The 56993-nt window shown below is 62.7% G+C and carries 54 protein-coding genes and 1 pseudogene (1 of these 55 running past the window's edge); 31 read left to right on the forward strand and 24 right to left on the reverse strand.

Features of this window, described 5'->3' with window-relative positions; genetic code table 11:
• The 3 genes from X726_RS0135315 to X726_RS152870 form a co-directional block, all read right to left on the reverse strand.
• Window positions 1–619: 2Fe-2S iron-sulfur cluster-binding protein (locus X726_RS0135315; protein WP_031214991.1), on the reverse strand; the 619-nt coding region annotated here is incomplete at its 3' end.
• Window positions 616–912, reverse strand: a complete 297-nt coding sequence (locus X726_RS152875) for a sarcosine oxidase subunit delta (RefSeq protein WP_023670367.1) — start codon at window positions 910–912, stop codon at window positions 616–618. The genes X726_RS152875 and X726_RS0135315, both read right to left, overlap by 4 nt.
• 11 nt (window positions 913–923) lie before the next feature.
• Complete coding sequence (locus tag X726_RS152870) at window positions 924–2183, reverse strand: sarcosine oxidase subunit beta family protein (RefSeq protein ID WP_023670368.1); 1260 nt, start codon at window positions 2181–2183, stop codon at window positions 924–926.
• A gap of 319 nt (window positions 2184–2502) precedes the next feature.
• Here X726_RS152870 and X726_RS152865 point away from each other — a divergent pair, with 319 nt between their 5' ends.
• From X726_RS152865 to X726_RS152795, 17 genes are all read left to right on the forward strand, one after another.
• On the forward strand, window positions 2503–4992 hold the full coding sequence (locus tag X726_RS152865) for a mechanosensitive ion channel family protein (RefSeq protein WP_023670369.1): 2490 nt from the start codon (window positions 2503–2505) through the stop codon (window positions 4990–4992).
• Between the two features lie 145 nt (window positions 4993–5137).
• Window positions 5138–5401 carry a hypothetical protein gene (locus tag X726_RS152860; RefSeq protein ID WP_023670370.1) on the forward strand — a complete coding sequence of 88 codons (264 nt, stop codon included), beginning with the start codon at window positions 5138–5140 and terminating at the stop codon, window positions 5399–5401.
• A 207-nt stretch (window positions 5402–5608) separates the two neighbouring features.
• Window positions 5609–7042 carry a UbiA family prenyltransferase gene (locus X726_RS152855; RefSeq protein WP_023670371.1) on the forward strand — a complete coding sequence of 478 codons (1434 nt, stop codon included), beginning with the start codon at window positions 5609–5611 and terminating at the stop codon, window positions 7040–7042.
• A 3-nt stretch (window positions 7043–7045) separates the two neighbouring features.
• Window positions 7046–8398 (forward strand): FAD-binding oxidoreductase, encoded by a 1353-nt coding sequence (locus X726_RS152850; RefSeq protein ID WP_023670372.1) that lies wholly within the window; start codon window positions 7046–7048, stop codon window positions 8396–8398.
• Window positions 8399–8522: 124 nt separating this feature from the next.
• Entirely contained in the window at window positions 8523–8972 is a 450-nt protein-coding gene (locus tag X726_RS152845; protein ID WP_023670373.1) for an EamA family transporter, read from the forward strand.
• On the forward strand, window positions 8969–9976 hold the full coding sequence (locus tag X726_RS152840) for an NAD(P)-dependent oxidoreductase (protein WP_023670374.1): 1008 nt from the start codon (window positions 8969–8971) through the stop codon (window positions 9974–9976). Before X726_RS152845 ends, X726_RS152840 begins: the two co-directional genes overlap by 4 nt.
• Before the next feature lie 67 nt (window positions 9977–10043).
• Window positions 10044–11474, forward strand: a complete 1431-nt coding sequence (locus X726_RS152835) for an aspartate aminotransferase family protein (RefSeq protein ID WP_245261312.1) — start codon at window positions 10044–10046, stop codon at window positions 11472–11474.
• Between the two features lie 34 nt (window positions 11475–11508).
• The gene (locus X726_RS152830) at window positions 11509–12744 is read left to right on the forward strand and encodes a glycosyltransferase 87 family protein (protein ID WP_023725592.1); all 1236 of its coding nucleotides are present in this window, start codon (window positions 11509–11511) and stop codon (window positions 12742–12744) included.
• Complete coding sequence (locus tag X726_RS152825) at window positions 12741–13496, forward strand: FkbM family methyltransferase (RefSeq protein WP_023670377.1); 756 nt, start codon at window positions 12741–12743, stop codon at window positions 13494–13496. Before X726_RS152830 ends, X726_RS152825 begins: the two co-directional genes overlap by 4 nt.
• 155 nt (window positions 13497–13651) lie before the next feature.
• Window positions 13652–16213, forward strand: a complete 2562-nt coding sequence (locus X726_RS152820) for an FAD-dependent oxidoreductase (RefSeq protein ID WP_023670378.1) — start codon at window positions 13652–13654, stop codon at window positions 16211–16213.
• 177 nt (window positions 16214–16390) lie between these two features.
• The gene (locus tag X726_RS1000000168090; protein WP_210164217.1) at window positions 16391–16693 is read left to right on the forward strand and encodes a hypothetical protein; all 303 of its coding nucleotides are present in this window, start codon (window positions 16391–16393) and stop codon (window positions 16691–16693) included.
• 11 nt (window positions 16694–16704) lie between these two features.
• Entirely contained in the window at window positions 16705–17175 is a 471-nt protein-coding gene (locus X726_RS1000000168095; RefSeq protein ID WP_023670380.1) for a site-2 protease family protein, read from the forward strand.
• 94 nt (window positions 17176–17269) lie between these two features.
• Window positions 17270–18115 carry a DUF1194 domain-containing protein gene (locus X726_RS152815; RefSeq protein ID WP_023670381.1) on the forward strand — a complete coding sequence of 282 codons (846 nt, stop codon included), beginning with the start codon at window positions 17270–17272 and terminating at the stop codon, window positions 18113–18115.
• 99 nt (window positions 18116–18214) lie between these two features.
• A complete protein-coding gene (locus tag X726_RS152810) occupies window positions 18215–19165 on the forward strand; it encodes an ABC transporter substrate-binding protein (protein WP_023670382.1) in 951 nt (316 codons plus the stop codon).
• 105 nt (window positions 19166–19270) lie between these two features.
• Entirely contained in the window at window positions 19271–20044 is a 774-nt protein-coding gene (locus tag X726_RS152805; protein ID WP_023670383.1) for an ABC transporter permease, read from the forward strand.
• Window positions 20041–20826 (forward strand): ABC transporter ATP-binding protein, encoded by a 786-nt coding sequence (locus X726_RS152800; protein ID WP_023670384.1) that lies wholly within the window; start codon window positions 20041–20043, stop codon window positions 20824–20826. Before X726_RS152805 ends, X726_RS152800 begins: the two co-directional genes overlap by 4 nt.
• A 120-nt stretch (window positions 20827–20946) precedes the next feature.
• The gene (locus tag X726_RS152795) at window positions 20947–21591 is read left to right on the forward strand and encodes a hypothetical protein (protein WP_023670385.1); all 645 of its coding nucleotides are present in this window, start codon (window positions 20947–20949) and stop codon (window positions 21589–21591) included.
• Window positions 21592–21656: 65 nt separating this feature from the next.
• Here X726_RS152795 and X726_RS152790 read toward each other — a convergent pair whose 3' ends face one another.
• The 3 genes from X726_RS152790 to X726_RS152785 all read right to left on the reverse strand — a co-directional run bounded on the left by X726_RS152790 (window position 21657) and on the right by X726_RS152785 (window position 23630).
• Window positions 21657–22595, reverse strand: coding sequence for a GlxA family transcriptional regulator (locus tag X726_RS152790; protein ID WP_348524244.1), 939 nt, complete (start codon window positions 22593–22595; stop codon window positions 21657–21659).
• A 350-nt stretch (window positions 22596–22945) separates the two neighbouring features.
• Window positions 22946–23080 (reverse strand): hypothetical protein, encoded by a 135-nt coding sequence (locus tag X726_RS1000000172255; protein WP_023691011.1) that lies wholly within the window; start codon window positions 23078–23080, stop codon window positions 22946–22948.
• A gap of 364 nt (window positions 23081–23444) precedes the next feature.
• Window positions 23445–23630 (reverse strand): hypothetical protein, encoded by a 186-nt coding sequence (locus X726_RS152785; protein WP_023670388.1) that lies wholly within the window; start codon window positions 23628–23630, stop codon window positions 23445–23447.
• A gap of 202 nt (window positions 23631–23832) precedes the next feature.
• Between X726_RS152785 and X726_RS152780 the strand changes: the two genes are divergently transcribed.
• Entirely contained in the window at window positions 23833–24732 is a 900-nt protein-coding gene (locus X726_RS152780; protein WP_023670389.1) for a LysR substrate-binding domain-containing protein, read from the forward strand.
• Window positions 24733–24908: 176 nt separating this feature from the next.
• Here the strand turns inward: X726_RS152780 and X726_RS152775 are convergent, their stop codons facing one another.
• From X726_RS152775 to X726_RS15800, 8 genes and pseudogenes are all read right to left on the reverse strand, one after another.
• Entirely contained in the window at window positions 24909–25874 is a 966-nt protein-coding gene (locus X726_RS152775) for an alpha/beta hydrolase (protein ID WP_023670390.1), read from the reverse strand.
• Window positions 25875–26124: 250 nt separating this feature from the next.
• On the reverse strand, window positions 26125–26292 hold the full coding sequence (locus X726_RS1000000171135; RefSeq protein ID WP_023670392.1) for a hypothetical protein: 168 nt from the start codon (window positions 26290–26292) through the stop codon (window positions 26125–26127).
• Window positions 26293–26477: 185 nt separating this feature from the next.
• On the reverse strand, window positions 26478–28607 hold the full coding sequence (locus X726_RS152770) for an ASKHA domain-containing protein (protein WP_023670393.1): 2130 nt from the start codon (window positions 28605–28607) through the stop codon (window positions 26478–26480).
• On the reverse strand, window positions 28558–29532 hold the full coding sequence (locus X726_RS152765; RefSeq protein ID WP_023670394.1) for a methyltetrahydrofolate cobalamin methyltransferase: 975 nt from the start codon (window positions 29530–29532) through the stop codon (window positions 28558–28560). Before X726_RS152765 ends, X726_RS152770 begins: the two co-directional genes overlap by 50 nt.
• 80 nt (window positions 29533–29612) lie before the next feature.
• Entirely contained in the window at window positions 29613–30704 is a 1092-nt protein-coding gene (locus tag X726_RS152760; protein ID WP_023670395.1) for a methylenetetrahydrofolate reductase, read from the reverse strand.
• On the reverse strand, window positions 30701–31324 hold the full coding sequence (locus X726_RS152755; protein WP_023823076.1) for a methylenetetrahydrofolate reductase C-terminal domain-containing protein: 624 nt from the start codon (window positions 31322–31324) through the stop codon (window positions 30701–30703). Before X726_RS152755 ends, X726_RS152760 begins: the two co-directional genes overlap by 4 nt.
• Window positions 31317–31619 (reverse strand): virulence factor, encoded by a 303-nt coding sequence (locus tag X726_RS152750; RefSeq protein ID WP_023670397.1) that lies wholly within the window; start codon window positions 31617–31619, stop codon window positions 31317–31319. The genes X726_RS152755 and X726_RS152750 overlap by 8 nt, the downstream gene beginning before the upstream one ends.
• 188 nt (window positions 31620–31807) lie before the next feature.
• Window positions 31808–32559: pseudogene (locus tag X726_RS15800) on the reverse strand (formyl transferase).
• On the opposite strand from X726_RS15800, the gene X726_RS1000000171710 reads away from it, so the two are divergent.
• Complete coding sequence (locus X726_RS1000000171710; RefSeq protein ID WP_245272122.1) at window positions 32477–32668, forward strand: hypothetical protein; 192 nt, start codon at window positions 32477–32479, stop codon at window positions 32666–32668. The pseudogene X726_RS15800 and the gene X726_RS1000000171710 sit on opposite strands and share 83 nt — an antisense overlap.
• Window positions 32669–32698: 30 nt before the next feature.
• Here X726_RS1000000171710 and X726_RS152745 read toward each other — a convergent pair whose 3' ends face one another.
• Both X726_RS152745 and X726_RS152740 read right to left on the reverse strand, forming a co-directional pair.
• Window positions 32699–33274, reverse strand: a complete 576-nt coding sequence (locus X726_RS152745; protein ID WP_023670399.1) for a DUF4893 domain-containing protein — start codon at window positions 33272–33274, stop codon at window positions 32699–32701.
• A gap of 114 nt (window positions 33275–33388) precedes the next feature.
• Window positions 33389–34018 (reverse strand): DUF1638 domain-containing protein, encoded by a 630-nt coding sequence (locus X726_RS152740; protein ID WP_023691015.1) that lies wholly within the window; start codon window positions 34016–34018, stop codon window positions 33389–33391.
• Between the two features lie 65 nt (window positions 34019–34083).
• Here X726_RS152740 and X726_RS15785 point away from each other — a divergent pair, with 65 nt between their 5' ends.
• Window positions 34084–34224 (forward strand): entericidin A/B family lipoprotein, encoded by a 141-nt coding sequence (locus X726_RS15785; RefSeq protein ID WP_023670401.1) that lies wholly within the window; start codon window positions 34084–34086, stop codon window positions 34222–34224.
• Window positions 34225–34313: 89 nt separating this feature from the next.
• On the opposite strand, the gene X726_RS152735 is transcribed toward X726_RS15785, so the two are convergent.
• Entirely contained in the window at window positions 34314–35012 is a 699-nt protein-coding gene (locus X726_RS152735) for a B12-binding domain-containing protein (RefSeq protein ID WP_023670402.1), read from the reverse strand.
• 261 nt (window positions 35013–35273) lie between these two features.
• On the opposite strand from X726_RS152735, the gene X726_RS152730 reads away from it, so the two are divergent.
• The 7 genes from X726_RS152730 (at window position 35274) to X726_RS152700 (ending at window position 43128) form a co-directional block, all read left to right on the forward strand.
• On the forward strand, window positions 35274–36848 hold the full coding sequence (locus tag X726_RS152730; protein WP_023670403.1) for a trimethylamine methyltransferase family protein: 1575 nt from the start codon (window positions 35274–35276) through the stop codon (window positions 36846–36848).
• An 89-nt stretch (window positions 36849–36937) separates the two neighbouring features.
• On the forward strand, window positions 36938–37624 hold the full coding sequence (locus X726_RS152725; RefSeq protein ID WP_023670404.1) for a 4Fe-4S dicluster domain-containing protein: 687 nt from the start codon (window positions 36938–36940) through the stop codon (window positions 37622–37624).
• A 104-nt stretch (window positions 37625–37728) separates the two neighbouring features.
• Window positions 37729–38466 (forward strand): dienelactone hydrolase family protein, encoded by a 738-nt coding sequence (locus tag X726_RS152720; protein WP_023670405.1) that lies wholly within the window; start codon window positions 37729–37731, stop codon window positions 38464–38466.
• Between the two features lie 95 nt (window positions 38467–38561).
• Entirely contained in the window at window positions 38562–39740 is a 1179-nt protein-coding gene (locus tag X726_RS152715; protein ID WP_023670406.1) for an NAD(P)/FAD-dependent oxidoreductase, read from the forward strand.
• A 215-nt stretch (window positions 39741–39955) separates the two neighbouring features.
• Entirely contained in the window at window positions 39956–40516 is a 561-nt protein-coding gene (locus X726_RS152710) for an RNA polymerase sigma factor (protein ID WP_031214993.1), read from the forward strand.
• Between the two features lie 2 nt (window positions 40517–40518).
• Window positions 40519–42621, forward strand: a complete 2103-nt coding sequence (locus X726_RS152705; protein ID WP_031214994.1) for a VWA domain-containing protein — start codon at window positions 40519–40521, stop codon at window positions 42619–42621.
• 240 nt (window positions 42622–42861) lie between these two features.
• Window positions 42862–43128 carry a hypothetical protein gene (locus tag X726_RS152700; RefSeq protein WP_031202677.1) on the forward strand — a complete coding sequence of 89 codons (267 nt, stop codon included), beginning with the start codon at window positions 42862–42864 and terminating at the stop codon, window positions 43126–43128.
• An 8-nt stretch (window positions 43129–43136) separates the two neighbouring features.
• On the opposite strand, the gene bmt is transcribed toward X726_RS152700, so the two are convergent.
• Both bmt and X726_RS152690 read right to left on the reverse strand, forming a co-directional pair.
• Complete coding sequence (gene bmt, locus X726_RS152695; protein ID WP_023670410.1) at window positions 43137–44159, reverse strand: betaine--homocysteine S-methyltransferase; 1023 nt, start codon at window positions 44157–44159, stop codon at window positions 43137–43139.
• A 114-nt stretch (window positions 44160–44273) separates the two neighbouring features.
• Window positions 44274–45131, reverse strand: a complete 858-nt coding sequence (locus X726_RS152690) for a helix-turn-helix transcriptional regulator (RefSeq protein ID WP_023670411.1) — start codon at window positions 45129–45131, stop codon at window positions 44274–44276.
• A 223-nt stretch (window positions 45132–45354) separates the two neighbouring features.
• Here X726_RS152690 and X726_RS152685 point away from each other — a divergent pair, with 223 nt between their 5' ends.
• Together X726_RS152685 and X726_RS152680 are read left to right on the forward strand one after the other, a co-directional pair.
• Window positions 45355–46365 (forward strand): fatty acid desaturase, encoded by a 1011-nt coding sequence (locus X726_RS152685; protein WP_023670412.1) that lies wholly within the window; start codon window positions 45355–45357, stop codon window positions 46363–46365.
• A gap of 91 nt (window positions 46366–46456) precedes the next feature.
• Window positions 46457–47284 carry a PhnD/SsuA/transferrin family substrate-binding protein gene (locus X726_RS152680; RefSeq protein ID WP_023714355.1) on the forward strand — a complete coding sequence of 276 codons (828 nt, stop codon included), beginning with the start codon at window positions 46457–46459 and terminating at the stop codon, window positions 47282–47284.
• On the opposite strand, the gene X726_RS152675 is transcribed toward X726_RS152680, so the two are convergent.
• From X726_RS152675 to X726_RS152655, 5 genes are all read right to left on the reverse strand, one after another.
• Complete coding sequence (locus X726_RS152675; protein ID WP_023670414.1) at window positions 47249–48556, reverse strand: Xaa-Pro peptidase family protein; 1308 nt, start codon at window positions 48554–48556, stop codon at window positions 47249–47251. The two genes, X726_RS152680 and X726_RS152675, sit on opposite strands and share 36 nt — an antisense overlap.
• A gap of 55 nt (window positions 48557–48611) precedes the next feature.
• Window positions 48612–50141: a glycosyltransferase family 39 protein gene (locus tag X726_RS152670; RefSeq protein WP_023670415.1), complete on the reverse strand. Its 1530-nt coding sequence runs from the start codon at window positions 50139–50141 to the stop codon at window positions 48612–48614.
• A gap of 84 nt (window positions 50142–50225) precedes the next feature.
• A complete protein-coding gene (locus X726_RS152665; protein WP_023670416.1) occupies window positions 50226–52796 on the reverse strand; it encodes an FAD-dependent oxidoreductase in 2571 nt (856 codons plus the stop codon).
• A gap of 18 nt (window positions 52797–52814) precedes the next feature.
• Window positions 52815–53279 carry a DUF559 domain-containing protein gene (locus tag X726_RS152660; RefSeq protein ID WP_023688130.1) on the reverse strand — a complete coding sequence of 155 codons (465 nt, stop codon included), beginning with the start codon at window positions 53277–53279 and terminating at the stop codon, window positions 52815–52817.
• Window positions 53280–53432: 153 nt separating this feature from the next.
• Entirely contained in the window at window positions 53433–55010 is a 1578-nt protein-coding gene (locus X726_RS152655; protein WP_023710765.1) for a trimethylamine methyltransferase family protein, read from the reverse strand.
• A 271-nt stretch (window positions 55011–55281) separates the two neighbouring features.
• Here X726_RS152655 and X726_RS152650 point away from each other — a divergent pair, with 271 nt between their 5' ends.
• Window positions 55282–56475: an MFS transporter gene (locus X726_RS152650; protein ID WP_023688132.1), complete on the forward strand. Its 1194-nt coding sequence runs from the start codon at window positions 55282–55284 to the stop codon at window positions 56473–56475.
• 110 nt (window positions 56476–56585) lie between these two features.
• On the forward strand, window positions 56586–56993 hold the start of the coding sequence (locus X726_RS152645; protein ID WP_023730703.1) for an MFS transporter. Its footprint extends 750 nt past the window's final position; only the first 408 of its 1158 coding nucleotides appear in the window; the start codon lies at window positions 56586–56588; its stop codon lies beyond the right edge, outside the window.

The raw sequence follows: 56993 nt of genomic DNA on the forward strand, positions 1-56993 counted from the left end.
GCTCGAGTTCGGCCAGGATGACGCGCGCGCCCTGGTCGGCAGCGGCCTTGGCGGCTGACAGGCCGGCCGGGCCGGAGCCGACCACCAGCACGTCGCAAAACGCGTTCATGCGCTCGTAGCGCGAGGTGTCGGCGGCAATACCGGCGCGGCCCAGGCCGGCGGCGCGGCGGATGAAATGCTCGCAGAACATCCAGAAGCGGGTGCCTTTCAGGGGGCCGAAGACAGGGCCCATGAAGGTCTTGTAGTAGAAGCCGGCGGCCAGGATCTTGCCGCCGAGCTGGTTGACGGCGTTGATGTCCCAGGCGAGCGAGGGAAAGCGGTTCTGGCTGACGGCCACCAGCCCGTCATAGATCTCGACCATGGTTGCGGCGATGTTGGGCTCGCGCACTTCGCCGCGCAGCATCGTCACCAGCGCGTTCGGTTCCTCGACGCCGGCCGAGAGCAGGCCGCGCGGGCGGTGGTATTTGAATGAGCGGCCGAAAAGCGTGACGCCGTTAGCAAGCAGCGCCGAGGCCAGCGTGTCGCCGGCATGGCCGGTGTAGGGCGTGCCGTCGAAGGTGAAGCGGATGGTGCGCAGCCGGTCGACGCGGCCGCCAGTCTCGGTGCGGCGCGGGCTCACGACTTGCCTCCGGCTTTGTGCCGGGCGGCGGCATTGTGGTCGCCGCGGGCGAAACCGGTGCTGGAAATCTCATGCGTGACCGTGTTGCGCACCATCCTCAGATGGGTGCGGCAGCCGCCCGAATGCTGCCAGATCTCATTGTGGTCGCCGGCCGGGTTCAGCCGATCGTAGACATAGGCGTTCCAGGCGTCGAGGTCCTGCGAGTTGGGCTGCGGGCGCTCGCGGTTGCCGTCGCCCTGATAGGTGAACTCGATGACGTCGCGCGGGCCGCAATAGGGACAAGTGATAAGCATTTGTTTGAACCCTAATGCAGCCGGGGCGTTGCGCCCTGGCCCTTGTCGTCAATCACTAGGCCGCGATAAAAACGGTCGAGCGTGAACGGCGCGTTGAACGCGTGCGGTTCGTCCTTGGCGATGGTGTATGCGAAGCACCAGCCCGAGGCCGGCGTCGCCTTGAAGCCGCCATAGCACCAGCCGCAGTTGAGATACATGCCGGGCAGCGGGCCGGTGGTGATGATCGGCGAACCGTCCATTGACATGTCGCAGACGCCGCCCCAGGAGCGCAGCATGCGTACACGCGCAAGGCCGGGAAACAGCGCCAGCATCTCGCTCATCACCTCATCGACGATGGGCAGGTTGCCGCGCTGAGCGTAGCTGTTGTAGCCGTCGATGTCACCGCCGTAGACGAGGCCGCCCTTGTCGGACTGCGACATGTAGAAATGACCCATGCCGAAGGTCAGCACCGTGTCGACGAAAGGTTTCAGCGATTCGGTGACGAAGGCCTGCAGCACATGGCTCTCGATCGGCATCCTGTCGATGCCGGCAAGCTGCATCACCCGTCCGGTGCTGCCGGCAACGGCCACGGCGACTTTCTTGCCGCGGATCTCTCCGCGCGTCGTCTGCACGCCGGTGATGCGGTCGCCGTCGCGCAGGAAGCCGGTGACCTCGCAATTCTCGACGATGTCGACGCCGCGTCGGTCGGCGCCGCGGGCATAGCCCCAGGCAACCGCATCGTGACGGGCGGTGCCGGCGCGCGGCTGCATCAGGCCGCCGACGATGGGAAAGCGCGCGGAGGCCGACATGTCCAGCGCCGGGACCAGGCGCGCGATCTCGGCGGTGCTCATCAGCTCGGCATCGACGCCGAGATGGCGCATGGCGTTGCCGCGCCTTGCCAGGTCGTCGAACTGGCCCGGCGTGTGAGCCAGATTCAGGCAGCCGCGCTGCGAGAACATGACGTTGTAGTTGAGGTCGTGCGAAAGGTTCTCCCACATCTTCATCGAATGTTCGTAGAAGCGGGTGTTGGACGGCAAAAGGTAGTTGGAGCGCACCGCCGTGGTGTTACGGCCGACATTGCCGGAACCCAGCCAGCCCTTTTCCAGCACCGCGACATTGGTGATGCCGTGCTCCTTGGCCAGATAGTAGGCCGTCGACAGGCCGTGGCCGCCGCCACCGATGATGATGACGTCATAGGAAGCCTTGGGGTCGGGCTTGCGCCAGGCCGGCTTCCAGTCCTTGTTTCCCTTGAGCGCGTTCGTGAGAAGCGAAAGGGCTGAATATTCCGCCATTCTTCATGTCATCCCTAGAGCATGATGCCGAAAAGTGTGAAGCGGTTTTCGGACGACATCATGCTCTATATCTTTGATTTTTAGAGCCGGATGATTTCATGTCCAACAGACCTGAAGCCATCCGGCTCGGGTGCGATGCGGCAGACTATAGAGCAGGCGGCGTGCGCAAAGCCAAGATTGCGCCATGGCTTTTCGACTGGCCGACTCCCGCAAGGCGCCCAACTGTCATGACTTCGCCACGACTTGCCCCACGGGATGAGCGTCTCTATCAAGGACCGCTTTAGAAGCGGCCTTTGCCGCCCTTTGAGTCGCCACCATTATGTCTTTTCGCTTCTTTCGCCTGATCTTGGTCCTCGCGCTCGTTGCCTTGGCGCCGCATTCGTTCGGCGCGATGGCGCAGGGGCTTGGCCAGGCGCCTGCCGGGCTGGTCGCCGACCAGCAGAAAATCCTGCAGGGTTTGACGACGAAAACCGACGCTCTGGAGAAGAAGGTCCAGGAGGACGGCGTCGACGACACCACCCTTGTCGAGATCCGCCTGCAGTTGGAAGAGCTGTCGCGCGCTGCGCTGAACAGCGCGCTGGCGTTTCGTTCGCGGCTGGGAGAGATCAATTCGAGGCTCGAGCAGCTTGGCGCCCCGCCGGCTGCCGGACAGCCCCCTGAACCGGACATCGTGACCGGCGAGCGCCAGGCGCTGGCGTCGGAAAAGGCGGAGATCAACGCCGTCATCGCCGGGGCGCAGAACCTGTCGATTCGCATCAATTCGCTGATCGAGAAGATCGGTAATATGCGCAGCGAGCTGTTTCGCAGCGGCCTAACCAAGCGCTATGTGCTGTCCGATGCACTGAGCCCCCAGGTGTTTTCCGACGCAAGGGACGAATACGCCAACTTCTACAGGGCGGTGTCATCGTGGCTGAGCTTTGCCTTCAAGTTCAAGTTCCAGGCGATGCTCGCGGCGACCCTCATGGCGCTTGCTTTGGCGGTGGTGCTTCTGGTCGGTGGGCGCCGCCTGTTTGGGCGCATCTTCGAGCCCGACGCGTCGGTTGAAGATCCGACATATCTCAGTCGCCTGTCGGTGGCGTTCTGGTCGACTTTGCTGCCGACGCTGGCGGTCAGCGCCTTCCTCGCCTCGACGGTGTTCCTGTACAACTACTACAATGTGCTGCGCGGCGACATAGGCGTTTTCCTCAACGCGCTGGCAGCCGTCATCGCCATAGTGTTCTGTGTCAACCGCCTGACCAATGCGGCTCTGTCGCCCAGCATGCCGAACTGGCGCCTGATCCAGGTCGAGACCGGCCCGGCGCGTTGGCTGGTGCGGCTGACGACGGCCATGGCAGTCGTCATCGGCATCAACAATTTCCTGTCGATCGTCAACGACAAGATGGGCTCGCCCCTGTCGCTGACGGTGGCCAGGAGTTTTGTCGCCACCGTCATCGTGGGCGTCATCCTGATCCTTATGGCGCTGCTGAAGCCTTACAAGGACGCCGACGGGCGCTGGCGCCCCTGGCCGGCCTGGCTGCGCTACACCTGTGTCGCGCTCGGCCTGTTCACGATTGCGGCGGCACTGTTCGGCTATATCGGTCTTGCCATCTTCGTCTCGTTGCAGGTCGTGGTCACCGGCACCATCCTGCTCACCGCCTATATCGGCTTCCTGTCGGCGCGCGAGATCGGCGAGGAGGGTGGTTTCGCCGGCACGTCCATCGGGCGCTGGCTGAAGACCAATTCCAGCTATGAGGACACCGCGCTCGACCAACTCGGCCTCGTCGTCAGCGTCGCCATCAACCTGATGATCGTGCTGGTGTTCCTGCCGCTGATCCTGTTGATGTGGGGCTTCCAGCCCGGCGATATCCAGGCCTGGGGCTATAAATTGGCGACAGGCGTCACCGTCGGTTCGGTGACGATTTCGGTCACCGGCATCCTCACCGGCATCGTCGTTTTCATCATCGGCTATTTCCTGACCCGCTGGTTCCAGGGCTGGCTCGACGGCTCGGTAATGGCGCGCGGCAAGGTCGATACCGGCGTGCGCAACTCGATCCGGCTGGCGGTCGGCTATGCCGGCGTCGCGCTCGCTGGGCTCGTCGGCATCTCGGCGGCGGGCATCGATCTCTCCAACCTGGCGCTTGTTGCCGGCGCACTTTCGCTGGGTATCGGCTTTGGCCTGCAGAATGTCGTGTCCAACTTCGTGTCCGGCCTGATCCTGCTCGCCGAGCGGCCGTTCAAGGTCGGCGACTGGATCGTCGCCGGCGACACATCAGGCACGGTCAAGAAGATCAGCGTGCGCGCCACCGAAATCGAGACCTTCCAGCGGCAATCGGTGATCCTGCCCAATTCGAACCTCATCAACAACGCCGTCGGCAACTGGACGCACCGCAACAAGCTCGGACGTGTGGAGATCAAGGTCGGGGTCGCATATGGCAGCGACGTCAAGCGGGTACACGCGGTCCTGCTTGAGATTGCGCGCGGCCATGCGCTGGTGCTGAAGAACCCGGAACCCTTCGTCCTGTTCACCAATTTCGGGCCGGCAGCACTCGAGTTCGAGATCCGCGTGTTCCTGGCCGATGTGCTGAACGGCGCCATCGTTCAGAACGATATCCGCTTTGCCGTTCTCGATGCTTTTGACGCCGAGCACATAGAAATCCCCTCGACGCCGCGCGCCGAGGTCAAGGTCAAGCAGACCGACGCATGGCCGATCGACGACGACAAGATCGAGGTCGAGTTCGCCGAGAAGGAGCAGGCGGAGGCCAGAGCCGCCGCCGAGGCGAAGCGGCTGGCCAAAACTGGTCGCAAGGCCCGCAAACCCGATCCCAGCTAAGGCCCCAAGCTCCTCCCAAACCAATTGCGGCATGAATGCGGCATTCAGTTGCGGTTCAGCTTGCATCTCCTATAAGCTCACATGCAAAGGCGAGAATGCCTTGCGAAATGCAACAGAGGCGGTGTGGAAACACCGATATTGCAAAATGTGGAAGTCGCTCGTCGTCGCCATCGCTCTTACCGCAGCGAGTGGCTCGGCCTTTGCCGCCAGCGCGGTCAACAAGGATGCTGAGACCCGTACGCTGATCGTGACGGAAGGCGGCGGCAAGACGGAGCTGGCGTTGGCCGCCGGCGAAACCGTGGAATTCTGCCCGAACGGCTGTTTCGTCACCTTGCCCAATGGTGACCTCGAGGCCCTGACCGGCTCGGAAACGGTCGAAATCTCGGGTGGCGTTGCCCGCATCAAGTAAAGTCGGCAAGCAGCTCTTGCAGAGGCCGGGCAATGCCCGGCCTTTTCTCGTCTACGGCAACGGTTGCTTAACGATGACGAGGGAAATACCCCGGCGCATATCCGTTGCAACCAGACGTTTTAACGTTCGTTGCGCCGTTGCTCGCTATGCCGGATACCCAGACGCCGAAACGTGGCGCGACGGGTTTTTGAGCTGGGCAGGAAAGATATGGATGCGCGGTCGGACAAGAACGCAATCCCGCTTGCGGTCGACCTCGACGGTACGCTGATTGCGACCGATCTTCTTTGGGAAGGCCTGTTCATCCTGCTCAAGAAGAATCCGCTCTATGTTTTCCTGGTTCCGTTCTGGCTGGCCGCCGGCCCGACGCGGCTGAAACAAGCGATTGCCGACCGCATCGACATCGATCCGGCCTCGCTGCCCTATCGCGAAGCGCTGCTGCAGCGGCTGCGCGCCGACCATAGCGACGGACGCAAGATCGTGCTGGCGACCGGTACGCCACGCAAGTTCGCCGAGACGATCGCCGCGCATCTGGGCGTCTTCGACTATGTGCTGGCGACCGACGGTCCCCACAACATGACCTCGGGCCGCAAGCGCGACGCGCTCATCGCCGCCTATGGCGACGGCGGTTTCGACTATGCCGGCAACAGCCGGCACGACCTCAAGGTTTTCGGAGCCGCACGCAACGCCATCGTCGTGGCGCCCGACCGCCATGCGAAGCGCTGGCAGGCCGCGCATAGCGCCGAAAGGATGCCGGCGCCGAAAAGGACATTGAAGACATTCGTCAAGATGCTGCGGGTGCATCAGTGGCTGAAGAATTCGCTGATCGCGGTGCCGATGGTGCTGTCGCATGAATACTTCAACATCAACATGATCTGGCAATGCCTGCTGGCGTTCGTCTCCTTCAGCGCCGTGGCTTCCGCCATCTACATTCTCAACGATTTCTTCGACCTTGCGCTCGACCGCAAGCATCCGACCAAACGCAACCGGCCTTTCGCCAGCGGCGCTTTGTCGATCCCGTTCGGTCTCGGCGCGATGGCGGTGCTGCTGGCGATCGGCATTGCCGCCGGGCTTCTGTTGCCGATCGAGTTCCTGGGCGTGCTCGCCGGCTATCTGGTGGTGACCACAGCCTATTCGCTGTCGTTCAAGCGCATGCTCCTGGCCGACGTACTGACGCTGGCCGGGCTCTACACGGTGCGTGTGCTGGCAGGTGCTGCGGCGACCGGGGTCGAAGTCTCGTTCTGGCTGCTCGCCTTCTCGATTTTCTTCTTCCTGTCGCTGGCGCTGGTGAAGCGCTATGTCGAACTGCGCACCACAGCCATTCCGGTGGGCGAGCGCATTGCCGGTCGCGGCTACCGCATCGAAGATCAGGAGATCGTCGCCCAGGCGGGCATGGCGTCGGCCTTCTCCTCGGCGCTGGTGCTGGCGCTCTACATGGACAGCGTCTCCGTGCGCGAACTCTATCCGCATCCCTGGCTGGTCTGGCCGCTGGCGCCGATCGTGCTGTATTTGACCATGCGGGTCTGGATCCTGGCGCGCCGCAACGAGATGAATGACGATCCGGTCATCTTCATCATTCGCGACTGGCGAAGCCAGATCGTCGTGGTGATCGGCGCCGCCCTTCTGGTCGCGGGAGGCTGGTAGGGCATGGCCGGCGAACGGTACGGGAGTTTTGGCCTCGCCACGCCGGCCGCAAAGCGAGCCATCGCGGCCGACGATGCCATCGCGCTGATGCGAAGCGGCAAGGCGACAAAGAACGCTCTGCTCGCCTATGGCAATGGCCGCTCCTACGGTGATTCCTGCCAGAACGAGCCAGGTGCGGTCGTGGACATGCGGCCGCTGAACCGCATCGGCGCCTTCAATGCCGAGACCGGCCTGCTCGAGGCGGAGGCCGGCGTGTTCCTCTCCGATATCATTGCGCACACTGCACCTTACGGCTTCTTTCCGACTGTGGTCCCAGGCACCCAGTTCGTCACCCTTGGCGGCGCGATCGCCAATGACGTCCATGGCAAGAACCATCACCGGCGCGGCACTTTCGGCTGCCATGTCGAGTCTCTCACCCTGTTGCGCTCGGACGGGCGGACCTACACCTGCTCGGCAACCGACAATGCAAGGCTGTTTGCGGCGACGATCGGCGGCATGGGGCTGACCGGCCTGATCCTGTCGGCCTCGATCCGGCTGATGCGGGTGCATTCGCTCGACATCGCCGAGAAGGTAACGCGGTTTGCCGATCTCGGCGAATTCTTCGAACTGGCCGAGGCCGCCGACCAGGCCAATGAATATGCCGTCGCCTGGATCGACCAGCTTGCCGGCGGCCATGGCCGCGGGCGCGGCCTGTTGTTGACAGGCAATCATGCCGAGTATGGCTCGCATGCGGCGTCTCGCGCCGGCTCCCGTTTTTCAGTGCCGTTCCAGCCGCCGTTCAATGTGCTCAACCGGCCGTTCCTCACCGCCTTCAACGCCGCCTATCGGTGGAAGAAGGGGCGCTCGCCGGGGCCGAGCCAAACCGGCTACCAGGGCTTTTTCTTTCCGCTTGATGGTGTCGGCGACTGGAATCGGCTGTATGGCCCGAAAGGTCTCTACCAGCACCAGAGCTTGGTGCCGGAAAATGTCGCGCGTCAGACCGTGCCGGCGCTGCTCGATGCGGCGCGACGGGCCGGGCAGGGCTCTTTCCTCACCGTGTTGAAGCGCTTCGGCTCGATCCGCTCGCCGGGGCTGCTGTCCTTTCCGCGGCCAGGCTTCACGTTGACGCTGGATTTCCCCAATCGCGGCGACAGGACGCTGGCCCTGCTCAGCGAACTCGACCGCATCACGGTCGCGGCCGGCGGCGCGGTCAACCCGTACAAGGATGCGCGCATGGGCGCTGATACTTTCGCGGCCTCCTTCCCGAATTGGCAGCGGCTTGAAGCGCTGCGCGACCCGGCTTTCGTGTCCAGTTTCTGGCTGCGGACGGCGAAAATGCTCAACGTCCGGCCAAGGCGTGTCGAGGCAGCTGAATAGGTACAATCCGAATAAGTCATGGTGAATAGATCGTAAGTTCCGTAGTTTACTCAAAGCATTGTCGTGACTTCACGAAATGTTTGCAGGTTAGTAATAGGACCGTTGCGAGTGGCGGGTGCAAAATATGAAATACATCGTCTTCATTCTGTTCACGGTCATGACCAATGCCGCCGCGCAGCTGATGCTGAAGCAAGGCATGATGTCGCTCGGTCCCATTTCGTTCGAAGGCACCAATCCGCTGTTGAGGCTGTTGCAGGTCGTTTTCAGCCCATGGGTGTTTCTCGGCCTGTGCACCTTCGTCATCTCGATGGCTTCGCATCTCTACGTGCTGTCCAAGGTCGAGCTCAGCTTTGCGTATCCGTTCCTCAGCCTTGCCTATGTCGCGGTTGCGATCTTCGCCTATTTCATCTTCCGCGAGGACCTCAATGCCTGGCGCATTGCCGGCATCGCCTTCATCTGCGTTGGCACCGTGCTGATCGCGCAAAGCGGTCGAGACTTGGGCGGGCGCGGGCATGACGACCAAACCGCTTCCATCATCCCCGACAAGATCCAGACAAACGAGATCGTTCGATGAGACATGTTATTTTCGGCGGCGACGGCTTCGTCGGCCGTCATCTTGCCCCGAAGCTTGTGGCCGATGGTGAAGAGGTTGTCGTTGCCGACATCGTCAAGAGCGACCTGACGCACTATCGCAACGTTCGCTTCGTCACCTGCGATGTCACGGATACGGCCTCGGTGGCCAACATCGGATTGAAGGCCGACGACATGATCTACAACCTGTCGGCCAAAATGCTGTCGCCGATCCAGGTGCGGGCCAAGCGTCACGACTTCTTCTTTCCGGTGAATTTCCATGGCACCGAACACATCATGCAGGCGATGGACAAGGCCGGCGCGTCCAAGCTCGTCCACTACACCACCGACATGATCTACGGCCATACGGTCACCCAGCCGATGACCGAGGAACATCCGGTCGCGCCGCTCGGCGAATATGGATGGTCGAAGCAGAAGACCGAGGAACTCGCCGCGCAATGGCGCAAGCGCGGCATGTCGATCTCGCTGTTTCGCCCGCGTCTGATCATCGGTCCCGGCCGGCTCGGGATCCTGGAAAAGCTGTTCAAACTGATCGACTGGAATTTTCCTGTGCCGATGATCGGCTCGGGCAAGAACCCCTATCAGTTCATCTCGGTGTTCGATTGCGCGGAAGCTGCCCGCTCGGCCTGGAAGGCAGGCGTGCCCAACCAGGCTTATAATCTGGGCTCCCTCAATCCGCCGCCGGTGAAGAAATTGCTGGGCGACCTGATCAAGCATGCCGGCTCGAAATCGCTGCTGATCCCGACGCCGGGCTGGGCGGTCAAGCGCACCCTCGACCTGCTCGATCTCATGAACATGCCGATCATGGATCCCGAACAATATCTGATCGCCGATGAGGAGTGCGTGCTCGACGTATCCAAGGCCGAGCGCCAGCTCGGCTGGGTGCCGCAATATCGCGACGAGGACATGCTGATCGCCGCCTACAGCGAATACCGCGCCAAGAAAGACGGGCTTGCCGTCACCGCCAATCATGTCCCCGCCGAATAAGTGGGACGACCAGGAGAACTCCGAAATGACCGTCATGGCCAAGCCTGAGCAGACGAACGCGCGCACCATGGTCGGCGCGCCGGCGTTGTCGCCTACCGCCATCGCCAAGCCCGACCTGATCAGCGTCGAGCAGGCGAAGGCGATGGATGTCGCGCGCATGACCGACCTGTTCAAGGCGCATCTCAATCCGGGCCAGCTGCATTTCATGAAGCTGCTCGGCTTCCACAAGATCAAGATCGAGCGTGCCGAAGGCATGTTCTACATCGACCAGAACGGCCGCAAGATTCTCGACTTCTTCGGCGGCTTCGGTTCGCTGGCCTTCGGCCACAACCATCCGCGCATCCTGGAGGCCAGGCGCAAATTCCAGGAGGAGAAGCGCCAGGAAATCGCCATCGCCTTCATGTCGCAATATGCATCGGCGCTGGCGCACAACATCGCCAAATGCTCGCCCGGCGATCTCGACATGGTATTTCTGGGCTCGTCGGGTTCGGAAGCGATGGAAGCGGCGGTGAAGCTCGCCGAGCGCGCCGCCGGGCCGAAGCGGCCGAAGGTCGTCTATGCCGAGAATTCCTTCCACGGCAAGACCAAGGGCGTGCTCGGCATCACCGACGGCCAGCTCTACCGCGCGGACTTCAAGATGGCTGAGAACACCGTGCGCATTCCGTTCGCCGATATCGAAGCGGTCGAGCGGCTGTTCCGCTCCGACCCGGAGGTCGGCGTCATCGTACTCGAGACCATCCAGGGCGGCGGCGGCATCATCCAGGCAGAGGCGCAATACTGGCAGAAATTGCGCGCGCTCTGCGACCACTATGGGGTGCTGTGGGTGGCTGATGAAGTGCAGTGCGGCTATGGCCGGTCCGGCCGCTTCTACGCCTTCGAACATTATGGCGTCGTGCCCGATGTGACGGCGCTGGCCAAGTCGCTCGGCGCAGGCAAGGCGGCGGTCGGCGCGATGGTCGCCCGGCGCGAGGTCTATATGAAGGCCTATGGCACGCCGAAGACGGCGATGATCCATGCCATGGCCACCTTTGGCGGCATGGGCGAGGCCTGCGTCACCGCGATCGAGGGCATCAACGTGCTCTATGATGAGGGGCTGATCGACAACGCCGCCACTGCCGGCGACTATCTGCTGCAGCGCCTGCAGGCGCTGAAGGAGAAGTACCCTAAGATCATCAAGGACGTGCGCGGCAAAGGCTTTATGATCGGGCTCGAGTTCCACGACTTCTCGCAGACCTTGCCGATGGTGCTACGTCCGATCGTCAGCGTCCTCGACGACAAGCTGAAGGGCTCGCTGTCGGGCTTCGTCGGCGCGCTGTTGTTGCGCGACTATGACGTGCTCGTCGCCTTCACCGAATACAACCGCAACGTCATCCGTCTCGAGCCACCGCTGATCTGCCAGCGCGAGCATGTCGACCGTTTCGTCGATGCTTTCGACAGCCTGCTGTCGCGCGGCATCGTGGGAATCGTCAAGGATTTCGTCAAAAGCCAAGTCCGTTAAAAGAAGTCCGTTGAGCGAAGTCCTGAGTCCGACAATGCTGAGCAAGTCTCCCGCCCCGCAAAACACACTCGACCGGCTGACTGCGGCCGCTCTCGCGTGGGGCGAGGGGACTTATGCGCGATGGGCGGCTCCGGTCGGCGCGATCGCGTTTTCGCTCTATATCCTGCTGACGGCGTTCATGGCCTTGACGATGCCCGACGCCAATTGGGACATGCTGCCCTATCTCGCCATCGCCGAGGAGGGCGCTTATCCCGATGCGCAGGCATTGCATGACTATGCCTACAGCACGGTCCAGGCCGGCGTGTCGGCCGGCGACTACAAGACGCTGACCGACGATGGTGGCGGTTTCCGCAGCCATATGGCGCAAAATGCCGCCGACTTTCACTCGCTGCTTGGCATGTACCGGATCAAGTTCCTCTACGCCGAGATTCTTTCGACGATGAGTTCGGTGATGTCGCCTGTCGAGGCGATGCGGGTGCTGCAGGTGGTCTCGGTGCTGCTGTTCGGGATGATCACGCTGCTGTGGCTGCGAACCGAAGGCGCGTTGGCGCTGGCGCCGGTGGCCGGCGCGGTGCTGATCATGGCCGATTTCGGCGACGCGGCACGCGCCTCGACCCCGGATCTGTTGTGCTCGGCGCTGTTCCTCGGCGGGCTGCTTGCCTATGTGCGCGGCCGCGAGGCAGCGACCGCTGTCCTGCTTTTCCTGGCCTTCATGGCGCGGCCGGACAATATTGTTTTTCTGGCCATCTTCGCCGTGCTGCTGCTGGTCTTCCGGCAGCGGGCGTGGGGCGCGCTGGCCGGCTTTGCCGCGTCCTTCGTCGCTTATTTCGCGATTTCGCATTGGGCGCAGCATCCCGGCTGGTGGCCGCATCTGTGGTTCTCCAGCATCGAGCAGCACTACAATATGGATGGCTTCGAGCCACCGTTCTCGGTTGGCGCCTATGTCAAGGCGTTCGCCGCATCCTTCATTCGCGCCACCAGCCTCAACAGTTGGGTCGGGGTCTGGGTTCTGGCGCTGGCCGGGTGGCTTGCGCTCAGCCGCGCCGGCTTCCGGCTCGATCGCCGCGCCGGCATCCTGCTTGCAGCACTGGTGCTTGGCGTGCTGGCGAAATTCACCGTCTTTCCGATCCACGACACCCGCATCTACTTCCCGAACCTTCTGCCGCCCTACCTTTTGCTCGTCGGCCCGATCATGGCGCTGTGGGCGTCGGCAAGCCTGAATGGAAGGCGGCCCATCGCCTTGCACGCCATACCTGGAGATAAGCCATGAGTTCCATTTCCGGCCTGGCGCGCATCGCCCTTTCGCTCGGCCTGCCCGCCGGCCTGCTCGATCGGGGGCCGGCGTTGCGTGGCACGAAATTCCTGGCCAAGGCGGCGCTGAAGGCGCGGTTTGGCGGTGGGCAAGCCTTCCAGATGGTCAATGTCGGCGCTTGCGACGGCGCGCTGTTCGACGACGTCACGCCGTGGCTGCACCGCATTCCGCGGGCGCGGGCCGTGCTGGTCGAGCCGATCCCGTACAATCAGAAGCGGTTGCGGGCCAACTATCCCGACACGGAACGCTTCGTCATCGAACCGGTCGCGGTGACGAAGACCAAGGGCACGATCACCGTCCACACTTTCGATGCCGCGGCACTCGAGGCCGGCACGCTGCCGATCGAGTTCATCGGCTGCTCGTCGGTCACCGACACCAATCTGATGTCGGGCAAGAATGCCTGGGGCGAGGACGACGCCAATTTCAACAAGTTCGCGCCGCACGTGAGGGATATCGAGGTGCCGTCGGAAACGCTGCAGACGCTGCTCGACCGCAACGGCATCACGCATATCGACGCCTTCCTGGTCGATTGCGAGGGCGCCGACTGGATCGTCTTCGAACAGCTCGATCTCAAGCGCTATCGTCCGGGCATGATCAAGGTCGAGGTCGGCGCGCTGCCGGCCGCCGAAATCGGCCAGGTCGTGGTCAAGCTGAAGACATCAGGCTATCAGGTCGGCTTCCAGGCCGAGGACATCTGGGCCTTCGCCTGAGATAGATCGCCACTGGCGGCACGCCGGCGCGCCGGGTCGCGTCGCATCCGCGACGTGTCGCAAACAGGCGGTAGCTGCATCCACGTCCTCTGCATATTGTGCGCCATTCGAACGGGCGCGGACGCGCCCGCTTTATCCCCTTGGAGTCGCGGGCAATGGCAGAGTTTCCGAAACAGGCGAAGGTCGTCATCGTCGGCCTGGGTGGCATTGTCGGCGCGTCGATCGCGCATCATCTGATCGAGCGCGGCTGGACCGACATTGTCGGCATCGACAAGTCGGGCATCCCGACCGATATCGGCTCGACCGCGCATGCCTCGGACTTCTGCTACACCACGAGCCATGATTTCCTGTCGTGCTGGACGACGCTCTACTCGATCGATTTCTACGAAAAGATGGGCCATTACGCCCGCATCGGCGGTCTCGAAGTGGCGCGCGTCGGCGACGACAGCCGCATGGACGAGATCAAGCGCAAGATCGCCTCGGCCAAATCCTTCGGCACCCGCGCCCGGCTGATCGAACCGGCCGAGATCAAGGAAAAATTCCCGCTGATCGAAGAGTCCATGGTGCAGGGCGGCCTGTGGGATCCGGACGCCGGCCTGGTCATCCCGCGCTCGCAGACCGTCGCCGGCAAGCTGGTCGACCAGGCGGAAGCGTCGGGCAAGTTGAAGTCCTTCGCCAACACGCCGGCCAAATCTCTCATCGTCGAGGAGGGCCGCATCAAGGGCGTCGTCACCGACCGCGGCACGATCATGGCCGATTATGTCATCGTCTGCGCCGGCATCTGGGGCCGGCTGATCGCCGAGATGGTCGGCGAAGACCTGCCGGTCATGCCGATCGACCATCCGCTGACGTTCTTCGGTCCCTACAATGAGTTTGCCGGCACGGGCAAGGAGATCGGCTGGCCGCTGCTGCGCGACCAGGGTAATTCGGCCTATATGCGCGACACCGGCGACCCCAGGACCGCCGAAGGCGGCCAGATCGAATGGGGTTACTACGAAGAGACCAATCCGCGTCTTTGCCATCCGCGCGATTTGCTGGAAAAGGATCAGGCGCGGCTGTCGCCGTCGCAGCGCGATCTCGACATGGAGCAGATCCTGGCGCCGCTGGAGCGCGCCATGGAACTGATGCCGATCCTGGGCGAACTCGGCTACAACGAAAGCCATTCCTTCAACGGCCTGTTGCAGGTGACCGCCGATGGCGGCCCGTCCATGGGCGAGAGCCAGAAGGTGAGGGGCCTCTGGTACGCCGTCGCCATCTGGGTCAAGGACGGCCCCGGCATGGGCAAGCTGATCGCCGACTGGATGACGGACGGCCGCACGGAAATCGACCATCACGCCATCGACTATGCGCGCTTCTATCCGCACCAGACGAAAGAGCAGTTCATCTGGGATCGCTGCACCGAGACGGCGATGAAGGTCTACAATCCGGCGGTGCATCCGCGCGAGCCGTTCTCCAAAGGCCGCAACATCCGCCGCTCGCCATTCTGGGAGCGCGAGAAGGAGCTTGGCGGTTACTTCATGGAGCTGGGCGGTTGGGAGCGCGCGCATGGCTATGCCGCCAACGAGCATCTGCTGGAGAAGTATGGCAACCGGGTTCCCATACGTGAGAACGAGTGGGACAATCGCCATTTCTGGCGGGTGTCCAATGCCGAGCACCTGGCGATGAGCGAGGATTGCGGCATCGTCAACCTCTCGCATTTCTCGATGTACGACATCGAAGGGCCGGATCATGTCGCGCTGCTGGAGTGGCTGTGCGCGGCCAAGATCGGTGGCGACAACAACATCGGCAAGGGTATCTACACCCACTTCCTCGACGAGGAAGGCATGGTGCGCGCCGACTTCACCGTCATCCGCATGGCCGACCGCTGCCGGCTGATCGACGGCGCCGACGCCGGCCCGCGCGACTTCCGCTACATGCAGCGCACCGCCCAGGACAAAGGCTTTGACGTCACCATCACCGACGTGACGGAAAAATATGTCACCATCGGCATCTGGGGACCGAACGCGCGGGCGACGCTGCAGAAAGTGGTCGAAAATCCGGATGGTCTCTCGCTCGAGAACTTCCCGTTCGCGGCGATCAAGCCGGTCAGGATCGGCGGCAAGGACGTCACCGCCTTCCGCATCTCTTATGTCGGCGAGCAGGGCTGGGAACTGCATATGCGTTACGAAGACGGCCTGGCCGTTTGGGACGCGCTGCGCTCGACCGGGGTCATGCCGTTCGGCGTCGAGACCTATGCCAACACCCGGCGCATGGAAAAGAGCCTGCGCCTGCAGAACGCCGACCTGTTGACCGAGTACAATCTGCTCGAGGCCGACCTTGCCCGACCGAAGGTCAAGGAGAACGATTTCTGCGGCAAGGCAAAACATGTCGAATACCGCGCCCGCGAGCACCAGCCGGCGATCCTGTGCACGCTGGTGATGACGGAAAACGTCGATTCGAAAGGTGTTGCCCGCTATCCCGTCGGCACCATGCCGGTGATGGATCCGAAGACCGGCGAGACGCTGGTCGACGAACTCGGCCGCCGCTCCTTCACCACATCGATGGCCTATGGCCCGACCATCGGCAAGAACATCGGCCTCGCCTATCTGCCCTGGGCCCATGCCCAGGAGGGCCGCAAGTTCGCCATCGAATATTTCGGCGAGACCTACCCGGTCGAGGTGGCTGCCGTCGGCTACAAGCCGCTCTACGATCCAGAGAATTTGAAGCCGAGGAGTTGAGCGCCGTCGATTTCTCGGCAGCACCGCTCATATTGGTGTGACGCAAAACGAACAGACGAAAGCCCGGCTTCTTGCCGGGCTTTTCTCTTTGTAAGCTGGCAATTCTCGCCTACCGTCGCTTCGGGCGGAGTGAAGCACTTGCGGCGATTTGGCTGGGACAGGAAGAACGATGCGCTGGTGTTCAGCGTGAATGGGAACATCCCCGTTCTCGTCAGCTGGACCTTTGCCATCCCGGTTGTCCTGCCCTTTCTGCACGAGTGGTCGACGCGTCCCAAAACCGCGCTGATCCACACATCGATCTTTGCCGCACTGTTTTTCGTATCGGTGATCCTGCACGAACTGGCGCACACATGGGTTGCCCACCGGCAAGGGATCGGCACCAACAGGATTGAGCTTTATCTGTTTGGCGGGGTTGCCTACTCAAGCGCGGCGCCACGTCGTCCTATGGTTGGGCGTGGATTGCGTTTGCCGGACCCCTGACCAACATCCTGTTGGCGGCGTTTTTCGCTGCTTCCTATTATCTGATCGCCAAACCTTTGGCGCCTGTCGAATCGGACAGCTTGTTCAGTGCGCCGCCTCCAATGCCGATGACTTATCTTGCGTGGACGCTATGGATCGGCGCCATGTTGAATGGGGTACTCGCCGTCCTCAACATTCTACCGGCATACCCTCTGGATGGTGGGGTGATCGCGCGGCATCTGCTTGCGCGGCGCTTCGGCGAGGGGCGGGCGGCGCGTATCGTCGGGTTCTGCGGTGTCGTGCTGTCGGTATTGCGTTTCGCCGTGATCCTGCCCGCCGCGATAGCAGGCATCCTGTTGTGGCTGCCGCCATCATTCAAGCCGAACTGGAGGGCGCTTCGTGGCACCGGCAGAAAGAAGTCCCGTCCAAACCCGGAAGCGGCGAAGGCCGGAGCCGACGACGTGGAATGGCGCGGCAAAGGTGGGCGACCCATCAACAAATGAGGCCGAACCGCGCCGCCGTTTCGGGGTTAGATGTAGAAGCCCTCAGTCCCGGCTTTTTGCTTTGTCAGCAGCCGGTTTTCGCTTACCTTCGGGTATGTCTGCTTTTTCTTGCGCACGACATTTCCTTTCAGGCAGCGCCGCGCTGGCGCTGGGGCTCTGGCTGGTGCCGCCGGTTCAAGCCGCCGAGCCGGTCGACGTCGAGCTGGTGCTGGCCGTCGACGTGTCGCTGTCGATGTCGCCGGGCGAACTTGAAATCCAGCGTCACGGCTATGCTGCTGCGCTGACGCACGACAATGTTCTGCAGGCCATCGCCGATGGCGCCTACGGCAAGGTCGCCGTCACCTATGTCGAATGGGCGGGAGCGACCACGCAGCAGGTCGTCGTGCCGTGGACGGTGATCGCCAGCCGGGCCGATGCCGAGCGGGTGGCCGCGCAGCTTTCCGCCCATCCGCCGGCCAGCGCCCGGCGCACCTCGATTTCCGGCGCGCTGGAATTCGGCAGCGATCTGTTCGCCGAAAGCGGTTTTCAGGGGACAAAGCGCGTCATCGATATTTCCGGCGACGGGCCCAACAACCAGGGCGCGCCCGTCGACATCACCCGCGACGCGGTGGTCAAGCAAGGCATCATCATCAACGGCCTGCCGCTGATGACGCGCGGCGGGTTCGGCGGCGCCTATGACGTCAACAATCTCGACCGCTACTACAGCGACTGCGTCATCGGCGGTCCCGGATCCTTCATGATCCCGGTCAATGACTGGACGCAGTTTCCGGAAACCATCCGCCGCAAGCTGGTGCTGGAGCTGGCCGGCGCCGCTTCGCCGCAACGGGCGCGCGAGGAGGCCGGGCGTCCGCCGGTGGTGCTGGCGCAGGACCGGCCGACCGACTGCCAGGTCGGCGAAAAGATGTGGCGCGACCGCAGCTGGATGTTCGATGCGCGTTAGCGTTCGCATCATCACGCTGCCGTGAAGGGCCGGTTTCATTGACAAGCCCATGGGCGTCTGTGACACAATTCGGCATCCGAAAAAACAAGGGGAACCGACATGAACAAGACCATCGTCGCTGCCGCGGTATTGGCGCTTGCGGCTGCAATATCCGTGCCGGCCGAGGCTGCCACATCGGTCACCATCGGCATCAGCGGATGGACCGGCTTTGCGCCGCTGACGCTCGCCAAGCAGGCCGGCATCTTCGAGAAGCATGGCCTCGACGTGACCCTGAAGAAGGTGCCGCAGGCCAGCCGGCCGCTCGCCATCGCCAGCGGCGATCTGCAATGCGCCGCCACCACGGTCGAGACCTGGCTGGTGTGGAACGCCTCAGGGGTGACCACCAAGCAGATCTTCCAGCTCGACAAATCCTATGGCGCCGACGGCATTGTCGTGCGCAACGACATCAAGACCGTCGCCGACCTCAAGGGCAAGAATGTCGCGTCCTCGGCGCCGGGCACGTCGCCCTATTTCATGCTGGCCTGGGTGCTGAACAAGAACGGCCTGTCGACCAAGGATGTGACCGTCGTCAACCTGGAACCGGATGCGGCGGCGCAAGCCTTCCTCGCCGGCCAGAACGATGCGGCGGTCACCTATGAGCCGTTCATCTCGGCGGTGCGCGACAAGTCCGATCAGGGCCACATATTGGCGACCACGCTCGACTACCCGATGGTGCTCGACACGGTCGGCTGCACGCCTGAATTCCTCACCGCCAATCCCGACGCCGCCAAGGCGCTGGCCGACAGCTATTTCGAAGCGCTCGACCTGATCAAGAGCGATCCGCAGAGATCCTACGAGATCATGGGCGCCGACGTGAAGCAGTCTGCGAAAGAATTCGAGGATTCGGCGAAATACCTGAAATGGGCCGACAAGGCGGAGAACAAGCAGTTCTTCACCAAGGAATTCCAGGACTTTTCCAAGACCGCCGGCGAGCTTCTGCTGCAGATGGGGTTGATCAAGGAAGCGCCAGATGTTGCAGCGCTTGCCGATACCAGCGCGGTGGCGAACTGATAGTCCGGCCTTTGACCATCATGCGGCGGTGCCAGCGCGCCGCCGCTTTCTACCGGGCAACGCGACTGAGCATGGGGACGATCTGACGATGCGGACGATCTGAAGATGCGCCCCTTGCATCCGGTGTCGCCGGGCATTCGAACCGTGCTTGGCATTTCCTTCTTCGTGCTGTTCGTCGCCTTCTGGGCGTGGATCACGCTTGGCGGCCACGTCAACCGCATCTTCCTCGCCGACCCGCTGTCGATGCTGCGGGATGGTTGGCGGCTGCTGGTCGAGGACCGCTTCTGGCTCGACATATTGATCACCATCTGGCGGGTCTTCGGCGGGTTCCTGCTGGCGTCGATCGTCGCCGTGCCGATCGGCATCGCCATGGGCGCCTGGAAACCGATAGAGGCGTTTCTGGAACCGTTCGTCTCCTTCGCCCGCTACCTCCCGGCTTCGGCCTTCATTCCGCTGCTCATCCTGTGGGCCGGCATTGGCGAGCTGGAAAAGCTGCTGGTCATCTTCGTCGGCTCGGTGTTCCAGATCATCCTGATCGTCGCGGTCAAGGTGGGCTCGACGCGGCGCGACCTGGTCGAGGCGGCCTATACGCTGGGCTCGACCAACAATGGCATCGTCAAACGGGTCATCATGCCGGCCAATGCGCCCGAGATTGCCGAGACGCTGCGGCTGGTGCTCGGCTGGGCCTGGACCTATGTTATCGTCGCCGAGCTGATCGGTTCGTCCTCAGGCATCGGCTACATGATCATCAACAGCCAGTCGCGGCTGGCGACAGGGCAGATCATCTTCGGCATCATCGTCATCGGGCTGATCGGACTGTTGTCCGACTTCGCCTTCAAGGCGTTCAATCGCTGGCTCTTCCCCTGGAGCCTGGCATGAGCAAGTTGCTTATCGAAGGCGTCTCGCGAACCTTCGCCGGCGTGCGCGGCGGGCAGCCGGTCAAGGCGCTGATGCCGGTCGACCTTGCGGTCGCGGCCAACGACTTCATCACCATTCTGGGGCCGTCCGGCTGCGGGAAGTCGACGCTGCTCAGGATCGTTGCCGGACTGGAAGCGCCGAGCGAAGGCCGTGTGCTGCTTGACGGCAACGCGGTGACGCAGCCGGGACCGGATCGCGGCATGGTGTTCCAGTCCTACACGCTGTTTCCGTGGCTGACGGTGGCGCAGAATATCGCCTTCGGCCTGCGCGAACGCGGCATGGCCGAAAAGGAGCGAGACGGGATCGTCGCTTCCTATGTCGACCTCGTCGGGCTCAAGGGCTTCGAGAACCATTGGCCAAAGCAGCTGTCCGGCGGCATGCAGCAGCGCACGGCGATCGCCCGGGCGCTGGCCAACGACCCCGAAATCCTGTTGCTGGACGAGCCGTTCGGTGCGCTCGACAACCAGACGCGCGGACTGATGCAGGAACTGCTGCTCGGCATCTGGGAGCGGCGCAAGAAGACGGTGCTGTTCGTCACCCACGACATCGAGGAGGCGATCTTCATGGCTTCGCGGGTAATCGTGATGAGCGCGCGGCCAGGCCGCATCAAGTCGGATGTCGCCATCGACCTGCCCCATCCACGCCACTACACGCTGAAGACCAGCCCGGAATTCTCGGCGCTCAAGGCGCAGCTGACCGAGGATATCCGCGTCGAGGCGATGCGGACGGCAGCTGTCCACTAATCGGTGCTGCCACTCGCATGTCTTCTGGGGACAACGGCCATAAGATGTTGCTACTTTGTTCTCTTTCGGGTACAGACCTAAAGAAGGACAGGCACAACATTTAGTTACAGTGGACGGAACATGCCCAAAATCGAGTACCGGGGATACACCAACCATCTTAACCGCCACCCTGCTGAAAATATCTGCCATGCCTTCGATTTTGCCAAACACCTCACCCGACCGCTGAACAACTACGTCGTCATAAACTTCGATCGGGAGAGCGAGCATTACGGCGGCACGCTCTTTAGAAAAGTCCGACACAAATTTCGGGATTGGTTCAATCGTCGAAGCAAGCAGGTGTACGGCGAGGCGCTATTGCCCATGTACGTCTATTCGCTGGAAAATCCACACGGTCAGGTCCACGCTAACTGGGTGGTGAACATCCCACCTGCCCTGCAGGCCGAGTTTGAAAAGAAATCCCGGAGATGGGTGGAGAAGGCACAAGGGCACGTTCGACGTTACGACGTGCACTCGGTGACAGTGGATCCATACACCGACAAGAGCCTCGCCAAGTACATCATCAAGGGCATCGACGGCCGATATGTCGGCTACATGCATATGGCTGACTATGCCGAGGATCAGGGCCGCATTTGGGGCCGGAGAGCCGGCGCCAGCCCTACAATCAGCCGGGCTGCGAGAAAAGAAGCAGGCTTTGTGCCTAAACGAGACCGACATAAGTGGAGGGATAGGCCAGCAAACGATGACAACATCGTCGCGATCGCCTGACCGTCGGCCGGATGTCGAACGAACACAGCGGTTCCAGCGCCAGCATGTCTGAGATAACGCAGTGGCTAAGCCGCCAAAAGCTGCTTGCGGTCGACACGCTCCTGCTGAGGCGAGCGGGCGTAGAGTTCGCGGTAGCATTTGGAGAAATGCGAGGCCGAGACGAAGCCGCAGGCGACCGCCACCTCGACAACCGGCATCGACGACTGAATCAGCAGGTGCCGGGCGCGGTCGAGGCGGATTTCGAGGTAGTAGCGGGCAGGGGAGCGGCCCATCTCGGTGCGGAACAGGCGCTCGATCTGGCGGCGCGACAGGTCGACATGGTCGGCGATCTCGATCAGCGACAGCGGTTCGGAGAGATTGCCTTCCATCAGTTCGATGATGGTCAGCACCTTGGAATTCTGGACGCCCAGGCGCGCGCGCAGCGGCAGGCGCTGGCGGTCGGTCGGGCTGCGCACGCGGTCGGTCAACACCTGCTCGCAGACGCGGTTGACCAGATTGTCGTCGAAGTCGTCGCCGATCAGCTTGAGCATCATGTCGAGTGCCGCGGTGCCGCCGGCGCAGGTGTAGATGTTCTGGTCGATCTCGAAGAGGTCGGCAAAGACGTTGGCCTTCGGAAAGGCCTCGGAGAAGCCCGGCAGGTTCTCCCAATGGATGGCGCAGCGCTTGTTGGAGAGCAGGCCGGCGGCGGCAAGGATATGCGCGCCGGTGCACAGGCCGCCGACCGCGACGCCTCTGTTATATTCCTCGCGCAGCCAGGCGAAGGCGGACCTGTTCTGGTAGCGCTCGACATTCATGCCGCTGCAGACAATGGCCATGTTCGGCCGATCCGGCCCGGCCATCTTCTTGCGCTCTTCCTCGAGCGAGGTGTTGACGGCGCATTCGACGCCGTTGGAGGCGCGCACCGGCTTGCCGTCGATGCTGGCGAGGCGCCAGCGATAGGCCTCATAGCCAAGCATGCGGTTGGCCGAGCGCAGCGGGTCGAGCGCCGTCGCAAAGGCGATCATGGTGAAGTCCGGGACAAGGAAGAATACAAACGATCGCTTGATCGGATGCTTTACGGCGTTCAAGGGAACCTCACGCAGCCATGGCGCGAACAGGATGTCGCGAACAGCACAGCGACATCAGGAAAAACCATTCCTGTCAATTGGCTAGGGGGCTAAGCGGAAACTATATTTGCGACATGGGTCGCAAATGAGCAATCGTCCGGGATGACAGGCACGGCTGCCGCCGGATTGAGCATCGCTCTCCCGGCGACATCGGCTTCAGAACGAAAAACGCCGCTTCGGTCAAACCGAAGCGGCGCTGTTATCGACTGTCGGCAGCGGCAGGGAAGCGCTGAGCGCTAGCCGTTATCTCAGGCAACGAAACCGAGGCGCACCGCATTCATGGCGCCGGTCTGGCCGGGCATGGTATTGGCAAGGCGCTGGCGCTCGAGAGCGGTCGTCAGGTTGATTTCGCGGCGGGCAAAGAGGCGGGCAAAAAGCTTCATCATCATCTCCTATCGGTTGCTCAGACGGGTCGCCTTCGCTTGATGGAGTGGGGCAGCTCGTTTGCTGGCGTCGATATAGGCCTGCGTGAGCAGAAACTAAATCGCAAATGCGAAGCGCTTGAATGGAAATGCGACATCGTTTGCGACATTATTGGGCATGGTGCCCAAAATTTACGATTACTTACAGCGTGTTACCGGCGACATTGAGGCGCCATGCAAGTGACGCATATACGCCATGCAGCGGCGACATGGCTCTGAAAATCATTTGAATGCAAATAAGTTGGAGAAAGCCTGCGAGGCAAAATAGAGAAGGCCTGCCGGGCTGGTCTGCGCGGCAGGCCTTCAGCGCATGGTACACAATGGTTTACTTTGCTCCAGCCCAGGATCCGACGCCGCGGCGTGCACCGGTCTTGGTGTCGGCAGCTTCAGGCCAGCCGATATCCTTCTGCAGTTCGATCGGCAGCGAGCGGATCGCACGTTCGGTCTGGAAGCGAGCGCGGGCCGCGCTGAATTCGATCGCAAGCCGACCGATGGATGACAGGATAGACATCTCATTCTCCTTTGGTTGTGGCACGTCCCGCATGAACGCGTTCCGTCGCCTGGATATTCCGCATCGAGTGCAATTCCGTGTCAGGAGCGTTGGGGCCATGGCACGTCCTGCCTTCGATGGAGTTGACTATCCTCCCAATCTGATGTTCAATCAAACGAAATGGAATGATGCTTCACATCAGAAAAATTGAAGGTCGATCCCGATGAACGCCCCACTCAATCATCCGCTGCCGCTGCTCGATCTCGACGTTTTGCGCACCTTCGTGGCCATTGCAGAGACCGGCAGTTTCACCACGGCGGCCAATGCGGTGTTCCGCACGCCGTCGGCGGTCTCCATGCAGATCAAGAAGCTCGAGGACATTCTCGGGCGCTCTGTCTTCGCGCGGGATGCGCGCTCGGTGACGCTGACCACGGATGGCGAGATGCTGCTCGGTTATGCCCGCCGGCTGTTGTCGATCAACCGCGAGGTGGTGTCGAAGTTCATCATCCCCGAGATCGTCGGCGTGGTGCGGCTCGGCTCGCCGGACGACTATGGCGAGCGCGTGTTGCCGCATGTGCTGAAGCGTTTCGCGCAGTCGCATCCGTCGATTGCCGTCGACGTCACCATCGACCAGAGCAGCAATCTGCGCCGCCGCATGGACGACCGGGCGCTCGACATCACGCTGCTGACCAATTCCTACAAGACCAGCGCACTCGGCGCCGAGGTGCTGCTCACCGAGCCGATCGTCTGGGCCGGCGCCAAGGGCGGCAGCGCGCATCTGCGCGAGCCTTTGCCGGTGTCGCTGTGGGAAGAGGGCTGCGCCTGGCGGGCCGGCGCGCTCGATGCGCTGAGCCGTGAAGGCCGCAATTACCGCATCGCCTATATGAGCGCCCACACGGCCGGCCAGCGCGCCGCCATCATGTCGGATCTCGCGGTTGCACCGTTGCCGAAGTCGTTCCTGGGCAACGACATGGTCGAGCTTTGCCCGAAGGACGGCATGCCCGATATCGGCACCTACAATCTGGCGATGGTGGTGTCGCCGGACGCCAGCGCGCCGGTCAAGGCCGTCGCCGACCATATCCGTGCGACGTTCGAGCTTTTCCGCGAAACCGGCAAGTTCTAGAGCGGTTCACCGTTTCACGGAAACGGCGAGCCGCTCTAACTCCTTGTTTTNCGCATATCGCCGTTTCAAGGAAACGGCGATATGCGCTATCGCTTTGTTTTGACGCAATTCCCAAGGGAAAGCACTACACGCATTTCCCGGGAAAACCGTTTTACACTTTTCCTGGAATTGCTCTGCTATTCCGCTGCTTGGGCGGGGCGCGCCGCGAGAGCGGGTCGCGCCGTGCGCCGCGCAGTTGCGCGCCGCCTGGTGGGCTCACCTTCAAGGAAGGCGACGATGCTGTCCCTGGCGCGACGCGCCTCCGGCATCTCGATCAGCGGCCAGACGTGGAACATGCCTTCCTCGTAGACGACCTGGACGTCGACGCCGGCAGCGCGCGCCTTTTTGGCGAAGATCAGATTGTCGGGGCTGAGCAGGTCGTGCGAGCCGGTCAGAAGCAGGGTCTGCGGCAGCACCGAGAGGTCGCCATAGAGCGGGCTGATGTGCCAGTCGCTGCGATCGATGCCGGCACTGTACATGCGGATCGCTTCCAGCCCGCCGGAAATGCCGAGCCACGGATCGTTGCGTTCCGCCTCGAACACTTCGGGGTTGGACAGTGACATGTCGAGGCCGGGTGAAATCAGCACGTGGCGCGACGGCAAGGGCAGGCCTTCCTCAGCCGCCATCATGGTCAGCACGACGGCCATGTTGCCGCCCGCGGAATCGCCCATGAAGACGATGTCTTCAGCGTCGGTCTCATCCAGCATCTGCCGGTAGACGTCGCCGACCATGCCGAACATGGCGTGGAAATCATGCTCCGGCGCGATGGGATAGATCGGCACGGTGATGCCGAAACCCAAGCGCTCGGCCATCTCGGCGATCAACCCCCAATGATAGGATGTGATCTGGAAGACATAGGCGCCGCCATGCATGTAGAGGATGCGCCTGCGTTCGCCCGCCTTCGGCGCGATCTCGTAGACGGGAAAGCCATCGACGCTGCGCTCAGTGGTATCGAGCCGCTCCCGCAGCAATGCCGGGGGATGATGATCCTCGGTCTTGCGGGCATAGGCGATCCAGCGCTGCAGGTTTTCCGGGCTGGCAAATGCCTTCTTGCGGCTGTGCCGGAGGATGAAGGAAACGAGGTGGCTTTTGAAACTGGGCATTCGAATACACAAGCTCGGCAGCAGCCGACTAAGAGAATTCCCCACTATCTCGAAGATCGTACCTCCAGCCGAAATGTCAAGATTCTGGCCCAAGCCAACACGGTTGTTTGATCAGCCACGTCCGCGGCTCTGGGCAGCGCGGCTCAGCGCCGGGGCAGCAGCGCGGCGCGAAGCTTGATGTCGGTCGCAGCCGGGACCACGCGGCGGTCCCGGCGATTGGTCAGCAATTTGCACTTGTCGGCGAAGGTCATCAGCGGCCCGAGCCCAGGATCAGGCGCGACAGGTTGGTCTGGGCGTCGATGCGCGACGACACGGGCCAGCCGATGTCCTTCTGGATTTCGGGTGGCAGGTTGTTCATGGCGCGCACGGCCTGTGCATTCTTCATGGCCGCACGAAAACGGCCGAGGGTCTCGAACATCTCTATTCTCCTTTGGAGCGTTGTGGCGGCGGAATAGTCCGGTCCGCCATTCGATGTCCGTTAAATGCTTCACGTCTGTATCGGACGGATTGCGCCAAAACAGCGTTTCGGTTTCCAGATCGGTGCGATCTGAAACATTTGCATACAAATGAAATTGGGCGAATTGGCGGCCTTCGTAAGGCGGCTTATCCCCGGCTGCGCCTGGCGGCATGGCCTTCGCGCGAACGCCGCCGCGGGGCGGAGTCGCCGGCGACGCCATCCTCGCTGACGGTCTTGCGTGGCGGCAATTTCACCGCCGCCGACAGTTTCGGGAACGGATCGACCTTGTTGGGAAGCGCCATCGCGTAGACGAAATGCTCCTGGAACTTCGGCTCCAGTGCGGTCTCGATCTTCTCGATGTGGCTGACGGTATCCTCGATTTCGCGGCGATAGCCGCGATTGAGCAGGGCCATGCGCGCACCGGCGCCGGCGGCGTTGCCGACGGCCGAGACCTTGTCGAGGTCGCAATCCGGGATCAGGCCGAGCACCATGGCGTATTTCGGATCGATGAACGAGCCGAAGGCGCCGGCGAAATGGATGCGGTCGACGTGTTCGGTGTTCTGCTTCTCCATCAGAAGCTTGGTGCCGGCATAGAGCGCCGCCTTGGCAAGCTGGATGGCGCGCACGTCGGTCTGGGTGATGGTGATCTTGGGTTCGCCTTCCTTCAAGACATAAGAGAAGGTGCGGCCGTTGACCGTGACGCGCGGCGACCGCTCGGCCAGCGACCCGTCGATCACTCCATCCTCGGAGATGATGCCGGCGAGGTACATTTCGGCCACGATCTCGATGATGCCGGAGCCGCAAATGCCGGTGACGCCGGTCGCCTGCACGCTGTCGAGGAAGCCGGGATCGTCGGACCAGAGTTCAGAGCCGATGACGCGGTATTTCGGCTCCAGCGTATCGGGGTCGATGCGCACGCGTTCGATGGCGCCGGGGGCAGCGCGCTGGCCGCCGGAGATTTCCGCGCCCTCGAAGGCGGGACCGGTGGGCGAGGAGGCTGCGACCACCCGCTTGCGGTTGCCAAGCACGATCTCGGCATTGGTGCCGACGTCGACGATCAGCATCATCTCGTCCTGACGATGCGGGCCTTCCGACAGCGTCACGGCTGCGGCGTCGGCGCCGACATGGCCGGCAATGCAAGGCAGCATATAGAGGCGGGCGCCCTGGTTGAGTTTCAGGCCGATATCGGAGGCCTTGATGCGCACCGCGCCCGAGACGGCGAGCGCGAAGGGCGCGCCGCCGAGTTCGGTCGGATCGATGCCGAGGAACAGATGGTGCATGATCGGATTGCCGACAAAGACGGAATCCAGGATGTCGTTGCGCTGGACGTTGCCTTCCGCGCAGACCTTGTCGACCAGGCCCGAGATCGCCTCGCGCACGGCGACCGTCATGCCTTCGCGGCCGTCCGGGTTCATCATCACATAGGAGACGCGGCTCATCAGATCCTCGCCGAAGCGGATCTGCGGGTTGGAGGTGCCCGACGAAGCGGCGACGCGGCCCGACAGCAACGACACCAGATGCATGGCGATGGTGGTCGAGCCGATGTCGCAGGCCAGTCCATAGGCCTCGTTCTTGAGGCCGGGCCAGAGTGCTATGACGCGGGCGATGTCGCTTTCGGCATCCTTGTGGATGGCCGCGGTCGCGGTCCAGTTACCCTTGCGCAGTATGCCTTGCACCTGCGGCATCAGGTAGAAATCGAATTCGAGGTTTTTAAAGCCCCAATCCTTCATCAAGGCGATCTTGAGGCGGTCGAGATCGCCCAGCGGCTTGTGCATGTCGGGCTCTTCGATCTCGACATAGCACATGCGGATTGCCGCATCGCGGGCGATGACGCGCGTGTCGGCATCCTTGCGGATGGTCTGGGCGTTGATGACCGTGTCCTGCGGCACGTCGATGACGAGGTCGCCGAGAATCTGCGCCGAGCAGGACAGGCGGCGCCGCTCGGGCAGGCCGCGGACGCGCTCATAGCGCTCTTCCTTGGCGCCCTTGGGCGAGATGTGGTCGTTGGACGAGACGATCTTGTGCTTGGCGAAATTGCCTTCCTGCACTTCGATCTGGCAGCGACCGCAGGTGGCGCGGCCACCGCAGACGCTCTCGACATAGACGCCGAGCTGACGCGCGGCATCGAGCACCGGTGTGCCGACGGGAAACCGCCCGCGCTTGCCTGACGGCATGAACAGCACGAGCGGATCGGTAATGTTTGCAGGCGAGTTCACGATTGCGCGCTTATCCCCTGGCCATGCGGGCTTCACGGCCGCCGCGCCGGCGACCGCCATTGCCGCCGCCTTCGCCCGGAGCGTTAACGGCGGTGGGCGCTGCGACCGCCTGGCCGCCTTCGGCCGGTTTGTAATCCTTGTAGGTGCGGATCCAGTTGGTGCAGTTCTCGTCGGTGCCGTTGAGCACATTGGCGCCGCGCACGGCTTCCATTTCCTGCGGGCGAACCGGGTTCATGATAGCGCTAGTCATGCCGGCGCCGATCACCATCGGGATGAAGGCGGCGTTGATGCCGTGGCGGTGCGGCAGGCCGAACGAAATGTTGGACAGGCCGCAAGTGGTGTTGACCTTGAGCTCTTCGCGCAGACGGCGCAGCAACGCGAAGACCTGGCGGCCGGCATCGCCGAGCGCGCCGATCGGCATCACCAGCGGGTCAACGACGACGTCATGCGCCGGAATGCCGAAATCGGCGCAGCGCTGCACGATCTTCTTGGCGACGGCGAAGCGCACATCCGGATCCATCGAAATGCCGGTCTCGTCGTTGGAGATGGCGACGACCGGAACGTTGTACTTCTTGACCAGCGGCAGGATGGCTTCGAGCTTTTCCTCTTCGCCGGTCACGGAGTTGACCAGCGGCCGGCCCTTGGCGACCTTGAGCGCTGCCTCGATGGCGGCGGTCACCGACGAGTCGATCGACAACGGCAGGTCGACAAGGCCCTGGACGATCTCCAGCGTCTGCACGAGCAGGCCGGGTTCGGTTTCGTTCGGATTAACGGAGGTGACGCCGGCATTGACGTCGAGCATGGTGGCGCCGCAGGCGGCCTGTTCCAGCGCATCCTTGATGACGGTCTCGAAATTGCCGGCGATCATCTCGGCGGCCAGCTTCTTGCGGCCGGTCGGGTTGATGCGCTCGCCGATGACGCAGAAAGGCTGGTCGAAGCCGATGATGATCTCTCGTGTCGCCGAGGCGACGATGGTCCGGGTCATGAAGTCTCTCCGCCTGATATAAAGATTTCTTTATATCGTTGTCTGGTTTCATTCAAGCGAATGGCTGGCCGTCCGCGCTGTCAGTGCGCGGTCTTCACCATATCCACCTGCGTTTCGGTAATGTCGTCGTGCAGTATGCTCTCGAGCCGGTCGGCGACCATCTGATCGTCGTGGCGGATCTCGCGTTTCCATGGCTGGCGGCCTTTCAGCACGCCCGATTCATCGACGATCTCGGCGACATATTCCTCCTGGCGGTAGGCCATCACATGGATGCCGGAGACACCAGGAATTTCCTTCACCTCGTTGATGATGTCGGTGCAGAGCTGCTTGCCTTCCTTCTTCTGGTCCTGCGCACCTTCCAGCCGCTTGATGATCTCGTCCGGAATATGGATGCCGGGCACGTTGGAGCGGATCCATTTGGCCGTCTTGGCCGAAGCCAGCGGGCCGACGCCGCACAGGATGAAAACTTTTTCCGTATGCCCCAAGTCCCGCGCCCTCTGCATGAAGGTTCTGAACATCGGCACGTCGAAGCAGTATTGCGTCTGCACGAACTGCGCGCCGGCGGCGATCTTTTTGCCGAGATGGATCGGGCGGAAATCGAAGGGTGGCGCGAAGGGGTTGACGGCGGCGCCGAGGAAAATTTGCGGCGGCGTCGTCAACTTGCGGCCGGACAGGAACTTGCCGTTGTCGCGCATGATGCGGCAGGTTTCCAGCAACGACATGGAATCGAGGTCGAAGACAGGCTTGGCGCCGGGCTGGTCGCCGGCCTGGACGCCGTCGCCGGTGAGGCACAGCATGTTGGCGACCCCCATGGCGGCACCGCCCAGCACGTCGCCCTGGATGGCGATGCGGTTCCTGTCGCGGCAGGCGATCTGCATGATCGGCGCGTAGCCCATGCGGGTGAGCAGCGCGCAAATGCCGACCGACGACATGTGGCAGTTGGCGCCGGAGGCATCGACGGCATTGATGGCGTCGACCCAGCCGTCGAAGATTTTCGCGCGGTTATAGACGTCTTCGGGATCGGCGCTGTCGGGCGGGTTGAGCTCGGTGGTGACCGCGAATTCGCCGCGCCGCAGCACACGCTCCAGCCGGCCACGCGAGGAGTGGCCGGGCAGCGGATCGAGCGGCAGATGGATGCCGGCCGGGTTTTCATCGCGCTGGCGGCCGATCACGCGGCCGCTCCAGTGTTGGCTTTGGCCGCTGCTTCACGGGCCGCTGCCGACTGGGCCGTCACCCGCAGCCAGGCCGAGGTTTCGCGCAGCGACTGGTCTACGGGCTTCTGAACGGTCAGGATCTTGTCGCCATGCTCCATGTTCCGCGAACCTTCCCAGGCCTTGACCCAGACGCAAGGCATGTCGGGCTCGACCTCGCAATTGCCGTTGGCGCGCACGCCGCCACACGGGCCGTTGCGCAGCTGCTTGGGGCAGTTCATCGGGCACGACATGCCGGTCGAGGACAATATGCACTGACCGCACATGCGGCAGTCGAACATGAAGCCTTTTACGCGTTTTTCAACGAACTTGATCGGCGCTTCGACGCGGCCGTAGCCAAGGCCTTTCCACAGCGGATGGAGCAGCAGGAACATGTCTGCGAATCTGGAGTAGAACCATTCGAGCAATCGCGAATGGCGGATCGACCACAGCCTGATCGCAAACGAGCGCTGCACGCGCCGCTGCGGCGATACGTCGGCCGGCTTGTAGTCGGATTTCGGCGCTGCCTTCTTGACCTGCGTGGCCTGGGTCACCGCCTGGGTAACCCTTGGCCCCTCTTTGGCAGGAGTGGTTTCAGACATTTTCTTTCCCGCCCGCCTTGACCAGAGCGACCAGCCGCTCGCGGTCGTATTTCGCGTCGATGTCGCTGAATGCCTTCTCGACCTCGGCTTCGAGGTCGTCGCCGACCGGGATCGGATCGGCCTTGCGCCATTCGGCGAGGTAATCGTCGGTGCCGCCGGCGCCGGTGCGCATGGCGCACATATCGATCGCCTCGGTGAAGCGCAGCGGCAGTTCGCGCTTGGCGTTCTGCCGGCCCTTCTTGACGATGACCTGGGCGGGGATGTCGCGCCAATAGACGACGATCAGATCGGCCATGAATTCTCTCACTCCCTGTAGAGCGCCGTGCGTCCATGAGGGAAACGACGCTCCACCACTTTGTCCAGCAGGTGCGAGCATTGCCGGATGCGCAGTGGGGCTGCTTGTTATGGGACGACGCGCGCGCATTCAAAAGCGACGCTATTGGACGTCGCAAAAAGAAAGGCGAGATTCCGAGGGAAGGCTGGCTACCAAACCCGCTTGGTCAGGCCGGTCCAGAGATAGAACCAGATCGTCGGATGGTACCATTGTTTCGACGGCAGGCCGGGGTCGATCGTGACAAGCTTGCCGTCCAAGGCACCGCGGACCGCCTCGACGCAGATGTCACGCGAGAACGCCGCCTGGCGCAACGCATAGCTCGAAATAGTGTCGCCGGGCTCCGGCTTGCCGCGCGCCTGTTTCAACACGCCGCCGGTATCGACGCCGGCGTCGACCAGATGCACGGTGGTGCCGAAATTCTGGAGATCGCCGGAGGCCAGCGCCCAGTAGCCGCCATTCATGCCGCGGTATTTGGGCGCGATGCCGGCGTGGTAGTTGAGCACCGGGCAGGGCATTTGCGCCAGCGTCTGCCGGGACAAGAGCCGGCAGCCGGCGAGCAGCACCACGCCCGGGCGGATGTCGGCGATCGCCTGCAGGCAATCGGCTGCGTTGGCGGAGGAGACGTGGATGATCTTTTGTCCCGGCTTCGGCTCGGTCTCAAGCTTCTGATCGGCGATGAGCCGCTCTGCGTGGCCAGCGAAGAAGCTCTTGCCGAGCCTCGTCAACACCATCGTGCCGAGTTGACCGATGGCCGAAAACAAGCCCTGGCGGCGCACCCGGCCGAGCAGCAATTGTTTTTTGGATTCAGGGCTTCGAGGATGACGCTGACAGGACCGAACTGGTCGGCGATGGCGTTGACGATTGCCCAGATGTGCGGTCCGCCTTCGGTGACGATGACGATCGCAGCACTTTTTTCAACCGCTGATGCCATGGCACGCTTTCTTGCCGGCGCGCAACCATTTGCCGTGCGCTGCCCGGCTCAATTCTGTGCCGGGCAGGTTAAATCTTGATGACCGCCCGGCCAGCGAGAGACCAACGGATCAGCGCTTGAACTCGATGATGTCGAGTTTCGATTCGTAGTAGGGCGCCGGGAATTCGATGCGCCATTCATTGGCGCTGGTGCGGAAGGCATAGCCGACCTGGTCGCTTTCCGGGCCGCTGCCATAGGGTTTTGGCTTGTTGTCATTGACATAGCCGGAGCCGAGATAGATCGCGCGTTTTTCGCTATCGTCGAAGAAACGGCCCTTGGTGCGTTGCGAGCCGCTGACCTTTTCCAGCTGCCAGCCGGAGCCATCGTCCGTGACCTTGCACTTGAACCAGCCATAGATGACCAGCGGGCCGGTCAGGCCCACCTTGATGGTTCGGCATTGCCAGTTGCCGCTCAGGTCCTTGTCGGAAAAGGCCACTATCGGCTTTGCCAGCAGCGCGTCGAGTTGGCTGACCTCAGCCGGGTCTCCCGCTTTTGCCTCGGCCAGCGCCGCCTTGCGGGTCTCGCCATATTTGTCGAGGCGAACCTTGTCGGCAGGCGTGATGATCTTCTGCACCTCGCCGTCGGCGCGAGCGGGCAAGACGAGGCAGAGGAGGCCAAGGGCGGCAAGCAGGACGCGAGGGGTCATCGGGACGTTCCGTGTTCGGATGGCTGAATCAGCCTGTTTGCTTTTGGCTCACAACTTAACCATTCGCGGCGGCCTGTCATCTGTTCTCGACAGCGTCCCGGCTCAAGAACCGCTTCAGGCGTGGGCGGCGGCCTGCGCCAGTCCGGCCGTCAGGTCGCCATAGCCGGTCGAGCGGCGCTCATAGGCGAGGCCAAGCATCTTCGCGGCCTTCTCGGCGACTTTGTCGAGTTCCGGATCGTCGGTCTGGGCGATGTAGATCAGCTTCTGGTAGTTGCCGAAATAGTCCTTGATCAGCTCCGGGTGCTTGTCGAGGCCGAGCGGCTTCATGAAGAAGGCGTCGAACTGGCGGCACAGGAAATCGGTCATGTAGAACGACATCATGTCGTCGTCGGCGACCTTCGCATAGGCGTCCATGCCCTGGTAGAAGGCAAAGCAGTGCGGCCCGGCCATGCGCTCGACGCCGTGCTTCTCCAGGACCCGGTCGAGCATGCCGCCGGTACCGCAATCGGCATAGCCGACGAAGATGTTGCTATAGCCTTCCGCCTTGGCCTTTTCGATCGCCTTGTCCATCGCCGGTGCGATGCGGTCGGGGTAGAAATGGAACTCCGCCGGCAGGCAGGTCAGGTCGAGATGGTCGAGCTTGAGCTGCTCCTTGACGGCCAAAACTTCGCGCGCAATCATTCCACAGGCGATGACCAGCAGCCTGTCGTCTTGATTCGGTTTCGTTTTTTGCATTCTGGCCATGGAACCCGGTCGAAGCGGCCTTCGTTGCTGTGGGGCGAATCTATCGAGAGAGGGATAAACCGTCCATGAAACTGTTACGCGTTGCGCCGATTGCAATCCTTGCCTGCGTCCTGGCGCTTACGGCCTGTGCCAACACCGTCCGTGGTGTCGGCCGGGATATCAAATCGACTGCCAAAGCCGTCGACGACACCGTCACCAAACCCTGACGCAGCCATCCGTTCCAATAGCTGGGAACAAAAAAGCCGCGCTGCAAGGCGCGGCTTTCGATTGTGGGCCAGACGCCTTACGGAAGAGATCAGGCTGAAGCGCGCATATTATGCTTGCGCTTCATGAAGTCCTTCGCGGTCTCGACCGCCACAGCCGCGTCGCGGCAATAGGCATCGGCGCCGACGGCCTTGCCGAATTCCTCGTTGAGCGGCGCGCCGCCGACCAGGACGACATAGTCGTCGCGGATGCCCTTTTCCTTCATCGTGTCGATGACGACCTTCATGTAGGGCATGGTCGTGGTCAAAAGCGCCGACATGCCGATAATGTCGGGCTGGTGCTGCTCGATGGCGTCGAGGTATTTTTCCACCGCATTGTTGATGCCGAGATCGATGACGTCGAAGCCGGCGCCTTCCATCATCATGCCGACGAGGTTCTTGCCGATGTCGTGGATGTCGCCCTTGACGGTGCCGATCACCATCTTGCCCTGCTTCGGCGCGCCGGTGGCGGCCAGCAGCGGGCGCAGGATGAACATGCCGGCCTTCATGGCGTTGGCCGACAGCAGCACCTCGGGAACGAACAGGATGCCGTCGCGAAAGTCCTCGCCGACGATGCGCATGCCTTCGACCAGAGCTTCGGTCAGCACCTTGTAGGGCACCCAGCCGCGCTCGAGCAGGATGTTGGTGCCTTCCTCGATCTCTTCCTTCAGCCCGTCATAGAGATCGTCGTGCATCTGCTGCACCAACTCGTCGTCGGAAAGCTCGGAGAGGATGATCTCGTCGTCGGCCATTTTTCTCGGGCTCCTTGCCGCACGGGATGCGACCACGGCGGCTTAAAATAATCGCGTCAATACCTAACCCGGCGGGGGCAGGTATCCATAGCTGATTTGCGACTTCCCGCAAAAGGAAAGCGACCGCAAATCTATTGGAATTCTTGTCGATTTTGCGACAGGCGTTGGCGCTGGCGGGCCGTTTCGAATAGGGTGCATGGCTACGATCCGGGCGAGAAGCCGCCATACGCGGCCGCAAACGGTTTTTAGGGAAAAACGATCATGAGTGAAAACGCGTCAGTCGACCAGGAAGCGTCCAATGCGCGACGTGGACGTGCTGCCAGCGGCGGCGCGGCTGCAAGGCGGGCGGCGCGCTCGGGCGGCGGACCGGGCACCCAGCTCACCTATATCAAGCGCAAGATCAACATCTATGAGGTCCTCAACGAGGAAGGCCTGGCGATTATCGAAAACAACACCGATACGGTGCTGGAAGAGATCGGCATCATCTTTCGCGACGACGCCGAGGCGCTGCAGCTTTGGAAAGAGGCGGGCGCCGACGTCAAGGGCGAGCGCGTGCATTTTCCCAAGGGCCTCTGCCGCTCGCTGCTGAAGACCGCGCCGCCCATCTACACCCAGCATGCGCGCAACGCCGAACGTTCGGTGCAGATCGGCGGCAACGCCACGGTCTTCGCGCCGGTCTATGGTCCGCCCTTCGTGCGCGATCTCGACGGTGTCAGGCGCTACGCGACGATCGAGGATTTCCGGAATTTCGTGAAGCTCGCCTATATGGCGCCGTCGATTCACCATTCGGGCGGCACGGTTTGCGAGCCGGTCGACGTGCCGGTCAACAAACGCCATCTCGACATGATCTACAGCCACATCAAATATTCGGACAAACCGTTCATGGGTTCGGTGACGGCGCCAGAGCGGGCCGAAGACACCGTCGCCATGGCCAAGATCGTGTTCGGTGACGATTTCGTCGAAAACAACACCGTGCTGACCAGCCTGATCAACGCCAATTCGCCGATGGTGTTCGACGAAACCATGCTAGGCGCGCTGAAGGTTTATTCGCGTCACAACCAGGCTTGCATCGTCACGCCGTTCATCCTTGCCGGTGCGATGAGCCCGGTGACGGTGGCCGGCACGCTGACACAGGTTCTGGCCGAGGTGCTGGCCGGCGCCTCTTTCACGCAGTTGATCCGCCCCGGCGCGCCGGTGCTGTTCGGCACCTTCGCCTCGTCGATCTCCATGCAGTCTGGTGCGCCGACTTTTGGCACGCCGGAGCCGTCGCTGGTTTCCTACGGCGCCGCACAGCTTGCCCGCCGGCTCGGCCTGCCGTTCCGCACCGGCGGATCGCTCTGCGCCTCCAAGGTTCCGGACGCGCAGGCCGCCTATGAGAGCGCCAACACGCTCAACTCGACCATTCTTGCCGGCACCAATTTCGTCCTGCATTCGGCAGGCTGGCTCGAAGGCGGACTGGCGTCCTGCTACGAGAAATTCATGATGGACATCGACCAGCTCGGCATGACGCAAAAGTTTTCCGAAGGCGTCGACCTGTCGGAAAACGGCCAGGCGATGGACGCCATCCGCCAGGTCGGCCCGGGCAGCCACTATCTCGGCTGCGACCACACCCAGGCCAATTTCCAGACCGCCTTCTACCGCTCCAGCATCGCCGACAACAATTCCTACGAGCAGTGGCTGGCCGAGGGCGAGAAGACAGCGCCGCAGCGCGCCAACGAACTCGCCCGCCGCTGGCTGGAGACCTATGAGGCGCCGTATCTCGATCCGGGCATCGACGACGGGCTGAAGGACTACATCGCGACGAAGAAGGCGTCGATGGCTGACGCCTTCACCTGAAAGGAGCCCGAGTCAGGCGGGGCTAAAGTCGCCAACATCATCCACAAGGAAGTCTGGCGGAGCGCTTTCTCCGACCCGGACAAGAAGGGATGATTGCGCGGCGCCGGGCTGACGAGATAGCGGCCGTGCTTTCCGCCGACGGCCTCATCCTGCGCGGCGGCTTCAATTTCGCAACAAGCGAAACGCCGCCGCATAGCCCTTCAGCCGCCCCTGCCAAATCCGTGCTGTTGGTCGGGCAGGCGGGAGCGGCACCCTGGCCGCATTTCCTGCGCTGGCGGGAAAACCAGCCCTACACCATCGCCAATCCGCTCGACACCTGGTCACGCGAAGTGATCGGTGCGGTGGCGGAGAAATTCGGTGCGCGCTCCGTTTCGCCTTCGGACAAGCCTTATCTGCCGTTCCAGCAATGGGCGATGCGGGCGGAGGGGCTGAAACCGTCGCCGCTGGGCATCCTGATGCATCCGCAGTACGGGCTCTGGCATGCCTATCGCGGCGCGTTGCTGTTCGAAGACGAGATCGCGGCTCCAGAAGCTCACGCATCGATTCACCTTTGCGACGCCTGTGTGGCAAAACCTTGCCTGAAATCCTGTCCGGTTGACGCCTATTCCGCGGATGGTTTCGCTCATCAGGCTTGCCTGGCGCATGTGCGGGGATCGAAGGGCGAACCATGCCGCGGCGGCGGCTGCCTCGACCGCAACGCTTGTCCGTATGGCACGGCCCATCGCTATCCGCTTGAGGTTCAGGCCTTTCACATGACGGCGTTTGCTGGCCTGTAGCGGCGTTGAACGCCTGCACAAAGTGTTGAACGGGATTGTCAGGGAACGGCTCGCCCTGACAATGCCTGCTTATATGTATCGCACGACAATCAATGGGGCGAGCCATGGCGAAGCAGGACATTGAGATAGAGACCGGAGACGGCGTGGCGAAGGCGGGATTGTTCCGTTCGGCGACTGTTTCCCCGGTCAAGGCCGGTATCATTCTCTACATGGACGCCTTCGGTCCGCGACCGGCGCTCGACGCAATGGCGGAGCGGCTGGCGGGTGAGGGCTATGCGGTGCTGGTGCCGGATCTTTTCTATCGCAAAGCACCCTACGGGCCGTTCGAGCCCAAGACCGCTTTCGTCGTCGAGGAGACCAAGGTCGCGCTGACGGCGTTGGTCCACGGCACGACACAGCACATGACCATCCGCGACAGCAGGGCGTTCCTCGACACGCTTACCGCTGAAGGTGTCACCGGACCGGTCGGTGTCGTCGGATACTGCATGGGCGGGGCGCGGGCCTTGAATGCGGCTGCAACCTATCCCGATCGCATCGTGGCGGCGGCAAGCTTCCATGGCGGCAATCTGGCCAGCGATGCCGCCGACAGTCCGCACCGCAAGGCTGCAATGATCAAGGCGCGGGTCTATGTCGGAACGTCTGGGGTGGACCGCAGCTTTCCGCCGGAGCAGTCGGCTCGACTGGCCGAGGCGCTGCGCGTGGCGGAAGTCGACCACGTCATCGAAAACTATGCCGGCATGGCGCATGGCTGGTGCGTGTCGGATCACAGCGTCTTCAACGCGGCCGGCGCCGAGCGCCACTGGAAGCGACTGACGACGCTGTTCGCCGAGACGCTGATCTAACGAGGCGTTGCCTGAAGTCGCAACGAACGGGTAGAGACTGCACGATTGGCGCGGCCTGTTAAAACAGCGCCAGTCGAGCGGGAACGAACAGCCTGATGCAATCCTATGATGTCGTGGTGATCGGCGCCGGTGCGGCCGGAATGATGTGCGCCATCGAGGCGGGCAAGCGCGGCCGCTCGGTCCTGGTGCTCGATCACGCGACAAAGCCCGGCGAGAAGATCCGCATCTCCGGCGGCGGCCGCTGCAACTTCACCAACATCCATGCGAGCCCGAAGAATTTCATCTCGGGCAATCCGCATTTCTGCATTTCGGCGCTCAGCCGCTACACGCAGCGCGATTTCATCGGGCTCGTCGAACGCCACGGCGTCGCCTATCACGAGAAGACGCTGGGACAGCTGTTTTGCGATGGCTCGGCGCGGCTGATCATCGACATGCTGGTCTCCGAAATGCAGGATGGGGGCGTGGAACTTGCGCTGTCGACCGAGGTGAGGAACGTCAGCAAGGCCGCGGACGGTTTTGTGCTGACGCTCTCCACTGGCAGCGTCGCCTGCAATTCTCTGGTCGTGGCTTGCGGGGGCAAGTCGATCCCCAAAATGGGCGCGTCCGGTTTCGGCTACGAGCTTGCTGCGCAATTCGGCCTTGCGGTGGTGGAAACACGGCCGGCGCTGGTGCCGCTTACCTTCGACGCAAGAACGCTGGAGCGGCTGGCGCCTTTGGCCGGCAATGCCGTCGATGCCGAAGTCGCCTGCGGCAAGACGCGGTTTTCAGAAGCGATGCTGTTTACGCATCGCGGCTTGAGCGGGCCTTCCATCCTGCAAATATCGTCCTATTGGCGCGAGGGCGACGAGATCCGCATCGCCATGCTGCCGGGGAGGGATGTGGCGGAACTGCTTCGCGCCGCCCGGCGCGTCAACGGCAGGCAAGCGGTGCAGACGGTGCTTGCAAACCATTTGCCGAAGCGCCTTGCGCAAGCAGTCGCCGAGCGCAGTGGGATCGATGGCAATCTCGCTGATTTGACAGACCTGCAAATGAAAACCGTCGAAGCCGCCGTCAACGACTGGCGCATCAAGCCGGCCGGCTCCGAGGGTTACCGCACGGCGGAAGTGACGCTTGGCGGTGTCGATACCAACGGGCTCGATCAGAAGACGATGCAGGCGAAATCCGTGCCGGGGCTGTTTTTCATCGGCGAAGTCGTCGATGTCACGGGCTGGCTGGGCGGCTATAATTTTCAGTGGGCTTGGTCGTCCGGCTGGGCCTCGGGCCAGGTGTGCTGATATTCAGGTGAGGCCGGCCTGCAAACGACGGCTTTCTGTGCTTCCGGTGCTCGCGTACCAAAAGTACGCTCCGCTCCGGTTCTCGAAATCCATCGTTTTCGGCTCGGCCTGACCTGAATCTCAGCGCACCTGTTGCGCGTGTATCCGTCGCCTCGGAAAAAAATCTTTCCATAACCCCAAGGATTGGCCATTAGCCTTCGTCCAACAGGCAAATGATGGCGATGATGCTGGATGAAAGCGAAGCCTCCGACGCCGAATTGATCGGGCGGGCGAAGGGCGGAGACAGGGGTGCCTTCGGCAAATTGCTGGAGCGGCACTACGACTTCGTCTATCGCGCCGCCTATCGCTGGTGCGGAAAGAAGGCCGATGCCGAAGACATCGCCCAGGAGGTCTGTGTCCGTCTCGGCAAGGCGATCCGCGACTACCGCGGCGGCGGCGCGTTCACGACATGGCTCTATTCCGTGACGCTGAACGCGGCGCGCGACATGATGCGCAAGACCACGCGCGAAAACGTCAAGGCCGAGGCTTTCGGCGCCTACAGCATGATTTCGGGAGAGGCCTCGGCCGAGCCCGAAGATCCCTCTGAGGCGCTCTGGGCAGCGGTGCGGCAATTGCCGGACAAGCAGCGCGACGCAGTACTTCTGGTCTATGGCGAAGGGTTGAGCCATGCGGCCGCCGCCGAGGCGTTGGCAATCTCGGAGACGACGGTTTCCTGGCACATCCATGAAGCGAAGAAACGGCTGAAGACGTTGATGCGTTCAGCCGGGGAAGTGTGACCATGGTCGACGACAACGAACTCAACAGGCTGCGCGACGCAGCAGTACCGGCGCCGGGCGAAAGCGCGAAGGCACGCGCCTTCGAAGCCGCCATGAGCGCCTATGATCAGGAAAATATTTCTGCCGTCACCCAAGGATCGGTCGGCGGGCTTCGTCTCACAGAGCGAGCACAAAAGCTCTGGAGCGAGATCATGCAAAAGAAACTCATCGCCACGCCAGCCATTGCCGGGCTCGTCGCCCTGCCGATCGCCGGATACGCCACCTTCCACATGCTGAGGGAACAGCCGTTGCCGTTCGGTAGCGACGAGAAGATCACTGAGACGCTGGCCGACAAGCCGGCAACCAATGGGCCGGCGATCAACGCGCCGGTAAAAGACAAGCAGGCGCCTGAAGGCGACAAGAAGGCCGACGCCGATGTGCGAAGCCGCGACACCACCACGCCACCCGCGCCGCCGAAGCCCGAATCGACCGTTGCTGTCGCCCCGGCGCAGCAGGATGCGCTGGGACGCGGCGTGTTGGCCGAGCCTGCGCCAGTTGAGAGCCGCGAGTTTTCGCTTGACGGCACCGCTGCTCCGGCCGGCGGCGCGCGGGTCAACCGCATGGCCGGCGCGACCGAATCCAAGTACCTGGCACAGCCTTCGACGATGCCGGCCGACCAGATTGCGCCGCAGGAGCCAAACCGCGACCGCGTCGAGGATTTCAAGACCAATCCGGTGCATGCAGCCCTTCAGGATCCGGTCTCGACCTTCTCGATCGACGTCGACACGGCTTCCTATTCCTTCGTCCGCGGCTCGCTGAAGCAGGGCTACCTGCCGCAGGCCGATACGGTCCGCGTCGAGGAGATGGTCAATTACTTCCCCTATGACTGGAAGGGTCCGGACTCGGCTTCGACGCCGTTCAACTCGACCGTCAGCGTCATGCCGACGCCGTGGAACGGGCACACCAAGCTGATGCACGTCGCCATCAAGGGCTTCGACATCAAGCCGGTCGAGCAGCCCAAGGCCAATCTGGTGTTCCTGATCGACGTCTCGGGTTCGATGGATGAGCCGGACAAGCTGCCGCTGCTCAAGTCGGCTTTCCGGCTGCTGGTCAGCAAGCTCAAGGCGGACGACACCATCTCGATCGTCACCTATGCCGGTGACGCCGGCACCGTGCTGATGCCGACCAAGGTCACCGAGAAGGACAAGATCCTCAACGCCATCGACAATCTGCAGCCGGGCGGCTCGACGGGCGGCGAGGCGGGTATCAAGGAAGCCTACAAGCTTGCCCAGCAGTCCTTCGTCAAGGACGGCATCAACCGTGTGATGCTGGCCACGGACGGCGACTTCAATGTCGGCCAGACCGATGACGACGATCTGAAGCGACTGATCGAGCAGGAGCGCAAGACCGGCGTCTTCCTGTCGGTGTTCGGCTTTGGACGCGGCAATCTGAACGACCAGATGATGCAGACCATCGCCCAGAACGGCAACGGCACCGCCGCCTATATCGACACGCTGGCCGAGGCCGAGAAGGTTCTGGTCGAGGATGCCTCCTCGACGCTGTTCACCATCGCCAAGGACGTCAAGATCCAGGTCGAGTTCAATCCGGACAAGGTCTCGGAGTACCGGCTGATCGGCTATGAAACCCGCGCCTTGAACCGCGAGGACTTCAACAATGACCGCGTCGATGCCGGCGATATCGGCTCCGGTCATTCGGTGACGGCCATCTACGAGATCACGCCGAAGGGCAGTGGCGGCGAGCAGATGGATCCGCTGCGCTACGGCCAGGCCGCGGTCGACAATGGCGGCGTCGCCAACGCCGACGAATATGCCTTCGTGAAAATCCGCTACAAGCTGCCGAACGAAGACGTCTCGAAGCTGATCACCACGCCGGTGACGTCGGCCAACGAGGTCGCGTCCTTCGACCAGGCCAGCACCGACCAGCGTTTCTCCGTCGCTGTCGCCGCCTTCGGCCAGAAGCTGCGCGACGAGGATGCGACCGCGAAGTTCGGCTACGACAAGATCATGGAGATTGCCACCGCCGCCCGAGGAGCCGACCCGTTTGGGTACAGGTCCGAGTTCCTTTCGCTTGTGCGCCTTGCCTCGGCGCTCGGCGGTAACCGGTAGTGCCAATACAGCCGGTTCCTTTCAGACGGGGGTCGTTCTGATACGGGGAACCGGCTACGGGCGGGTGAGGCAGGCCGGCGGGGGAAACCCTGCCGGCCTTTTTTCGGATCGATTGATCCGAAGCGCACCGATGATCCGCCTGATCGTTAAATTGCGCGGCTTTTCCGGAACGTCATCGCAATGCCCTGCTATTATTGCATGGGGTCGGGACTGGGCTTGGGGAGCCGGGAATTGCAGATCATGAACATTGGAAACACGACGCCGGCGGTGAGACACACGCAGGCGTCGGGAACGCTGTCGCCAGAATCCAGGCGCATCATGGATGACGTTGACGCAGCCCGGAATACCGCAAAGTCGGCGCTGACCAATGACCGCTTTCGCGTCATGCTGGAGCAGATCGGCAATCCGCAGTCGTCGGGTGACCTGGTGACGATGAGTGGCAACGCCAACGGCACCGCCCTGGATTTCAAGACGGCGCTATCGCGTTACGCTGAAAACAGCGAATAAGTTCGATATCAGGCGCGGCTGCGGCGGCGTTCGCGGCGGGCTTCGCTGGTCTCGGCGGTGTTTTCCGTCGCCACCTTGTTGCGCATCGGACCGATGCGCTCGACGATCGCCGTGACGGTCGGGCGTTCGGATTTGGTGTGCGCGTCGAGCGCCTTGCGCATGGCGGCAAGGTGCTGGAACGACGTGCCGCAGCAGCCGCCGATGATCTTCGCGCCGCCATCCACCGCCAGCCGGACATAGTCGGCCATCAGCTCCGGCGTGCCGGAATAATGGATCTCGGTGCCACGAAATTCGGGAATGCCGCAATTGCCCTTGACGATCACCGTCGCTTCCGGCTTCGCCTCGGTCATGTCGAGCAGCGAGGCCAGGATGTCGGAGGCGCCGACACCGCAATTGGCGCCGACACCGAGCGGTGTCTCTGAAAGTCCGTCGACGACGCCGTGGATATCCCTGGGCAGCAGGCCCATCATGGTGCGGCCGGCAGTGTCGAACGAACCGGTATAGGTGTAGGGCAGGCCGACGCGGATGGCGGCCTCCGCCGCGGCGCGGATTTCGTCCGGCGCAGACATGGTCTCGATCCAGGCGACTTCGGCGCCGCCTTCCTTGAGACCCTCGATCTGCTCGGCAAAAGCCTCGACTGCTTCGTCATAGGTCATGGCGCCGAGCGGCACCAGCAACTCGCCGGTCGGGCCGACCGAGCCGGCGACGATGACTTTCCTGCCGGCCTTGTCGGCGACCGCGCGGGCAATCTCGGCGGCGCGCTTGTTCAGCGCATGCACGCGGTCCTGCGCATGGTGCAGCTTCAGCCGGTGGCGCGTGCCGCCGAACGAGTTGGTGAGAATGATATCGGCGCCAGCGTCGACGAAATTCTGGTGCAGGCTGGTGATGGTATCGGGCGCTGTCTCGTTCAGCAACTCCGGCGCTTCGCCGGCCTCCAGACCCATGGCGAACAGATTGGTGCCGGTGGCGCCATCGGCGAGCAGCACGCCCTTTTCGGCCAGCAGAGCATCGATGGGATTGTTCGCGTTCATCGGATCGGCTTTCAGATATTTGAATGGAATAAGGATATAAAGAAGTCTTTATGTCCAGTCAATGTGTTTGCAACCTGCAATGCCGCGCGGCGCACCTTTCCGGGGCGTTGGCGATCAGGCAGAACCCGATGGAAATGACGCGCCGGCAAGATTGCGCGCGTAGGCGACGGCCTCATGCGGGTTGATGTCGGCGGCGCGGATCAGATTGTCGAAATGCTGGGTCAGCGCCTGTACCGGCTGGGTGGCGTTCAGCACCACATACATGTCGCCGACATAGATGGCGGCGCGGTAGGGACCGAAGATTGTCAGCGGGATCGAATAGCGCATGCGGCCGTCATAGAGGAACAGGCGGAAGGTGGGGTAGAGATCGTCAAGCAGCGTCGCCATATGGGCAAGCTGCTGCCGGCGGTCAGCCTCGGGAAAGCGGTCCCAGACGCCCAGGCCGCGGGCGAAAATCTCCAGTGTGTGGCGCGGCATGCAGACCTCCATGTCGGTCTCAGGGCGCCGGTTGTACTCGATGCGGTACTGCGTCTCGCTGGCCTGCGCCAGACGGCTGCGGTTGGTGATGTTGGCTTCGTAGTCGACCAGCTGGCGTGTGCGCAGGAGATCGGGAATGCCGGCCGGCACATAGCGGATCTTGGTGCCTGCGGCCTCGGCGAACCATTTGGCGAGCAGCGTGCGGTCGAAGCCGTCGGGCGCCTCTTCGATCTCCAGGCTTTCGCGGATTTCGCCGGTGACGCCTTCATCCTGGGAGAGGCCGAGCAGCCAGTCCAGCGAGATCTTGAATTCGGCGGCGATGTTGAGCAGCGTTTCGGCACGTGGCAGGCGCGTCGAGGCGCCGGACATCAGTTGCGACAGCGCCGACCGGTCGATGCCGACTGCTGACGCGAAAGCTGACTGGTTGAGATCGGACCGTGTCAGGAGCAGCTTCAGGCGCTCCCGGAAGATTGCCGAAAGGTCCCGTTTGTCCACTCTTCGTTCTCCGCACTCTCTTAGGAAAAATTTGCGCCCGAGCGGTCGAATCAGCACTTCCAGCGTAAATGAATCCGTAGGATTGTTTACAATGCATAACATCTGCGGTCAAAAATGCGCAATCGCAACATTTTGTACACTTTGTCTCGTTGAGCGGAATCGCTTCTCCTGACACTATGCTGTCAGGAACAATTCCGGCGACTGAGGGACAGTGGTCGATAGCATGACAGGCAAGCGCATCAAGCGACGCGACGCAGCGGCCATCGAGTGGCCGACCGTGGTCCTCGCTTTCTTCTGTTACGGAATGTGGCTCGCTGCCGGGCTCCTGCTCTGGCCCTCTTATCCGATCCCGGCACTTCTTCTCCTCGGCTTCATCCTGGCCTTGCAGTCGTCGATCATGCACGAAGTGCTGCATGGCCATCCGACGCGCAGCGCGCTCATCAACGAAGCCTTCGTCTTCCTGCCGATCGGCCTGGTCTGGCCGTTCCGTCGCTTCAAGACGCTCCATTTGCGCCACCACGCCGACGAGCGCCTGACCGATCCGCTCGACGATCCCGAGAGCTATTACCAGGCGTTGTGGATGCATGACGATCTGCCGCCGACGATGAAATTCCTGCTCAAGATCAACAACACCATGGCCGGCCGTTTCTTTCTCGGCCCCTGGCTGTCCTGCATCGGTTTCTTCGTCGACGACGCCAGGCATGTGATTGCCGGCGATAAGGTGATCGGCAAGGCATGGCTGCTGCATGCGATCGGCCTCGCCATCGTGGTGCCGATCGTGCAGTTCGGCTTCGGCATTCCGGTATGGCTCTACATTCTGGTGCCGGTCTGGCTCGGCCAGTCGCTGATCGCGGTCCGGACTTTCGCCGAACATCAGTGGTCCGAGCACCCTGAAGGACGCACGGTGATCATCGAGCGCTCGCCGCTGTCGTTCCTGTTCCTCAACAACAATCTGCACTTCGTTCACCACAAGACCCCGACCGTTGCCTGGTACAGGCTGCCAAAACTGTTTGCCGACCGCCGCGACGAGTGGCTGCGGATGAACAATGGCTACGCCTATCCGAACTATTTCGCACTGATCAAGGCCTACGCCTTCAAGGCCAAGGAGCCGATCGTGCACCCGGTGCTGCGCCGCCAGCCCGAGCCGGGCAGGGCGTTCAAGCCGCGCATCAGGGCGCGCAGCATCAGCGGGCTTGGCAGCGCGCCGGTTCCGGCCGAGCCGCCGAAGGAATAATCCCCGGACTTCCCGAACCCGTGTCGGCCAATTCTGATTGGACGCCGCGTTTTTGCGATCCTTTCCCGAGCCATGATGATTGAGTGTCGGCATGAGTGATTTGGTTGCGGCATTGCCGATGTATGACTGGCCCGAAGTGCGCGGCGAGGTCGACGCGCAATGGGCAGCGTTGCGCGATGCTTTTCGGCACAAGGGCGTCGATGGGCCGCAGACAATCGTGCGCCGCAATGGCGACCTGCCGCCGGTGCCGGGCGGTATCCACGACGCCGAGGGCAGACTGATCGCGCCCGATCCGGCGATACTGCCGCCGGACGAACTCGACCATCACCAGCTTTGGCTGCATCCGGCGCTGCTGTTCGCGCAGACCTGCTGGGGGCCGATGGAACTCGGCCTGAGCAAGCATGTGCAGGTGGTCGGCCAGCCGAGCTACGACGCTTACGAGGGCGGCGAAGGCGAACTCTATTCGAGCGCGCTGGTGATGCGGACGGGCGAGGGACCGGAGGTTCGCTCGCCCGCGGATGGCAAAGCCTCGCTGCCGCTCGATCTGATGCGCGGCAAGCGTTTTACCTACAACAGCCTCGATTCGATGTCGGGCATCATTGCACTGGCGCGCGATCTGCAGGCCGCCGGCGAAAGCCTGGATATCTTTTCCTCGCGCAGCGAAAGCGGTGGCCATCGCGGCTCGATCGTCGCGGTCGCCGAGGGCAAGGCGGATATAGCTGCCATCGACTGTGAGAGCTGGGCGCTGGCGCAGCGTTTCGAACCTGCGGCAAACGCCGTGAAGGTCGTCGGCTGGACGGCAAGGCGCAAAGGCCTGCCCTACATCACCGCCAGGACGACGCCGGAAAAGACGCTCAAGGCTCTGCGCGAGACGCTTGCCGGATCAGCCGAGCAGCCTCGCATCCAACGGGTAGGTTGAAAGCTGCTCGTTACCGGTCTCGGTGATCAGGATCTGTTCCTCGATCTTGACGCCCTCATGGCCGCCGAGACGGCCGATATAGCTTTCCACGCACAGCACCATTCCCGGCTCCAGCGCGCCGTCGGGCGTGTCCGGCGTCCAGTCGCTTGCATGCGGCAGGGTCGGGTACTCGTCGGCCAGGCCGACGCCGTGATAGAGCACGCCGTAGCGTGTCGGGAAGCAATCTCCCGGCGGCACCACGGAGCGTTCGACCAGATCGCGAAAGGATATGCCGGGCTGCATCAATTGCGTGTTGTGGGCGATCTGGTCGGCGGCGATGCGGAAGAGGTCCCGTTGCTCGTTCGACGGCCTGGCGTCACCGCAAAGCCAGGTGCGGGAGAGATCGGCGCAGAAGCCGTAGGGGCCGATCAGGTCGGTGTCGAAGGCGACGAGGTCGCCTGCTTCGATCACCCGCGATGAGCATTCCTGGAACCACGGATTGGTGCGCGGCCCCGAGGCAAGCAGCCGGGTTTCGATCCATTCGCCGCCGCGCGCAATGTTGCCGCGGTGGAGTTCGGCCCACAATTCGTTTTCGGAAATGCCCGGCGTCAGCGCCTTCTCCATTTCACCCATCGCCGCTTCGCAAGCGACGATTGCGCGGCGCATGGCGAGGAGCTCGTCCGGCGATTTGATCAGCCGCGCATTTTCCATCACCGCTTCGCCATCGCCAATCGAGATGCCGAGCCGGGCGAGTTCCTCGACGCCTTCCGGGTTGATGTGGTCGACCGCAATGCGGCTGTTGCCGCCGCCATGCTCCTTGACCAGATCGGCGATGCCGGCCGCCCAGCGGCGGACTTTGTGCTCGGTCAGCTCACCGCCATAGAGGTACATCCACGACACTGCCGGCCGCACCTCGTCGACGACGCCGGAATGGTCGGACAGATGCTCGCAGGAGAAATAGTCGAACAGCACCACGGGTCCCTCAGTGGCGATGAAGCAGTGGCGGGTCGGATTGTGCGCGACCCACAGCTGCATGTTGGTCGAATCGGTGGCGTAGCGGATGTTGACGGGGTCGTAGAGCAGCGCGCCGGCGTAGTTTCGGCGCTTCAGTTCGGCGCGGATGCGCTCGAGCCGGTATTGGCGCATAGCGGCAAGATCGGGCGCGGCGATGCCTGCCGCTTGCCATTCGGTTTCAGCCAGCGCGCCATAGCCCAGCACATGCTGGTTCAGCGACGCCGCCTTCTGGCGCGAGGCGTCGCGCAAGGCTTCGACGGAGCCCGGCTCGAACGGCATGATCTTGCGGTGACGGCCGAACCCTTGTTTCTCCACCCGACGCCTCCCTGCCGACTTACTGTGGCGCTGCGCCCGCGGCCGCTTTCTTCAGCCGCGTGACCGTCAGCGTGCGGGTGGGCGGCTCGCTGTCGAACAGCATCGGAACGACCAACTGCTGCGGCGAGCCGTCAGCGACATAGCCGGCCTCGCTCAAGGCCCGCAGGATGCCCTCGGGAGGTTCCTTGTCATTGGCCATCACGAGCACCGCCGGCTCGATCAGCAAATGGCCGAAGTCCGGCATCTCGTCGTCGAGCACGACCAGATCGGGATCGACAAGACGCAGATTTCCCACCCAGTGCCAGCTCGATATCGCCGTGCGAACCGGACCGTTTGCCGTCAGCTGGCCATAGAGCGACTGGTAGTCGACACGCACGATGCTGCCGCGGCTGTCGCCGCCATTGAGGTGCGTGTACCAGGTCACCGGCAGCACGAGGATGGCAAGCGTTGCGCCGACAAAGACGACGACGTCCTGCACCTTCCTTCCCTTGTCGCCTCTGGCATCCATCCGCAAGGCCAGCGCGACCGGCAGCAACACAAGGATGGGAAGCATCCAGCGATCGCGAAATTGCGTCGTCCCGCTCGCCAGGACGAGCACGATGGTCATCGCCAGGGCAAAAGCGATGGTGCGCCACACCAGTTTCTCGGTCCATGGCGCCGGTTGCAGCGCGGGCGCTGGCTTTTTCCATGCGATGAGCAAAGCCGCGACGAATATGCCGGCCGGCAACACGGCGAAATACAGGATAGCCTTGCCCAGTCCGCGCATTCCGTAGAATGCGGTTTGTATGGCGCTTTCTCCTCTGCCCATGCCGAAGCCGCCGCTGTGCGACAGCAACTGGTCGGTGTAGGTCAGGTTCCAGTAGAGCGTCGGCAGGCAAAGCAGCACCGCCACGACAAGGCTGATCGAAAACCGGCGGTTGAGGATGACGCCGCGCGTTTCGCGCAGCGACAGGGTGGACAGCATCAGCGCGCCGAGAAAGATCGCGTTGTTGTATTTCGACAGGATGGCGGCGGCCATCGCCACGCCAAACAGCACATAGGTGGCCAGCGAACGCCGCTGCACCAGTTCAACGAGCGCAAGAAACAGCACCACTGAAAAACAGAAAGCGGCGATCGAGTGGGTGAGGGCGTGCTGCATCTCCCACACCATCTGCGGAAACAACAGCAGGCCGAACAATGCGGCGGCGCCAGCGCGGCTGGAATAGCCCAGGCGGCGGACAGCGATGAAAACCGACGCCAGCGCCGCTCCGATCAGCAGGTACTTCACGATCTTGAGCGCCAGGATGTTCGTTCCGACCACGGCGGCGACGAGGCGGGCAAGCCAGGTGTAGAGCGGCGGCTGCGAGCCGCCATAGCCAGCCCAGAGGTAGTGCATGTACATCAGCTGTTCGGAATCGTCGACGCCGACACCGGTTCCTACGACATGGGACAGCAGCGCCATCACCACGATCTGGACGACGCAATAGACCGCGACGCAGACCAGTGCGGCGTTGAAGGGACCGACCTTGCCTTCGCCGAGCCAGTCCGTCCATTTCTCTAGATACTGCAAGGGGATCGTCTTCTCATCGAGGGAAAATGCCTGCGGCCAACTGCCGAAGGCCCCTTACACGATCTCACGCTCCCTGTCGCCTTTTCAGGTCCGCATCTTCTTGCCGCTGGGGTCGAAGGGCGCCTCGACATTGATGCGCGCCGGACGCCGGTGGCCGAGGATCTCGATCTCGAACAGTCCGGCACTTTCGTCCTCGGCGAGTGCCGCCGGCACATAGCCCTGCGCCATCGACTTCTGCACATAGTGCGCATAACCGCCCGAGGTGACCCAGCCGACCACGCGCCAGTCGCGGTCGACGATGCCGCGCACGGCGGAAGCTCCTTCGGCAGCCTTTGAGCCACGCACTTCCTTGCCTGCCGTATCGAAGCGTGGCGCGCCATAGCCATGCGGCTTTTCCACCGTGCCATAGTCCTTGCCGACCTTGGCCCAGATCGGCTCGTCGCCCATGACATCGGCGTCGGCCGCATCGATGATGAAGGAGACACGGCGCAGTTTCGGTCCTTCCGCCTGTTCCTTGGCGGCGGCCTCGCGGCCGATGAAGTCGTTCTTCTCCAGCTTGATGAAGCGGTCCATCCCGCCTTCGAACGGGCCGTAGATCGGCCGCAGCTCGCGGTACCAGGTCGGGAAGTTCTTCTCCAGGCGCATGGAGAGCAAAGCGCGCATGCCGAAATCGACGAGGCCGAACTCCTCGCCGGCGTCCTTGATCGCCTTGTAGACCAGGCGCTCATAGGCCGGCGCCATCCAGATTTCATAGCCGAGATCACCGGTATAGGTGATGCGGTTGACCATGCAGGGCGCGCCGCCGACCGCCATTTCGCGGAAATCCATGAAGCGAAACGCCTTGGTCGAGATGTCGACATCGACCAGCTTCTGCAAGAGATCGCGCGATTTCGGCCCGGCGATCGACAGGCCGACGAGCGTCTGATCGAAGCGGTGGATGCGCACCGAACCATCCTTCGGCAGGTGCTTTTCGAACCAGCGCATGTGGTACTTCTGCGCTGCGGACGAACCCCAGATCATAAATCTGTCTTCGCCTGCCTTGGCGATGGTGAAGTCGCCGATCAGCTTGCCGAACTCGTTGATCATCGGCGTCAGCACGATGCGGCCGATCTTCGGCATGCGGTTGGTCATCAGCCGGTTGAGGAAATCCTCAGCCGCAGGTCCCGACACTTCGTATTTGGCGAAGTTGGCGATTTCGGTGACGCCGACGCGTTCGCGCGTGGCGCGCACTTCCTCGCCGATAGGACCGAAATCGTTTGAGCGGTGGAAGGAGACGACGTCCTTCGGCTCCTTGCCCTTCGGCGCGAACCACAGCGGGGTCTCCAGGCCCCAGCTATCGCCCATTACGGCGTTGTTGGCGAGCATCGTGTCATAGAGCGGGGTGGTTTGTGCAGGGCGCGCAGCCGGCAGCTCTTCATTGGGGAAGCGGATGGAGAAGCGGCGCGAATAGTTTTCGCGCACCTTTGCGTTGGTGTAGCGCAGGCCGGCCCACTCGCCGAAGCGGGCGACATCCATGCCCCAGACGTCGAAGCCGGGATCGCCATGCACCATCCAGTTGGACAGCGCGAGGCCGACGCCGCCGCCCTGGCTGAAGCCGGCCATGACGGCGCAGGCGCACCAGAAATTGGTCAGGCCCTGCACCGGCCCGACCAGCGGATTTCCGTCGAGCGCGAAGGTGAAGGGGCCGTTGATGATCTGCTTGATGCCGGCTTTCTCGATGCCGGGGAAATGCTTGAAGCCGATCTCCAGCGACGGCGCGATGCGGTCGAGGTCGGGCGGCAGCAGTTCATGGCCGAAATCCCACGGCGTATTGACCGGCGACCAGGGTTTGCAGGCTTTTTCATAGGTGCCGAGCAGGATGCCGTTGCGCTCTTGGCGGGTGTAGATCTCGCCCTTGAAGTCGAGCACGCCGATCATCTCGCGGCCGGTCGATTTGTTGAATTCCTCGACCTCGGGCATCGGCTCGGTGAGCAGGTACATGTGCTCCATGGCCAGCACCGGCAGTTCGACGCCGACCATGCGGCCGATCTCGCGCGCCCACAGGCCGCCGCAGTTGACGACATGCTCGGCGTGGACGGTGCCCTGTTCGGTGACGACGTTCCAGGTGCCGTCAACTTCCTGCGTCAAGTCGACGACGCGGTTGCGCAGCACGATCTCGGCGCCCAGCTTCTTGGCCGCCTTGGAGTAGGCGATCGTCGTGCCGGAGGGATCGAGATGGCCTTCGACCGGATCCCACATGGCGCCGACGAAATTGGTCTCGTCCATCAGCGGGAACATCGCCTTGGCTTCGGAGGGCGTGATCAGCTCGGTGTCCATGCCGAGATAGCGGCCCTTGGCGTGGGCCAGGCGCAGAAAATCCATGCGCTCGGGCGTATCGGCCATCATCACGCCGCCGGTCAGATGCAGCGAGCAGGACTGGCCGGAGATTTCCTCGATCTCCTTGTAGAGCTGCACCGTATAGGCCTGCAGTTTGGCGACGTTGGGATCGCCGTTCAGCGTGTGGAAGCCGCCGGCTGCGTGCCAGGACGAGCCGGAGGTGAGCTCGGACCGCTCGATCAGCATGATGTCGGTCCAGCCGGCCTTGGCCAGATGGTAGAGCACCGAGCAGCCAACGACGCCGCCGCCAATGACAACCGCTTTTACATGAGATTTCATGAGAGATAGGTCCGTTTTTTAAGAGATTGAATCGAATGGGCGTGGCGTGAAAACAAAGCGGAGATCGGCCGCAGCGACGTTCTCGGCCAACCTGCCATCAAGCGCGGCAAGGATGGTTTCGCAGACGGAAGTGCGATGGTTCAGGACGTCATGGTTCCAGAGACGCAGGATCGAATGGCCTTGCGCGCGCATGAAATCGTCACGGCGACGGTCATAGGAGCTGCCGGCGTGTTGATGGCCGTCGATTTCCACGACAAGCCATTTTTCGCGGCAGGCGAAGTCTGCAAAAAAGGGTCCGATGGAAAACTGGCGGGTGAAGCGATAGCCGCCAAGCTTGCGCGCCTTCAATTCAAGCCATAGCAATGCTTCCGCCTGATTGCCGCCTTGCCTCAGCGTTCGCGCGCGTTGGGTGGTGCCCATCTTGCGGCGACTGCGGGTTTCATGAGCGCCGTCCCCCACTCCGTCGCCGCTTCGCGGCGCCACCTCTCCCCCCTCCGGAGGGAGAGGAAGGGAGCCAGCCCGCATAAATTCGCGCCCTTGCATAGGCTCGCGCCTTTCCTCTCCCCCGTCGATCGGGGGAGAGGTGTCGAGCGAAGCTCGACGGAGTGGGGGTCGACTGTTCATCAACAACATTGATCAAAAATCGGTCGGCGCGCCGCCTTCGGCCGTGCGCTTTTCGACGAAGTCGTTGAGCTCTTCGCGGATCGCCGGGTCCATATAAGGTTCCTCGTAGGATGCCAGCCGCTCCTTCCAGACCTTGTTGGCCTTTTCCAGCGCGGTCGGCGATCCGGCTTCGGCCCAGGTCTCGAAATTGCGCCAGTCGGAGAGGATGGGCGAGTAGAAGGCGGTCTTGTAGCGGTCCTGCGTGTGCTGGGTGCCGAAGAAATGGCCGCCGGGGCCGACCGACTGGATGGCGTCGAAGCCGAGCGCTTCGTCGGACAGGTCGAGCGGGGTGAGGAACTCGGCCACCATCTGCAACAGGTCGATGTCCAGGATGGTCTTCTCGTAGGAACAGCGCAGGCCGCCTTCGAGCCAGCCGGCGCCGTGCATCATCAGATTGCCGCCGCCCTGGATGGCGCCCCACAGCGAGAACACGCTTTCATAGGCTGCCTGCGCGTCGACGGTGTTGGCGGCGCAGGTATTGGAGGTGCGGTAGGGGATCTTGTAACGGCGGGCAAGCTGGCCGCCGACAAGCTGCGCCTTCATATATTCAGGCGTGCCGAAGGCCGGCGAGCCCGACTTCATGTCGACATTCGAGGTGAAGCCGCCATAGCCAACCGGCGCGCCCTTTCTCACCATCTGGGCAAAGGCGATGCCGGACAGCGCCTCGGCATTTTGCTGCACCAGCGCACCGGCGATGGTCACCGGCGCCATCGCGCCGGACAGGGTGAAGGGCGTGATGACGACGACCTGACCCTTGCTCGACATCTGGATGATGCCTTCCATCATCGGCACATCCAGTTTCAGCGGCGAATTGGTGTTGATGATGGTGAAGACGGACGGCTCTTCGAGCATCTGCTCATGGCTGATGCCGCGGGCGATCCTGGCGATCTCGATGCCGTCGACATTGCGCTCCTTGCCGAGCGAATAGATGTGGAACACCTTGTCGGTCAGCGTGGCGAGGTCGCGGATGCATTCGAGGTGGCGCACGGAAGGATGGATGTCGGTCGGCTCGACCGGATAACCGCCGGTGCAGTTCAGGATGTTGTGCATCTGCGCCAGACGCAGGAAGTTGCGGTAGTCCTGCTGGTTGCCCGGACGGCGGCCGCGATCGAGGTCGGAGCAGTTCGGTGCCGACGCCATCATCGACAGGATCACATTGTTGCCGCCGAAGCGCACATTGTGCGCCGGGTTGCGGGCATGGAGCGTGAATTCCGACGGGCAGTTGGAGATGAGATCGAGGATCATGTCGCTGTCGAAGCGCACGCGCTCGCTGCCCTCGCGGACATCGGCGCCGTTTTCCTTCATCATGCGGCGCGCTTCGTCATGCAGCACGTCGACGCCTATTTCCCTCAAGACGCGCAGCGAGGCGAGGTGGATCGATTCCAGCTCGTCGTCAGAGACCAGCTTGGTCGGCGTTAGCGGATTTCTCAGTTGCCGAAAAGCCGGCTGTTCGAAGGCGGCCGAGCCGCCGGCGCGCTTGCCCGCACGGCCACCGCGACGGGCCCGGTCGGTTGCCAAAGGCGGTTCGGCTGGATGCAGGGCGGCGGTCATGATGGTCCTCGTACGATGCTGGTAGCGGGCGGCATAATGGACCGGCGGCTGTCCGACCATTGCGGAGGCGGCGACCACTAGGACGAGGGAAGCGACATGCCCGAACGGCAGTCCGATAGTTGACAACCTTGCCGGGGATTAGCGGACAGGACGCGCCCACTGCGGCTCTTGGCGCAAGGGGATTTCAGGCGCGGCCCTTCCTTTCCCTAAATCGAACCGCTAGCTCAGTGGTTTGCCGCTGGATGGGCCGGCAATTCATGTGGAAGGCATCATGGCTGCGACCGGTTCGAGCGATGGCGAAGCGGGGACGCAATGGGCGGCGCTTGCCGGCGTAACTGCCGCCCTCGCGATGTTCGGTGCGGCGCAAGGGCTGAGCTCGCCGCTGTTTACGCTGCTGATGCAGAAGCAAGGCATGTCGCCGGCGCTGATCGGCTTGTCGGCAGCGATGATGCCGCTTGGCCTGATCCTTTCGGCCTCGTTCGTGCCGGCAGCCATTCGGCTGGTCGGCGCGCGCAACCTGGCTGTGGGTTGCTCATTGATTGGGGCGCTGTGCTTCCTCGGCATCGGCTACCTGCAGGACTGGGTGGGCTGGTTCGTCATCCGCTTCATCATCGGTATCGTCATCAACCCGCTCTATATACTGGGCGAAGTATGGGCGCTGTCGCTGGCGCCGCCGTCGCGCCGCGGCAGGGTGATGGGGGCATTCAACACCGTGCTGGGCGCTGGCTATGCTGCGGGGCCTTTGGTCCTGACCGCGGTAGGGATATCGGGCTGGGTTCCTTTCCTGGTCGGCATGGCCGGCTTCATCCTGTGCGCCGCGATCCTTCGTGCTGTTTCCTCAAGCCTCGCCGGCTTCGAGGATGACGGCCAATTGCCCGGCGGCTTTTTCGGTTTCGCCAGGCTGGCGCCGGCGCTGTTGTTTGCCGTGCTGGTTTCGGCGGCGGTCCAGCAGGGCACCTACGCATTGATGCCGGTCTTCGGTGCTGCCTATGGCCTGCCCGAAAGGACGCTGGCGGCCCTGGTGATGGCACTGTCGCTGGGAAACATCTTCCTGCAAATCCCGCTCGGCCTGCTTGCCGAGCGTTTCGGCGGGCGGGCGATGATCATCTTCTGTGCGTTGGCGACAACGGCCTGCGCGGTTTTGCTGCCGTTGTTGATCACGACGCCGGCGATCTGGCTCGTCCTTCTCGTCATGGGAGCGGTCGGCTATGGCGTCTACACCATGGCGCTGGTGGAGCTCGGCAGCCGCTTCAAGGGAACCGTGCTGGTCGCCGGTAACGCCGCCTTTGCCTTGATGTGGGGCGCCGGCGGCATTGTCGGCCCGCCCGGCGCCGGTGCGCTGATGCAGGTCATCGGTCCGCTCGGCCTGCCGGTGGTGATCGCCGGACTCGACGCGCTGCTGGTGAGCTTCGCGCTTTACCGATCGTTCAAGCGCCAAACTCCTGACAGGCCCAAAAACTCCTGACAGGCCCAAACTCATGACAGGCCTTGTCTGGAGCAAACGGTTTTTACCGGGGCGGGGCTTACCCGCGTCGGACAGAAAAGCTAGTCCTGAGCCTGGTTTAGGTGCCAATGATGAACCTGGCGGAAGCTGACAACGAGAAGATGCAGTGGGCGGCGATCAGCGGCGTGATCGCGACCGTCTCGGTGTTCGCCATCGCGCAAGGCCTGTCCTATCCGCTGCTGAGCTTCATCCTGCAACGCCAAGGCGTTTCGCCGGCCATCATCGGGCTCTCGGCGGCAATGACGCCGATCGGCTTCATTGTCTCGTCGCCGCTGATCCCGGCACTGGCGCGCCGGTTCGGGGCAGGGCGCACCGCGCTTACCTGCGCGGCGCTTTCGGCTATTGTGCTTGCGCTGATCGGCTGGACCCAGAATGTCTATCTGTGGTTTCCGCTGCGCTTCTTGATCGGGGTGGTGACCAACCCGCTCTATGTCTTGAGCGAAATCTGGGTCATTGCACTGGCGCCGCCATCGCGCCGC

Source organism: Mesorhizobium sp. LSJC285A00 (genome assembly GCF_000503155.1).
Lineage (GTDB): Bacteria > Pseudomonadota > Alphaproteobacteria > Rhizobiales > Rhizobiaceae > Mesorhizobium.

Coding starts and splice junctions, on each gene's coding strand:
- X726_RS152875 (WP_023670367.1), bottom strand. CDS start 912: ATGCTTATCACTTGTCCCTATTGCGGCCCGCGCGACGTCATCGAGTTC.
- X726_RS152870 (WP_023670368.1), bottom strand. CDS start 2,183: ATGGCGGAATATTCAGCCCTTTCGCTTCTCACGAACGCGCTCAAGGGA.
- X726_RS152865 (WP_023670369.1), top strand. CDS start 2,503: ATGTCTTTTCGCTTCTTTCGCCTGATCTTGGTCCTCGCGCTCGTTGCC.
- X726_RS152860 (WP_023670370.1), top strand. CDS start 5,138: ATGTGGAAGTCGCTCGTCGTCGCCATCGCTCTTACCGCAGCGAGTGGC.
- X726_RS152855 (WP_023670371.1), top strand. CDS start 5,609: ATGGATGCGCGGTCGGACAAGAACGCAATCCCGCTTGCGGTCGACCTC.
- X726_RS152850 (WP_023670372.1), top strand. CDS start 7,046: ATGGCCGGCGAACGGTACGGGAGTTTTGGCCTCGCCACGCCGGCCGCA.
- X726_RS152845 (WP_023670373.1), top strand. CDS start 8,523: ATGAAATACATCGTCTTCATTCTGTTCACGGTCATGACCAATGCCGCC.
- X726_RS152840 (WP_023670374.1), top strand. CDS start 8,969: ATGAGACATGTTATTTTCGGCGGCGACGGCTTCGTCGGCCGTCATCTT.
- X726_RS152835 (WP_245261312.1), top strand. CDS start 10,044: ATGGTCGGCGCGCCGGCGTTGTCGCCTACCGCCATCGCCAAGCCCGAC.
- X726_RS152830 (WP_023725592.1), top strand. CDS start 11,509: ATGCTGAGCAAGTCTCCCGCCCCGCAAAACACACTCGACCGGCTGACT.
- X726_RS152825 (WP_023670377.1), top strand. CDS start 12,741: ATGAGTTCCATTTCCGGCCTGGCGCGCATCGCCCTTTCGCTCGGCCTG.
- X726_RS152820 (WP_023670378.1), top strand. CDS start 13,652: ATGGCAGAGTTTCCGAAACAGGCGAAGGTCGTCATCGTCGGCCTGGGT.
- X726_RS152815 (WP_023670381.1), top strand. CDS start 17,270: ATGTCTGCTTTTTCTTGCGCACGACATTTCCTTTCAGGCAGCGCCGCG.
- X726_RS152810 (WP_023670382.1), top strand. CDS start 18,215: ATGAACAAGACCATCGTCGCTGCCGCGGTATTGGCGCTTGCGGCTGCA.
- X726_RS152805 (WP_023670383.1), top strand. CDS start 19,271: ATGCGCCCCTTGCATCCGGTGTCGCCGGGCATTCGAACCGTGCTTGGC.
- X726_RS152800 (WP_023670384.1), top strand. CDS start 20,041: ATGAGCAAGTTGCTTATCGAAGGCGTCTCGCGAACCTTCGCCGGCGTG.
- X726_RS152795 (WP_023670385.1), top strand. CDS start 20,947: ATGCCCAAAATCGAGTACCGGGGATACACCAACCATCTTAACCGCCAC.
- X726_RS152790 (WP_348524244.1), bottom strand. CDS start 22,595: ATGATCGCCTTTGCGACGGCGCTCGACCCGCTGCGCTCGGCCAACCGC.
- X726_RS1000000172255 (WP_023691011.1), bottom strand. CDS start 23,080: ATGAAGCTTTTTGCCCGCCTCTTTGCCCGCCGCGAAATCAACCTGACG.
- X726_RS152785 (WP_023670388.1), bottom strand. CDS start 23,630: ATGTCTATCCTGTCATCCATCGGTCGGCTTGCGATCGAATTCAGCGCG.
- X726_RS152780 (WP_023670389.1), top strand. CDS start 23,833: ATGAACGCCCCACTCAATCATCCGCTGCCGCTGCTCGATCTCGACGTT.
- X726_RS152775 (WP_023670390.1), bottom strand. CDS start 25,874: ATGCCCAGTTTCAAAAGCCACCTCGTTTCCTTCATCCTCCGGCACAGC.
- X726_RS1000000171135 (WP_023670392.1), bottom strand. CDS start 26,292: ATGTTCGAGACCCTCGGCCGTTTTCGTGCGGCCATGAAGAATGCACAG.
- X726_RS152770 (WP_023670393.1), bottom strand. CDS start 28,607: ATGGCGGTCGCCGGCGCGGCGGCCGTGAAGCCCGCATGGCCAGGGGAT.
- X726_RS152765 (WP_023670394.1), bottom strand. CDS start 29,532: ATGACCCGGACCATCGTCGCCTCGGCGACACGAGAGATCATCATCGGC.
- X726_RS152755 (WP_023823076.1), bottom strand. CDS start 31,324: ATGTCTGAAACCACTCCTGCCAAAGAGGGGCCAAGGGTTACCCAGGCG.
- X726_RS152750 (WP_023670397.1), bottom strand. CDS start 31,619: ATGGCCGATCTGATCGTCGTCTATTGGCGCGACATCCCCGCCCAGGTC.
- X726_RS1000000171710 (WP_245272122.1), top strand. CDS start 32,477: ATGACGCTGACAGGACCGAACTGGTCGGCGATGGCGTTGACGATTGCC.
- X726_RS152745 (WP_023670399.1), bottom strand. CDS start 33,274: ATGACCCCTCGCGTCCTGCTTGCCGCCCTTGGCCTCCTCTGCCTCGTC.
- X726_RS152740 (WP_023691015.1), bottom strand. CDS start 34,018: ATGGCCAGAATGCAAAAAACGAAACCGAATCAAGACGACAGGCTGCTG.
- X726_RS15785 (WP_023670401.1), top strand. CDS start 34,084: ATGAAACTGTTACGCGTTGCGCCGATTGCAATCCTTGCCTGCGTCCTG.
- X726_RS152735 (WP_023670402.1), bottom strand. CDS start 35,012: ATGGCCGACGACGAGATCATCCTCTCCGAGCTTTCCGACGACGAGTTG.
- X726_RS152730 (WP_023670403.1), top strand. CDS start 35,274: ATGAGTGAAAACGCGTCAGTCGACCAGGAAGCGTCCAATGCGCGACGT.
- X726_RS152725 (WP_023670404.1), top strand. CDS start 36,938: ATGATTGCGCGGCGCCGGGCTGACGAGATAGCGGCCGTGCTTTCCGCC.
- X726_RS152720 (WP_023670405.1), top strand. CDS start 37,729: ATGGCGAAGCAGGACATTGAGATAGAGACCGGAGACGGCGTGGCGAAG.
- X726_RS152715 (WP_023670406.1), top strand. CDS start 38,562: ATGCAATCCTATGATGTCGTGGTGATCGGCGCCGGTGCGGCCGGAATG.
- X726_RS152710 (WP_031214993.1), top strand. CDS start 39,956: ATGGCGATGATGCTGGATGAAAGCGAAGCCTCCGACGCCGAATTGATC.
- X726_RS152705 (WP_031214994.1), top strand. CDS start 40,519: ATGGTCGACGACAACGAACTCAACAGGCTGCGCGACGCAGCAGTACCG.
- X726_RS152700 (WP_031202677.1), top strand. CDS start 42,862: ATGAACATTGGAAACACGACGCCGGCGGTGAGACACACGCAGGCGTCG.
- bmt (WP_023670410.1), bottom strand. CDS start 44,159: ATGAACGCGAACAATCCCATCGATGCTCTGCTGGCCGAAAAGGGCGTG.
- X726_RS152685 (WP_023670412.1), top strand. CDS start 45,355: ATGACAGGCAAGCGCATCAAGCGACGCGACGCAGCGGCCATCGAGTGG.
- X726_RS152680 (WP_023714355.1), top strand. CDS start 46,457: ATGAGTGATTTGGTTGCGGCATTGCCGATGTATGACTGGCCCGAAGTG.
- X726_RS152675 (WP_023670414.1), bottom strand. CDS start 48,556: ATGCCGTTCGAGCCGGGCTCCGTCGAAGCCTTGCGCGACGCCTCGCGC.
- X726_RS152665 (WP_023670416.1), bottom strand. CDS start 52,796: ATGAAATCTCATGTAAAAGCGGTTGTCATTGGCGGCGGCGTCGTTGGC.
- X726_RS152655 (WP_023710765.1), bottom strand. CDS start 55,010: ATGACCGCCGCCCTGCATCCAGCCGAACCGCCTTTGGCAACCGACCGG.
- X726_RS152650 (WP_023688132.1), top strand. CDS start 55,282: ATGGCTGCGACCGGTTCGAGCGATGGCGAAGCGGGGACGCAATGGGCG.